We start from the raw sequence: 52,869 nt of genomic DNA, 5'->3' as shown, positions 1-52,869 counted from the left end.
GCAGTATGACACAGAATCGGAAATGAATGCCTACTGTGATTTGCTTACTGTCGCTGTCCAGCAAGTTCTTAACGATGAGATAGACAACATACAATAGTACCGATTGCACTTGCCAGTTGAATACGCGGTTGATAACAACCCTCAAAACATGTTAACTTTGGTTAATATTATGGTTGTAGCTTTATGGTATTTTCGTATGTCTTGTGATATTGTAGTATCTTTGTAGAATAACAAAATATAATAGATTCATGACCATAACTATAATTGTATTGATTATAACTATAGCCATGTTTATCTGGGGAAGGGTGCGTGGCGATATTGTTGCCTTATCTTCTCTCATGGTTCTTACTGCAACAGGTGTTCTAACAACAAGTGAAGCACTAAGTGGTTTTTCATCGCCAATTCTTATCATGATGGTGGGACTTTTTGTTGTTGGTGGAGCAATATTGCAAACCGGATTAGCTCAATCGGCAGGTAATAGCATTTCGAAAATGGCTAAAGGTAATGAGACCAGAGCTTTGATATATGTGGTATTGGCCACTTCTATTATTGGTGCTTTTGTGAGCAATACAGGAACGGTTGCTATTATGATGCCCATCATTATGAGTATGGCTGCAAGTTCCGGCATACGTTCGTCGCGTCTGTTAATGCCAGTTGCCTTTGCTGGTAGTCTTGGTGGTATGCTGACATTGATAGGTACTCCTCCTAACCTTGTTATTAGTGAAACACTTGAAGAGAATGGTTATGCTCCGTTGAAGTTCTTTTCTTTTTTCCCAGTTGGTGTTATTGTGATTGCTATCGGTCTGGCTGTATTGTTGCCAATGAGTTTGTTGCTCATTAAGAAGAAAGGCAAACATCAAAACGGTGGTCAAGGCAAGAGCGTTGATGATTTGGCAGTTCAGTATCAGCTTCATGAAAATATCTATAAGTATAGTGTAGGCAACAACAAAGGAGGATTGGCTGGCATGCGAGTGCAAGATTTGGACTTGCAGAATAAGTATGGATTGACGATACTTGAAATACGCAATGAAACGAAGAACGCGTTGGGCAAGGAAATCCGTCAGAATATGGCTTGGGCGGACACTATGATAGTGCAGGGTGACATCTTATATTTCTATGGCGACAAACAGGCAATGGAGACATTTGCCCGTGAGCGTCATATTGTCAGCATGTCAACCGACCGACTTGATTTCTATGATATAGGCATTTCTGAGATTGTAGTACTTCCCACCTCGCGCCTTATCGGAACCCGTATCAGGGATTCCCGTCTGCGTGAGGATTACTCGGTCAATATTCTCAGTATTCACAGAGATAAGAAGTATATTAAGGAAGAACTCAGTGAACATCGCTTGCAAAACGGTGACATCCTGTTGGTGCAGGGTCAGTGGGGAAAAATCATGCAGATGAACCACGAAAATGAAAACTGGGTAGTATTAGGTCGTCCTGACAAGTTGATGGAGAGGGTTTCCCTTGATTACAAGGCACCAGTAGCTGCAGCTATCATGCTTTTGATGATCGTGATGATGGTGTTCGATTTCATTCCCATAGCGCCTGTGGTTGCGGTTGTGTCAGCAGCCTTGCTGATGGTTTTTGCAGGTTGTTTCCGAAGTGTGGATGCTGCGTATAAGACCATCAATTGGGAGAGCGTTATGTTGATTGCAAGTATGATGCCTATGTCAATTGCTTTGGAAAAGACGGGTGTGTCACAGATAGTGTCTGAAAATCTAGTAAGGAGTCTGGGAGCGTTAGGTCCTTATGCCTTATTGGCAGGTATGTATTTCACCACTTCATTGATGACTATGTTTATTAGCAATACAGCAACGGCGGTATTGATGGCTCCTATTGCCCTTACTGCAGCTCAACAAATCGGAGTGAGTCCATACTCATTCATGTTTGCCGTAACATTGGGAGCCAGTATGTGTTTTGCATCGCCATTTTCAACCCCTCCCAATGCTTTGGTGATGAAAGCCGGTCGATATACTTTTATGGATTATATTATCGTGGGATTGCCTTTGCAGATTATCATAGGCATTGTCATGACGATAATTCTTCCATTGCTTTTCCCATTTTGAGTTGATAGGTAAAAACAGTCCGCAAAAACGTTCCATTTCATAGCACCTTTTCTCGCCATGGCATAGTTCAAGTGAACTTAACTCTGCTCATTTGGCTTAACTTTCATATCATACTATTGCTTCCCTGTGTGTTCGGGTCATCATCGGGATATGTTCGGGTTTTGTTGTTTCATGATGTGATATTTTCTCGCTCTCAACATTCCCACATCGTGGTATTCTCCTGTTCTGTTCCTTGTTTCTCCCATCTTTGTCCCATCATTGTCCGCTAAATATTGGGACTTAGTGCGGAGTCACTTGTGACTTACTTAGGAGTTGACTACGACTGTGTGCGGACGGAATGTTTTGTGCGATGAGTGATTCTCTCTTGAACCACGTTGCAAAGATACAACATCCCCAAAAACCAATCATACGTTTCTTGCGATTTGAGGACATTTTTATCAAAATGTTTACTACCCATAAATGAACTTGCTTCACAAGGCGGAAACCAGTTTATATGGCCTTGACGCCAAGGAGAGGGAAATCCTGCCACCTCATCACCCGATTGACAGGTCGTTTTTGATAGAGAAAGAATCTCAATCACAGTTATCTCAATTATAAAATAGTCACATGAAAAACGAAACCCCCTTCTTTATATACTTATAACTATTTAATAATCAATAATATATATATAAGAAAGTAAGGTTAGGGGGTATGTTTTTTTTAATTGAGAGAACTGAGATTGAGATTACGGCACAACAAGTAACAAGTAATTTAAATGATTAAAAAATTAATTATCAATGACTTACGATATTTTAGTACTACCGCTCCAACGATGCCAAACACTGGTAGGGGCACTCATTTTATCAAATTTATCCTCTCCCAGGCGTCTTGTGAGATGCGAGAACCGCTTGTTCCGATGGTAATACCGGCCTTGGCAACTCACTTACATGAAGTCTCATTGATGTATTCGGACAACAAATATTATGATATCTGCGGACAAATGGGGCATTTGATAGGTCCTTCAGGTTTTGTAAAGGCCCTACAGAGACATCTTCTGGAGTCTATAATGCGCGCAAAAAAGAAGACCCTTCCTGCATATATGATAGAAGGGTCTTCTTTGTATGGCGTAAATGCTTGTAGCCATGTGCTTGTCAATTCTGGGTTCATGATGGCAAATTTGCATCTGAACTCATCTACGCAATAGTCTTTTTTGAGCCAGCTCTCTACCTCATCATTGGTGATTACCGAGCCGTTGCTCATCTCGCTGCCAGCTGCGGGGATAGTCAGGATACAGCCGATAGGAAGATATTGTGTTGCGTGATCCTTGTGCTCGTATAGTGTCCATACATCACCTTGGTAGAATCGTCCAGATGATATGGCTTTGCAGGAGTCAATGACAGATCCTCCGCCTACGGCAAGGAGAAAATCTACATTTTCCTCCTTACAGAGTTCTATGCCCTTTCTTACGAGTGAAAGACGTGGGTTGGGTTTTACGCCTCCCAGTTTTACGTATGCTATTCCTGCTTCTGTGAGGATCTGTTCTACTTTCGCCAAGAGGCCAGAGCGTATGGCGCTTTGTCCGCCATAATGTATTAAAACCTTTGAACCTCCGTGTTTTTTTACGAGTTCTGCCACTTGGCTTTCTGTATTGCGACCAAACGCAACTTGTGTTGGAGCATAATAGTTGAAATTCTTCATATAGCTTGTTTTTTATAGTTTTTCGTATGCAAAATTACGCATTCCTGATGATTTTTCATCAGGAATGCGTAATTAATGGTATGTTCGTGTGAGGACTTCTTTAGTTGGATGCGCTGGTATTTACCACGGGTTGGGCAGCATCATCGCTACAGAGTACGACAAGCAGATTGCTCACCATCGCTGCTTTTTTGTCGTCGTCAAGTGTCATTACTCCCTCGTTGTTTAGTTTGTCGAGTGCCATTTTAACCATTGATACGGCCCCTTCTACAATCTTTTCGCGTGCAGCAATAATGGCTGTAGCTTGTTGGCGACGCAGCATCACGGCAGCAATTTCCGGTGCATAAGCCAGATAGTTGATTCGTGCTTCAATTACTTCTATGCCAGCCATCGCCAGTCGTTCGTCGATATGTGCTTCCAGTTGTTTGTTGATTTCATCGCTTCCGTCGCGTAGTGTCAGCTCTTGGGTGTTGTTGTTTTCGTTGTCATAAGCATATTGTCCAGCCACTTGTCGTAGGGCGGCATCTGCTTGAATGCTTACGAAGAGTTCGAAGGCGTTCATGATTCCTGCTGCGGTAGCGATTCCTTGTGTTTGTTGGCTTGCCATGGTCTGTGAGTCAATTTCAAACATGGCTTTATAGGTATCTTTCAGCTTCCATACCAGTACCATTCCAATCATTACAGGATTTCCCGTTTTATCGTTTACCTTAATGGGTTTCCCGTCAAGGTTACGTGCTCGGAGTGATAGTTTCTTTTGGTTTATGAAGGGGTGTATCCAATAGAAACCGGCCTTGGTGAAGGTTCCTTTGTATTTGCCGAAAAACATCAGGACACGAGCTTCTCCCGGTTCTACGAGGATGAATCCTCCTGCCATGATAAGCGAGAGTAGTATAAGAAGTCCTCCGGCAATACCGCTGGTGATGGAGCAGGCGAGTTCCCATTCTTCCATGCTGATGGCTGTAATGACTAATGCAATACCTCCGAAGAAGCATAACAGATTGAGCACGAGCATTATGATACCGTTGAGACACATGCCTGAGTAGTTGAATTCTTTAGTTTCCATATGATTAATTGTTTTTTAATAATAATATTTAATTGTGATCATTTCTATGGCGTTAACCTATGGGGATTCGTCGGTCGGTTTACCAAGATTGATGCAAAGGTATATGTTTTTTTTTAGATTCGTTTACATCAAACGGAATTTCTGATATTCAGATTCGATTATTCTTCGATATGCGATAGGGAATGGATGAAGTTTCCCAAAAGATTGAATGGTGACTCTTGTGGGAAAACATACATGTATCTGAAGGAGTGTCTCACGTGCCAGATAAGAGAACTGGAATTGTTGGTGCCGACAAAGACATGGTCTCCTTGTGTGAAGTACCATTCATCGAGTTCGTTGCCTGAAATCTTCATGAATTCGCGTATCAGTTGCTGTGCTTCTTTGGGTGAAGATGCCTCTGCAAATGGGATATTGCCGGCATCGAAGTCGAAGAGACTGACCAATACGGAAGCTGTCAGACTGGCAACATGTTCCATGTAGAGTTGTGTTATCCATGAACGGATGTGTTCATAGTCGATGTTGTCGCGTGTGGTTCGTAGATAGATGGCCAGTTCTACGAAGCGCCGTAGATGTATGCCTTGTGTGAGTAGGTTGCGCGAGATTCCTACCAACCGTAGCATGAAAGCCTTAGTAGCTTGCAGGCTTTCTATTGATATTTCCTTTTCAGCTTGTTGGAGCAGTCGGCGCAGTTTTCTGTTGAGTAGGGGATTGGACAACCGTTGTTCTTCGGTTTCTTGTTTGTCGATATCGGCTTCTGCTTGCTCTGAAACGGCATGAATAGTTGCTTGTTGCCAGTTGGCCAATAGACTTGCGTCAAGACGTAGGAAGAAGTCATCGGCAGACTGTCGTATTCCGTCAAATACCCATGGTGTAATATCATGGATTTGTGCAAAGACGAGTGCGCGTTCCCATTTCCATGCCGACATGGGTTCAAGCGTCAGATGCTCGTTGAAAGCCCCTTCGCGTAGCAGACGGATACAATTGCGCTGGATGATGTTCATAATCAGGATACGTGTTTAGGATAACGCAACAAGATGGCGAGTAGGGCAGTAAAGCCGATTGCCATTGGATAATAGAGATAAGGCAGAATGCTGATGGGGTTGAGTGCAGCCAGTCCTGCAGCCATTAGCATTTGTGCTCCATAGGGTATAAGTCCCTGCATCATGCATGAGAAGGTGTCGAGTATGGATGCGCATTTCCGATTATCTACTCCGAAACGGTCGCCTATTTGCTTGGCAATACCTCCTACGGTAATGATTGCCACGGTATTATTGGCTGTACAGAGGTCAACGAGCAATACCAGAGCGGCGATAGCGAGTTCTGCTCCCCGTTTGGTGTGGATATGACGCGTCATGCGCTGGATAAGGAAGTCTATTCCTCCCTGGTGTTTGATGATTTCCAGCAGGCCTCCTGCCATCATGGTGATAATGATGAGTTCACCCATTCCCATGATACCTTGCCCCATGGATCCCATCCATCCGTAGAAGTCAAACGATCCGTCGATAAGGCCTATGGCTCCTGTGAGTGCGATGCCCAGCGTGAGTACTGCCATGACGTTCATTCCGCAAACTGCTGTCAGCAGAACGACGAGGTATGGTATAACCTTTAGTAGCGATACTGGTCCTACCTTTTGTGGTGCCTGAGTATGGAGTCCCATGACCACATATATGGCGAGGATAGCGATGGCTGCAGGAATGACGATATAGGAGTTGACTCGGAATTTGTCTGAGAGTCTGCAACCTTGGGTTGAGGTAGCAACAATTGTCGTGTCGGATATGAATGAGAGGTTGTCGCCGAAGAACGAACCGCCAACTACGACTGCCACCATGAGTGGTAGTGCTGTACCGGTCTGACTGGCAACGCCTGCTGCAATAGGGGTCAGGGCGACGATTGTGCCTACGCTTGTTCCCACAGAGAGCGAAATGAAGCAAGCCGCCAGAAACAGTCCTGCCAGCAGCATGTTGGCGGGCAGTAGTGTAAGTGCTAAATTGACGGTAGCGTCGATAGATCCCATGGCCTTTGCGCTATTGGCAAAGGCTCCTGCCAAGATAAAAATCCATATCATCAGCATCATCTGTCCTGTTCCTGCTCCTCGGCTGTAGATGTCTATGCGTTTGCGTAGTGGGATTCCTCCTGCCATAATGACCGCATAGATAGAGGCCACCATGAAAGCCACGGTGATGGGCACTTTGTAAAAGTCACGAGCAATGATACTCGTGACTAGATATAGGACGATGAACACCAATAGTGGTGATAGTGCGATGATGCCTTTTTTCACGATTGTGTTACACCTTTTTTGTGATTATACTTTTATTATAACGTAACTCCATTTTTGAAGATGGATATTTCGCGATAGCCATGTTCTTCGTTTCGTGCCTGTTGTCCGCTTGCCACAGCCAGTACTTTGTCGATGAATTCAGGCAGCAGTTCTTGCATGGTGCGTCCTTCTATGAGTTGTCCGGCAGAGAAATCTACCCAATGTGGTTTGTTTTTTGCCAGAGTGGGGTTGGTGGCAATCTTCATGGTGGGTACGAAAGTGCCGAATGGTGTTCCGCGTCCGGTAGTGAAGAGTACGATATGGCAACCGCTGGCAGCCAGAGCGGTAGATGCAACGAGGTCGTTTCCTGGTGCAGAAAGCAGGTTGAGTCCGTCGTGTTGCAGTCGGTCTCCGTATTCCATGACGCCGCTCACAGGTGCTTTTCCGCATTTTTGTGTGCATCCTAATGCTTTGTCTTCGAGGGTGGAAATGCCTCCTGCTTTGTTTCCTGGGCTTGGGTTTTCTCCTACGGGTTCTCCGTGTGCGAGGAAATACTCTTTGAAGTTGTTGACCATAGAAACGGTTTGCTGGAAGAGTTCTGGAGTTTTGCAGCGGTTCATGAGAATGGTTTCTGCTCCAAACATTTCAGGAACTTCTGTCAGAACGCTTGTTCCGCCTTGTGCTACGAGCCAGTCGCTGAATTCTCCCACGAGTGGGTTGGCTGTGATTCCGCTGAATCCGTCGCTACCACCGCATTTCAGTCCGATGCGGAGCTTGCTGACGGGTACGTCAACGCGCTTGTCCTGACGTGCGTTTTGATAGAGTTGGCGTAGTTCCTGCATGGCGGCTTCTACTTCGTCTCCTTCAACACGTTGTGTGACAAGCAGTTTGATGCGGTCTTTGTCGTAGTCTCCCAACATAGCCATGAAGTCTTCGGGTTGATTGTTCTCACATCCGAGACTGAGTACGAGTACACCACCTGCATTGGGGTGTAGGCAGATGTCGCGTAGCACTTTTCGAGTATTCTCGTGATCGTCTGAGAGTTGTGAGCATCCGAAATTGTGGTGCCAAGTCCAAATGGCATCAATACCTTCGCAGTGGGTTTCTGCTTGCAGTCTGTGTGCCAGTTGTTCTGCAATTCCGTTGACGCATCCCACGGTCGGAACGATCCATATTTCGTTTCGTACGCCTACGTCGCCGTTTTTGCGTAGATAACCTTTGAAGGTGCGGTGTTCGTCGGCAATATTGAGTGTTGCATCAACGGGTTGATAGGTGTATTCAAGTGTTCCGCTGAGGTTTGTTTTCAGATTGTTTTCGTTTACCCAGTCGCCTGCTTTTAGGTCAGTCTTTGCATGTCCGATAGGGTAGCCGTATTTGATGATGTCTTCGCCTTGTTTCACATCCTTGATGAGCACTTTGTGTCCGGCAGGAGTGTCTTGATTGACGATAATCTGTTGGCCGTCGATTTCGATGATGTCGCCTTTCTGTTTGGCTTCGAGACATACTACAACCGAGTCGGCTGGATTGATTTTGAGATAAGTCTTGAGTGGTTTCATTTTGTATAGTAGTTTAGTTTGTTTTCTGAAGCTGTTTATCCGATGTTGTTACGTCGGTAGAAGTCGATATTCTCCTTGGTGAGGAGTTCGATGGGCATATAATTGATGGGTTCCACCTTTTTTTTCAGTACGATGGCTCGGAAAAGTGCATCGACACAGGTGTATCCTTGCATGAATCCATGCTGTGCGATAAGAAATGAGATGCTTCCCTGGCGTACGCATTCAGCATTCTTGGGCACCATGTCGTATCCCATAATCTGCACGTTTCTTCTGTTGGAGCGTAGTAGAAATTCTCCTACCAGATGTGCCTTCGAATTAAAGGTGATGCAATGGTGTATGAGTGGATGCGAGGTGAAGAATTCTTCGAGAATATCATCGTATTGTTCGCGTTCGGTGTCGAGTGACAGGTTAACTTCTGTAATCGTTACATCAGGGAAATGGTCGTGCATGTAGTGTCGGAATCCCGTTTCTCGGTTTTCTTGTTGTTTTGATGCCACGTTGCCGTTGCGCATTTGTTTCATCAGCATGATTTCTGTCTCGTGAGGAGCGAGCATCATGAGCATGCGTGCTGCAAAATATCCGCTGGAGAATGAGTCTTGTCCGAAGAATGTCAGCGGTTTGAGGTCCGGCATGTATGAGTCGAGTAGTACGAATGGAATCTGCCATTGGTGAATCAAGTCGCAGTATTTGCGCATGACGTCGATTTTTGTCGGCACCATGATGATGCCGTCTGGTTCTTCCTTGAGACATTCGTCCATAACCTTTTCAAAAGTGTCTGTCGCAAACCTATTGTAATAGAGCAGTTTGACCGAGACTCTGAAGTCACGGAAGCGTTCGCATGCTGCCATGGTGCCTTCTTCCACTTCGTCCCAATATGCTTCCGATTCGTGTTTGGGAAGGATGCAAAAGAATTGGTACGACTTGTTGTACGCCAGTGCAGAGGCATACATATTGGGCTTGTAGTCCATTTCTGCTAAAGCCTTTTCTACTTTCTCGAGTGCGCTTTTCGACACGTTGGGACGCTTATGGAGCACCCTATCGACCGTGCCGACGCTGACGCCAGCACGTTCGGCAATATCCTTGATTCTTATTTTGCCTGTATCCATAGTTGTTGCAAAGGTAATGTAATTCGCTCAAAATACAAAAAGAAAACTCGTTTTTCTTTGTCTGTTTCTTAAGATGTAGTCTGTCCTTGGTATCAGAAAATGGCATAATAGTATCATGTTTGGTTGTGGAGGAGGGATTGAGTGGTTATATGTTACCGATTTTTAGCCTTTGCTCTCGGCTTCTGGATGCCTTGACCTTTGGTCGAGCCATTTTCGCCTCGGCATAGTCTTAAAGTAAACTTAAGCCTTTGCTCTCGGCTTCTGGATGCCTTGACCTTTGGTCGAGCCATTTTCGCCTCGGCATAGTCTTAAAGTAAACTTAAGCCTTTGCTCTCGGCTTCGGGATGCCTTGGGAATGGCTTCGGGATGTTTACAAGCGATAAGTCCTAAGTGAGTCCTAAGTAAGTCCCAAGAAATAACAGACGATAATGGGAGTTTGATGGTAAGAAATGAAGAGTGGCAAGCTGTGGCGGAATCATGCGAAAGTTGTATAAAGGTATTGTGGATGTTCTGAAGAAATTCTATCAAGTGCTGAAGAAACTCTGAAACATATATATAAAATAGGTGTATGAGAACCAATACGGAATAGCATGGCTCTTATAGTCTGTTTCTGCCGTCTTTAGGGGCAAAAAAGGTCAGACTAAAACGTTTACGGCATATTTAAATCGAAAAAACAGTATAGAATTTGCACGTTTGAAATTTAATATGTACTTTTGCAAACAAAATATCAAACAGCAGATAATTACTAAAACAAATGGCAAAAATCGTAACATTGGGCGAAATTATGCTTCGCCTGTCACCCAACGGCAACGACCGTTTCATTCAGAGTGAATCATTCCGCATCATCCCCGGTGGAGGTGAGGCTAATGTGGCAATCTCAGTGGCCAACTATGGTCATGAAGCCTATTTTGTCAGCAAACTGCCCAAGCACGAGATTGGTCAGATTGCCGTTAACGCACTGCGCCGCTATGGCGTGAATACCGAATTTGTGGCTCGCGGTGGTGACCGTGTCGGTCTTTACTATGCAGAGACTGGTGCTTCTATGCGCCCATCAAAGGTTATCTACGACCGTGCCAACAGCGCTATTGCCGAGGCTGATGCATCCGATTTCGACTTTGATAAAATCATGGAAGGTGCTCAGTGGTTCCATTGGTCAGGCATTACTCCTGCCATTTCTGACAAAGCTGCCGAGCTGACCCGTCTGGCTTGTGAGGCTGCTAAGCGTCACGGAGTGACCGTTTCTGTTGACCTGAACTTCCGTAAGAAGCTCTGGACCTCAGAGAAAGCAATCTCTATCATGCGTCCACTTATGCAGTATGTTGATGTATGTATTGGTAACGAGGAAGACGCAGAACTCTGTCTCGGATTCAAACCCGATGCCGATGTAGAAGGTGGAAAGACCGATGCTTCAGGTTATGAGACTATCTTCAAGCAGATGAAGGAAACTTTCGGCTTCAAATATGTAGTATCTACTCTTCGTGAGTCTTACTCAGCAACCTTCAACGGTTGGAAAGCTTTGATCTACGATGGCAAGGAGTTCTATCAGTCGAAGCGTTATGAGATCAACCCCATCATCGACCGCGTAGGTGGTGGCGACTCATTCTCTGGTGGTCTGATCCATGGTCTGCTCACCAAGAAAACTCAGGGTGAAGCCCTTGAGTTTGCAGTAGCTGCTTCAGCTCTGAAGCATACTATCAACGGCGACTTCAACCTTGTAAGTGCTGACGAGGTAGAGGCTTTGGCTGGCGGAAATGCCAACGGACGTGTTCAGCGCTAATCATTCTAATCATAGCAATCATTATGAGTAAATTTGATAAGATAGCCGTACTGAAGAAAATCGGCGATACAGGAATGGTTCCTGTATTCTACAATAAAGACCTTGAGGTTTGTAAGAATGTGGTAAAAGCCTGCTACGAAGGTGGTGTCCGTGCATTCGAATTTACCAACCGTGGCGATTTCGCCCACGAGATTTTTGGTGAACTCGTGAAATGGGCTGATAAAGAGTGCCCCGAACTGGCTCTCGGTATCGGTTCTGTAGTTGACGCTCCCACAGCAGCTCTTTATCTGCAGTTGGGTGCCAACTTCGTGGTTGGTCCATTGTTCAATCCCGAAATTGCTCCCGTGTGCAACCGCCGCCTTGTGCCTTATTGCCCAGGCTGCATGACAGTCAGCGAAATCGGTAAAGCCCAGGAACTGGGATGCGACCTGACCAAGGTGTTCCCTGGCGATGTGGTAGGTCCCAACATGGTAAAAGGTCTGAAGGCTCCAATGCCTTGGTCAAAAATCATGGTTACAGGTGGTGTGGCTCCAGAAGCCGAAAACCTCAAAGCATGGTTCAAGGCTGGCGTCTATTGCGTAGGTATGGGCTCGAAGCTCTTCCCCGCTGACAAGGTAAAAGCCGGCGACTGGCAGTATGTTACCGACAAGTGCAAGGAAGCACTTGGCTATGTAGCCGCTGCTCGCGCATGATGACTCACTCCCTTTGCTAAAAGGAGAAAATCATCGGCTTATTATCATCATAAACAAAAGGAGATTAAGATATGAAACACGATGCGATAAAAGCAGAGAGTGCATTTCTTAATCTCCTTTACGCTTTTTTTATTGCACCATTAGCACTCCTTCTGCTGACGAGCTCATGTCAGGCTCCTCCACGGCAAGATGTACAACAATTCAACGACAAGGCCTATGAAGCCCATTACCGCTCGTTGGATTCTGTGGAGCATTATGCCCGAAAAGCCCTCCAACTGGCACAGTATGACGATGACGGAAAGGCAGAAGCACTCAACAATCTGGCCTTCGCCAATATTGTCCGGATGGATTATGCCAAGGCAGAACAGCAACTGACAGAGGCAGCTACGCTAACCGACAATCAGATAGAACAACTCGTCTCGCAAGTGCAACTGATGCGACTCTGTCAACGTCGTTCTCGCAATCGTGATTTTTATGAGCATCGCGAACGAGCACTAAACTGTTTGCGCCGTATCAACGAAGAGCGTGCAGCACTCTCGCCAAGAGATACCCGACGGATGATTTATGCCGAGAGCGAATTGGCCATCGTCAATTCCACCTACTATTATTATGTAGGTTTGGAGCGACAAGCCTCCAATGCCATTCGACAAATCAACGAGGATGATGTGCGTCGCGACACAGCACAGTATCTTAATTACCTCTACAATATCGGCGCAGGAGGTATTATCATAGAGGGAACAGCCGAAGATATTGCCAACGAAGAAATAGAAAATCTTTTCCATTGTGTTTCCATGGCAGAACGTTGTCATTATCCCTACTTTGAAGCCAACGCCAAAGAGGCTTTGGCAGAACGTCAGAATGACCTGCAACTGGCAGAAGAGGCACTCATGCTGTTCCGGCAGTTTGGCGATGTCTATCAGATTGCAGGTGCACACCGCACGCTGGCCACATGCTACCATGTCATGGGAGACGACCGCCAAGCCCTCAAACACCTTTACCAAGCATTGGCAGACAAACGCATCAATCAGGCTCCAGACCTTGTGGCAAGTATTCGCGAACAGATGAGTGTGGCCTATGCGGCTCTCAACGATAAACCCCAAAGCGATTATAACCGCAATGTTTATATCGATATACAGGAACGCACTCGTCAGGATCGTGAATTAGAAGCACGCGCCAATATGTATGAAGTGGCTTCCATGCAACTTAACGTCATGATAATAGCCGTTATCGTGGCCATCTTTCTGCTGATACTGTTACTTTGGATCTTCAACCGCATGAACCGCAGGCAGAAGCAGGACAACCAACTGACAGAGATCCTGGAACAAAAGCAAGAAGAAGTTGCAGAAGCATGGATGAGGGTGGAGCGCAACGAAAAACAGCATTTGGAACAGCGGGCCAAGGTCGCACTTGTCATCAGCATCATACCACTCATAGACCGTATTATTCATGAAGTGAAGCGACTCGGAGACACTCCTCATGCTAAACCTTCGACTGATGAACAGCAGAATATGCTCAAGATACGGCAGGAACGGCTTGGCTATATTCAGGAACTGACCGATCAAATCAATAAATATAATGATGTGCTGACACAATGGATTCAATTGCGTCAAGGCAGTCTGAATCTCCATATCGAGAGTTTCCCACTTCAAGGACTCTTTGATGTTGTTGCCCATAGTCGTACAGGATTCAATATGAAACAAGTGACACTCGAAGTGGAACCAACTACCGCAGTAGTCAAGGCCGACAGAGTGCTCACCCTCTTCATGCTTAATACGTTGGCAGATAATGCCCGGAAGTTTACAGAACGTAATGGACTCGTGACGGTCAGCGCCAGCGAAACTGAAACATACGTGGAGGTAATGGTTAGCGATACCGGCAAAGGAATGGACCAACAGACCCTCGACCATCTCTTCGATGCCAAGCCAGTAATAGATCATGTGGGCGAAACGCCAACAGGAGAACAACGCTCGCATGGGTTCGGATTGATGAACTGTAAAGGTATTATTGAGAAATACCGTAAGATAAGCAGCATCTTCAGCGTCTGTACGCTGACTGCAGAAAGCGCAGTAGGAAAGGGGAGTAGGTTTGCCTTCCGATTGCCCAAAGGAGTTCGTCGTACGCTCACAGTATTGTTGTTGCTAATGGTAGGGTGGAACACCATGGTCGCTCAATATAACCGCAATCAGGCTCATATCTATGCAGACTCAGCCTATTTCTCCAATATCAACGGAACGTATGAACGCACGTTGGAATTTGCAGATTCATGCATGAAATACCTTAACTTGCAGTATCTCAAACAACGTTCTGACAGCTGCCTGCTCATGAAACTGATTGACGAGAGTGCCACACTATCGCCAGAAATAGCGTGGCTGCACGATAGTGTTGATGTCAACTATCAAGTAGTGCTCGACATTCGTAATGAGAGTGCGGTGGCAGCCCTTGCCCTTCACGATTGGCAACTCTATGCTTATAATAACAAGGCCTACACCCAGCTGTATAAAGAACTCTCAGCAGACAATACCCTTGCTGACTATTGCCGAAAAATGCAGCAATCGCAATCTAATAAGCGTATCGCGGTCATTCTGCTCATCATCATCCTCATGCTTCTCATTCCAGCCTACTATATGCAATATTATCGGCATCGACTATATAAACAGTTCAATAGGGAGAAAAAACAACGCATAGATATCGAACTGGCGGATGACGAATTGCGGTGGGCAGAACTTGAATGTAGCAATCTTCATGTTACCAATGCCGTACTTGACAACTGTTTGTCAACGCTAAAACATGAGACCATGTATTATCCCAACCGCATCCGGCAGTTGGCTTCTGCAGATGATCAGAACAATCTCGCAGAAGTGGTCAGCTACTATCGCGAACTCTATGGTATTCTCAGCGAACAAGCACTTCGACAAGTGGAACGCTTCCATCTTCATCTCAAGGCTGTCGATTGCTATGGTCATCAAGTTTTGGGAGATAGCCATGCGCTGAATGTGATGTGGCAAATCTTGGTGCAAAAAGACAGCGAGGTTAGTGTAGAGAGCAAAGACAACCGTTATTGGCTCTTTACTATTACCCAACCACACATGAATATTTCAAAGGAGGAGGCAGAAACACTCTTCACCCCTTCCTCTTCAGAACATATACCTTATCTGTTATGCCGACAGGTGGTGCGCGATCATGGAGAAACAACAAACTTGCGTGGTTGTGGCATTTGGGCAACAGTAGAGGATGGTAAAACTTATGTGAAATTAACATTACCCAAATATGGAAAACTTTAAACTTATTATCGTAGAAGATGTGCCGTTGGAACTTAAAGGCACGGAAGGAATCATCAGAAACGATATTCCTGAAGCCGACATCATAGGTACGGCAAGCAATGAAGCTGACTATTGGAAGCTGATCCGTCAGCAAAGACCGGACTTGGTATTGCTTGACCTCGGACTTGGAGGTTCTACAACTGTTGGCGTGGAAATCTGTCGTCAGACCAAACAAAACTATAAAGAGGTAAAAGTGCTGATTTTTACCGGCGAGATTCTCAATGAGAAACTATGGGTTGATGCACTCGATGCGGGAGCAGACGGCATCATTCTTAAAAGTGGAGAATTGCTGACTCGTTCAGATGTCGGAGCTGTGATGGAAGGCAAACAACTGGTATTCAACGAACCTATACTCAAAAAGATTGTTGAGCGTTTCAAACGGGATGTTACCATGCAACTGGTACGTCAAGAGGCTTTGGTCAACTATGAGATTGATGAATATGATGAGCGTTTCCTGCGTCATCTGGCCCTCGGCTATACTAAAGAACAGATTACCAACCTGCGGGGAATGCCCTTTGGCGTGAAGAGTCTGGAGAAACGACAGAATGAACTGGTCCACAAACTCTTTCCTGAAGGAGAGAGTGTTAACGCCACCCGTTTGGTGGTAAGAGCCTTGGAGTTGCGTATCCTCGACCTTGACAATCTTGAACCTGACGCAGAGTGATGAAACTGACCGATTAGAGGTGAAGAGAGTAATCAGTATGAGTATGTCGATATGGTGAAAAAGCGATTAGCATATTTTGCAACAACCTTGGCAATGGCAGAGGTGGCGTTAATCTTGTTTTCGTGGATATGGAGTGCGGCATTTCCAAACGATCAAGTTCGTTCTCTCCTGTCTAGTGAAGGATTGCGCTGGTTTTTCGGACATTTCTCTGAGATATTGGCAACGCCATTGATGGTGAATATATTGTTGATGGGAATGGCTTATGGTTGCTTGCGCCGATGTGGAGTATTGGCCTACAGCAATACCTATCGCGAACGCCGTGCCTTGCTGATGAGTCTGGGACTCTTGGTGGTCTATGCTGTGGCATTACTTTTGCTGACCATACTGCCCCATGCCGTGTTGTTGAGCGCTACCGGACATCTGTTTCCGTCGCCATTCGCTTCAAGCCTCCTTCCTGTATTGGCATTCTCCATCGTCACCTCATCCATGTTATATGGAGCGGTAATGGAGCGAATCCGTCATATCGGGCATGTCTATGACTCGTTGTTGGATGGACTCCGTAGTATTACTCCTTTCATACTTTTCTATATACTATTCATGCAAATCTATGAGTCCATACGCTTTGTGTTTGGCTAATCCCTCATTTTTAGGTATTGTGGCATTGGGAGAATAGGCGTACCTTTGCAACGTGTTAAGAACATCACAGACACAAAAATGGTAATAGTATTTGTTTAGTTTAGTATGAAATCGGTCGGTATGCTGCCGGCCGTTTTTCTTTTCCATCTCTGATGGCGATTCTCGATTACAGATATTGCACATTCCGTTTTGTGGTGTGCAAATAGAAGGGGCGGTTGTATTTTTCCCAAGCATTACGTGCAGTAAAATTTGGTATTTCGGGTTCTAATTTGTATCTTTGCACCAAAGATATAAGTAATAAGATATGTTTGAAAACTTAAGTGAAAGACTTGAACGTTCGTTCAAGATACTGAAAGGTGAAGGAAAAATCACCGAGATTAACGTGGCAGAAACCTTAAAGGATGTGCGTCGTGCTTTATTGGATGCTGACGTCAACTATAAGGTAGCCAAGAGCTTTACTGATACGGTAAAGCAGAAAGCCATGGGTATGAATGTGCTGACTGCTGTGAAGCCCAGTCAGTTGATGGTGAAGATTGTACACGACGAACTGGCTGAACTGATGGGCGGTAAAGCTGTCGAACTTACATTAGAGAATCGTCCTGCCATCGTGCTGATGTCGGGTCTGCAAGGTTCGGGTAAGACAACGTTCAGCGGAAAACTTGCTAATATGCTGAAAAACAAACAGCATAAGAATCCATTGCTCGTGGCATGCGACGTCTATCGTCCTGCTGCTATCCAGCAGTTGCACGTAGTGGGCGAGAGTGTTGGTGTACCTGTATATTCCGAGCCAGATAATAAAAATGTTGTAGAGATTGCCAATAATGCCATTCGTGAAGCGAAGGCTAAAAACTATAATGTTGTCATCATCGATACTGCTGGTCGCTTGGCCGTTGATGAGGAGATGATGAACGAGATAGCTACGCTCAAAGAGGCTGTCAATCCAGATGAAACGCTCTTCGTGGTTGACGCCATGACGGGTCAGGATGCTGTTAATACTGCCAAGGAGTTTAACGATCGGCTTGACTTCGATGGTGTAGTACTCACCAAACTCGATGGTGACACCCGTGGTGGTGCTGCCCTTTCCATTCGTACTGTTGTAACCAAACCCATCAAGTTTGTGGGAACAGGTGAAAAGATGGAAGCTATTGATGTATTCCATCCTGATCGTATGGCAGACCGTATTCTTGGAATGGGTGATATCGTATCACTTGTTGAACGTGCTCAGGAACAGTTTGATGAAAAACAGGCCAAAGAACTTGAGAAGAAGATTCGCAAGAACAAGTTTGATTTCAACGACTTCATGAGTCAGATTCAGCAAATCAAGAAAATGGGTAATATCAAAGATCTTGCAGCCATGATACCTGGTGTAGGAAAAGCTATCAAGGATGTGGATATCGATGATAATGCCTTTAAAGGTGTTGAGGCCATCATTCAGTCGATGACACCCAAAGAACGTGCAAACCCAGATATCATCAATCAAAGTCGTCGTCAGCGTATAGCAAAGGGTAGTGGTTCAAAGATAGAAGATGTGAACCGCCTGCTCAAACAGTTTGAGCAGACCCGTAAGGTGATGAAGATGATGACAGGCGGCAATAGCTCGAAAATGATGCAGATGGCTAATGCCATGCGCCACATGAAGGGTGGAATGCCCAAGATGTAATGTTCTTATAGATAAAGGACACAGAAACATAACAATTCAAACGAAATAAACTTTATGCAACTGATAGACGGTAAAGCAACCGCAGCGGCTATTAAGGCTGAAATAGCGGAAGAAGTGAAAGGCATCATGGCCAATGGAGGTAAGCAACCTCATTTGGCAGCAGTGTTGGTAGGTCACGACGGTGGTTCGGAGACCTATGTGAAAAATAAAGTACTGGCTTGCGAAGCTTGTGGATTTAAATCAACCCTTATCCGCTATGAGGACAATATTACTGAAGAGGAACTGCTGAAGTGCGTCGATCGGTTGAACAAAGATGCCGATGTAGATGGATTCATTGTACAGTTGCCATTGCCCAAACATATTGATGAGCAGAAAGTGATTGAAGCCATCGACTATCGAAAGGATGTGGATGGATTCCATCCCGTCAACGTAGGACGTATGGCTATTGGATTGCCTTGCTTCATTTCTGCCACACCATTGGGCATTATTACTTTGCTCAAGCGCTATAATGTTCAAACAAGTGGCAAGAAGTGTGTCGTATTGGGCAGAAGCAATATCGTGGGCAAACCTATGGCACAACTCATGATGCAGAAACAATATGGCGATGCTACCGTTACTGTTTGTCACTCTCATTCGGAGAACCTCAAAGAGGAATGTAGAAATGCTGATATCATCATCGCTGCCATTGGACGTCCCGACTTCGTTACAGCAGACATGGTGAAGCCTGGTGCAGTTATTATTGACGTGGGCACCACTCGAGTACCTGATGCCACACGCAAAAGCGGATTCCGTCTTAATGGTGACGTCAAGTTTGATGAGGTAGCACCTAAGTGTTCGTTTATCACTCCCGTGCCCGGTGGAGTAGGGCCGATGACTATCTGCTCGCTGATGAAGAATACTTTGGCTGCTGGTAAGAAGGAATACTATAAATAGAGAATAATGACAATGACAGCTCAGGAATATTATGAACAAGGTAATGCTTGCCGCAGACAGGCCGACTGGCAAGGAGCTATCAACAATTACTTGAAAGCCATCGAGATTGACCCAGAGAGTCCTGCTGTCGAAGCAAAGCAAATGCTTGACGATATCCTGAACTATTATCACAAGGATTCGTATAACCCATAAAATATAAAAATTATGGCAAAGGTTAAAGGAGCTGTTGTGGTTGATACCGACCGCTGTAAAGGATGTGCGCTGTGTGTAAGTGCTTGTCCACAAGGCGTTATTGTATTGGCCAATCGTGTCAATGTGCATGGCTATCCCTATGTGGAACCTGCACAGATAGACAAGTGTACAGGTTGCACTTCGTGCGCCATTGTGTGTCCGGACGCTTGTATTACTGTCTATCGTAAAAAAATGGAGGGATAAGATTATGATAGAACAGGAAGTAACACTCATGAAAGGCAATGAGGCCTTGGCCCATGCTGCCATCCGCTGTGGTGCTGACGGATATTTCGGATATCCTATTACTCCGCAGAGTGAGGTCATCGAGACTCTGGCTGAACTGAAACCCTGGGAAACCACCGGTATGGTGGTGTTGCAGGCTGAAAGTGAAGTGGCGTCTATCAATATGATCTATGGTGGAGCCGCTGCAGGAAAGCGCGTGCTCACCTCGTCATCATCGCCAGGCATCGCATTGATGCAGGAAGGTATTACCTATATGGCTGGTGCAGAACTGCCCGGTGTGTTTATCAACGTGCAACGCGGAGGACCCGGACTGGGAACCATCCAACCCTCACAGGGCGACTATTTCCAAGCTACTCGTGGAGGAGGTAATGGTGACTATAATACCATCGTCTTAGCTCCTGATAGCGTTCAGGAAATGGCAGACTTTGTGGATCTCGCATTTACGCTGGCTTTCAAATATCGTAACCCTGCCATGATTTTGGCTGATGGTGTGATAGGACAGATGATGGAAAAGGTTGTTTTGCCACCCATCAAACCGCGTCGCACAGAAGAGGAAATCAGAAAAGAATGTCCTTGGGCTACTATCGGACGCACCAAAGACCGCAAGCCCAATATCATCACGTCGCTCGAACTCAAACCTGAGGCTATGGAGTTGCGAAATCTTCATCTCCAAGAGAAGTATAAGACCATCCGCGAGAAGGAAGTACGCTATGAAACCATCCAGTGTGATGATGCTGATTTTATCGTTGTGGCCTTCGGTAGTGCAGCACGTCTGACACAGAAAGCTATGGAAATGGCTCGCGAAGAAGGACTGAAGGTGGGACTGTTGCGCCCCATCACGCTGTGGCCATTCCCGTCAGAAGCTATCGCTCAAGTGGCAAAAGGCAAGAAAGGCGTACTTGTGGTAGAAATCAACGCCGGACAAATGGTACAGGATGTGCGCCTGGCTGTTAACGGCGATATCGCTGTAGAGCATTTCGGTCGCTTGGGAGGTATTGTTCCCGAGCCAGAGGAAATCGTTGAAGCTATAAAGAAGATGAGGTAACTATGGAGAACGAAATCATTAAACCGGAGAATCTGGTATATCAGAAACCGACCCTGATGAACGACAACCACATGCATTATTGCCCTGGTTGTTCACATGGCGTGGTACATAAGTTGGTGGCTGAGGTCATCGAGGAAATGGGTATGACCGATAAAACCATTGGCGTGTCACCAGTGGGATGCGCCGTCTTTGCTTACAACTATCTGGACATCGACTGGCAGGAAGCTGCCCATGGACGTGCTCCTGCTGTGGCTACTGCCGTTAAACGGCTTTGGCCTGACCGTCTTGTGTTTACCTATCAAGGTGATGGCGACTTGGCTTGTATTGGAACATGTGAGACCATCCATGCCTTGAATCGTGGTGAACATATCGCTATTATCTTCATCAATAATGCTATATATGGTATGACAGGCGGACAAATGGCGCCTACTACCTTGATGGGAATGAAGACTTCTACCTGTCCTTATGGTCGTCAGGCTGATCTTCATGGATATCCCCTTCACATCACCGAGATTGCTTCTACACTCGAAGGCACATGCTATGTGACTCGTCAGAGTGTGGAAACTGTGGCTGCCATACGTGGTGCCAAGAAAGCCATACGTAAGGCTTTCGAAGCTTCGATGGCAGGAAAGGGAAGTAGTCTTGTAGAGATTGTATCAACCTGCAATAGTGGATGGAAAATGTCACCTAAGGCCGCTAACGAATGGATGGAAGAACACATGTTCAAATACTATCCAAAGGGTGACCTCAAGGACACTACGGGACTTTAGTCAATCAACAGGAAATAAACAACGAAGCAATGAAAAAAGAAATCATCATATCCGGTTTCGGAGGACAAGGTGTACTCTCTATGGGTAAAATCCTGGCCTATTCGGGACTGATGGACAATAAGGAAGTGACATGGATGCCTGCTTACGGCCCAGAACAGCGTGGTGGTACTGCCAATGTCACAGTCATTGTGAGTGACGAGAAGATATCGTCACCAATCCTCAGTAAGTTTGACATTGCCATTGTGCTCAACCAACCTTCGCTGGAAAAGTTTGAACCAAAACTCAAACCTGGTGGCATTCTGATATACGACAGTTTCGGAATCATTAATCCTCCTACACGTAGCGACATCACAGTATATCGTATTGATGCGATGGACAAGGCTGCCGAGATGAAAAACGGTAAGGTGTTCAACATGATTGTGTTGGGTGGACTGCTCAAGGTTGCCCCTGTTGTAAGTACTGCTGGCGTAGAGAAAGCTCTTTTCAAAACGTTGCCTGAACGTCATCATGGTCTTATTCCGCTGAATATGCAAGCCATTGAAGAGGGTGGTAAGATTATCGCTAAACAGTAACAGAACAGTTGAAATCATAAAAGAAGAGTGAAGAATCAGGTTCTTCACTCTTTTTTTACGTTCTGAATGATGCGCTTTATGGGGCGATATTCAATTCTGTCACCCCACCATAAGGTGTCTGATGCTTCCATGCCTCTTCTGGGGAATAGAGCTTGGCATAGATGGAAGCTGCGGCAAGTACACCACCGTGGGCGAAGATGACCACCCGATGGTAGTTGTGATCTTTCAATTCGTCGAAGAAGGAGGCTACCCGTTGATACTGCATTGGAAAACTCTCGCCATTGGGTGTCGGCAAATGCAGATAATCATCATACCATTGTTGCAGATAGGGGTCTGTAATGTTGTCGTAGCGTTGCATTTCCCAATCGCCCATGTTCATTTCCATCAATCGCTTGTCGGCGTTGGCAGAGGCAAAGCCACAATAGTCTGCCAACAATCGCGCCCTGGTAAGTGGTGAAGTGAATGCAGCATCAGGAAAACCATCCTTCCAATATGTTTCAAGCTGTGTTTTTGTTTGTTCTGCTTCTTGCTGAAAAGTATCGGCTACGCTAACGTCTGTCTGACCATAACAGGTGCCTGGTGCAACATTGACATGGGTGTGTCTGACCATAATGATATTCATACGCTATGGGAATGATTTCTATTGTTTGTTATTGTTTTGCAAAGATAGGGAAAAAATGTTTTGATTGAAAATATTCTGGTTAATTATTCGCAGAAAGCAATAAAAAACAGTATCTTTGCATCATGAATAGGATTTATAAGAATATTTCCTTTTGGACACACATTTGTCTATTGTTGCTTATGTTAGGCATGCCTCACCGACTTTTAGCCGATGACCGCATTCTCTATGTGACTTCTTATGAACCCGACAACAAGATAGTTGCTGATAATTTGGGAGAGTTTTCCAATTATGTCAAGACAAATATTCCCAATTCGCGTCTTTTTGTGGAGAGCATGAACTGTAATGGAATGATTGACATAAAAGACTGGCGCAAATGGATGGAAGGCATCATCAGCAAATACAATAATGGTCACATGCGCCCCGATATCGTAGTGCTGACGGGCTGTGAGGCAGTATCTACTTTCCTTTCTATTCCAAACCCAGAGTATAAGAAAATCCCAGTGCTCGTAGGTGGTTGTAGCTTTTCCATGGTGGAATTGCCGGATGATACAACCGATGTGGCATCGTGGACCCCTGAATTAAAATACTTGCGCTCTGATTATCAGGACTATAATCTTATTGGTGGTATTCTGACGCGCTATTCTGTTGAGAAAAATATAGAGTTAGCCAAACGGATGTATCCTCATGCGAAAAACTATTATTTCGTTTCCGATAATTCGTTGGGCGGTGTGTCATTGCAAGCCTTGGCACGCAAGGATATGCGGCAAGCTAAGTTCAGCAATATTCAGATGCATTATTATGATGGGCGTACAGGCTTTTTTGATACGTTAGCCAAGAAAATAAAACGGCTTAATCCCGAAACTGATGTACTTCTGATAGGCTCTTGGCGACTTGATGCTAACAACAGTTTCAATGTGAGCCATTCTGCAGAACTGTTTCGTACGCTCAATCCGTCAGTACCGGTATTCTCTGTTGCGGGATCGGGTATGAATGGATGGGCTGTGGGTGGTTGGATTCCTGAATATGCTAACAAGAATGAGAAACTTGGTGAGATGTGTAAGGATTATCTTGAAACACGCTCTGACCAAGGATGGGTATATCTGAATGAAGGTTTTGTCTTCGACTATCGGCGCATGCAGGATTTAGACATCAGCGAGAGCGGGTTGCCTGAAGGTTTTACGATTATAAATGAGCCGAAACCATTCTTCGAGAAACATAGTGTGGTTATCGACTACATCCTTTTTGCCACGGTGTTTCTCAGTATAGGACTCAGTATTGCCATTGTGGCACTTATCAAGTCTCACCGCTTACGCAAAGAACTGATTCAGAAAGGAAAGGAATTGGAAGAGGCACGTGATAAAGCCGAGGAAGCTAATCATATGAAATCGGCTTTTCTTGCCAATATGAGTCATGAAATCCGCACGCCACTCAATGCTATTGTGGGATTCTCAGATTTGTTGGCTACACAGTCAGAAGATTTGGGCGTTCAAGAGAAAACCCATTTCAGCAATGTCATACAAGAGAATACCAATGCGTTGCTCAATCTCATCAACGATGTGCTCGATCTCTCGCGTATAGAGAGTGGACATGTAAGGATGGAGTTGACTCTGTGTGATGTGAAGCAATTGTGCCAGACAACAATAGAATCGGTAGAGATGACGTGTCGTAAACCCATACATTTCGTTTTTGAGTGTGACGAACCGTCTGTTCATTTCGTTACCGATAAGACACGTCTGCGGCAAGTACTTGTCAATCTGCTTACCAATGCCATTAAGTTTAGTGACAAAGGTAATATTACAGTGTCACTTGTTGTGGACCATGATGACGAGAGTGCTTCGTTTGCTGTTACCGATCAGGGATGTGGCATCAAACCGGAATATGCTGAAAAGATTTTCGATCGTTTTGTCAAACTTGACCAGTTTACCAAAGGCACTGGTCTTGGATTGCAGATATGTCGTCAGATCATAGAGATACTTGGAGGACGTATATGGCTCGACAATACCTATCATGGTGGCGCTCGCTTCCGTTTTGTTCATCCTACCAATCTGGAGGAGGCAATGCCAGAACCCTTACCGTATCATGTATTCTGAATGATTGCAGTTTAAGTTGTGCTATTTATTCCCGGTGTATTCGGGTCGTCAACGAGATTTGTTCGGGTTTTGCTGTTTCATCATGTGATATTTTGGGGACTTCAGGAATTTGGAGTGATGGCATATTAAATAATCTATGATTGTTTTAAAATTATCTTGTATAAGTTGTTTACAGCAAAGAGTTTACTTAATACTTGGGCTATTAAAAACAATCTCTTCTTACATTATATGCAAATTAAGACTTTTGAATTCTCTTAGTCTTGTATATTAAGGGTTTTGTGGGAAACAGAATTTCCCAAATTGCTGATATACACCATCATTGATCGTTTATCACTCGAAATGTCAGCTGAACCTTACTATATTGATGCGAAACAGAAAACCCCGATTTCATGAAAGATGAAATCGGGGTTTTTACTTATAGTGCTTCGTCGTCAGGCCGTTGTATCGATGGTTTCTTGATCTTGGGTAGATGTTTCTTTTTACGGAGATAAGCGGCTTTGCGAGCCTCATATTCTTCGAAATGCTTCTCCAGAAAATTATCGGCCATAATGATGACTATTGGTTTCTACTGTATATGACGGTAATGTGGAGTGGGGTATGGGCATTCTCGCTACCTCCCACAAGACGAACACTGGTCAGCGACATCTCGTTGTTGATACCGGTAATAGTGGTTGACGTCTGATAGTAAGATGTTGACGAGGTGGTCACAGTCTTGACAGGCACCAATACAACCTTGTTCCAATTAGGATGTGTTGCAGTATAATTGCTACCACCAGCCTGCTTCTTCTTATAGAGATGATTGATGAGGTTGGAGATATTGCTGTATGTATAGGTATTCTTTGTACTGCTGTATGTTGCCAAATACGATGTCTTGTTGTCTGTGACTTTCAGATTCTCAAAGAACGAATAGAGACTGTCTTTCTCTACCATCAACAATTGTGTGGGTTGCTGAAGGAGATTATCGCTGAGATCGTTTTGGGTATTCATCTTGTTGAATACAATCTTAGCAGACGTGATCGTATCATTCTCATGGTTGCGCTTGATGTCATCAATGGGCAGGGTCACTTCTGTGAAAATACCGGCAGGTGTCTTCAGATAGGTGCAACTATTGTCTGAAGCCAAGCGAGCCACAGTCTTCTTGTCGTTGGTGATACGGGTTGTCTGCAATACTTCCTCTGTGCCGTTAAAGGTTTTGCTACCCACGTAGGTCTTGCCACCCTCTTTGCCACGGAAATAAATCATCAGCTGTGTACGACTCACCTCGTTCATCAGTCCCAGTCCGTCTGTAATCTTGAAATAGAAACCGGGACATACTTTATGGATGAAGTTATATGAGTTCTTAAAGTATTCTGGATGAGCATAGTAGGTGCGCATCAGGTAGGTACCATAGTTGTTGTAGGTATTACCATCCTTGTCGGTATATTCCTTGTTGAGGGGAATGCTGACATACTCATAATAGGAACCTGATTGCTGCACTTTACGCAGACTGTCACTCAACTGAAGATTGACGATAGAGAAAATCTTGTTTTCGTGCAGTCCGTCTTCACGGATATGACCCTTTGCAGCAGGATCGAAATTAGTATAGTAGGTTTTTCCTTCTTCTACAGGATTGCCAATCTCAAAAACAGAGAGTTTCAAAGCTGCGAGAGAGTCACCTTGCCACTTGTTGACAACAACATTCAGTACGCATGAGTCTGCTACGATTTCATTGTCAATCAGACTTGCCACACTATCCTTTGGAGGGAAGATGGCATTGCTTTCGTTTTCAAGCAAGGTAAACTGCGACATGTAGTCACTCGTGATATATGATCCGGTCTCTGGATCTTTGATGCGACCGAGATAGCTGTATTCACTTCGTGAAATCACCGAATCGACCACAAGCGACCGAGAACTCACCTGAAAAGAGTCGGTTGCAATAGCAAACAAGTCAGCGCTGTCGCTAATAGAATTACCGACGTTTGCTGTTTCCTCGTCGCAAGAGCAGATTGCCATCAGTGGGAGGACAATAGCTGCTAATAGTGTTTCCTTTGTCATTGAAGTAATGATTATCTTAATGATATCCTAATTTATCTTTTACCTTATTAAGGTTTGCATTAAATCTTTTCGTAGAACTCCTCATAAGCCTTACCGAAATCAGCACCGGGATAGGCGAGAGTGGGGATGCCCTGCTCTGCGGCGTAGTTCATCCAGTCTGCTTCTGTGTCTTGATGGGCAGCAATGACACCGTCGCTATAGTCGATAGCCAACTTAGCCAGTTCTGTAGCATCAAATACTTCGTTGTATTTTGTGAGGGTGTCGGCTGTAATATCGCGGAACTCAAGACACTTTTTGAAGTTGGGCGCCAAATCACTTGTCATCTGGTTGGGGAACAACGAGGTGACTACCTTGGTATTGGCAAATGAAGGTTCATCATAATAGGCCTTTTTGATAAACAAGGGTACTACGGCTCCCATCCATCCCTGTACGTGGATGATATCGGGTACCCAACGGAGCTTCTTAACAGTTTCCAATACGCCACGAGCGAAGAAAATTGCACGCTCGCCATTGTCTGCATAGTCCATACCGTTTTCATCCTTGTCCATCTGACGACGAGTGAAATAATCATCGTTGTCAATGAAATATACCTGTATGCGAGTCTGGACGATAGAAGCTACCTTGATAATCAATGGATGGTCGGTATCGTCGATGATAAGATTCATACCTGAGAGACGGATCACTTCATGTAGTTGACCGCGACGTTCATTGATATTACCCCATTTGGGCATGAAGGTGCGAATCTCGTGACCACTCTCTTGCATGACTTGAGGCAATGCCTTACCCATGTGTGAAAGGTCTGTTTCCGGTACATAAGGAACAATCTCTTGGTTGATGAACAATATCTTCTTTGCCATATTATTGAATGATTTAATCTTTGCAAAGATACGAATTTTTTTTCAAAAAATGATTTGTAAATGCGATATTTTAAGGTTTTTGTACCTTCTTTTGGCATATTTTCACCAAATCCTTTCATTATTTGATAAAAAAGTAGTTATTTTGCACTCGCTTTAGAAAAACAAAGAAATTTGAAATGAAAGTTTTCAGTAAAATCGTAGATCTTCAAAACCAATTGTTTGAAGACCGAAAAAATGGAAAAGAAATAGGTTTGGTTCCTACCATGGGTGCCCTCCATGAAGGACATGCATCGTTGGTTAGACGTAGTGTCAAGGAGAATGGCATTACCGTAGTGTCGGTGTTTGTCAATCCTACACAGTTCAACGACAAGAATGATTTGAAAAATTACCCACGCACGCTTGATGCCGACTGTCAGTTGCTCGATGCGTGTGGAGCTGATTATGTGCTGGCTCCTTCTGTGGAGGAGATGTATCCTACTCCAGACACTCGTCAGTTTGAATTTCCGCCAGTTTCAACGGTAATGGAAGGTGCACACCGTCCCGGACACTTCAATGGTGTGTGTCAGGTGGTGAGCCGCTTGTTTTATATCGTTAAGCCCAATCGTGCCTACTTTGGTGAGAAAGACTGGCAACAGATTGCTGTGGTCAAGGCTATGGTGAAACAACTCGGTTTGAAAGTGCAGATTGTGGAATGCGACATCGTGCGCGATGCTGACGGATTGGCACGCAGTTCACGCAACACCCTGTTGGCTAAAGATGAGCGCGCCATAGCACCTGCCATCTACAAGACCCTGAAGGAAAGTATCTCTTACGCTAAGACGCATACTGTGGGCGAAACCCATGATTTTGTGGTCAATACCATCAATGCGGTGGATGGCCTTGAAGTGGAATATTTCTCTATCGTTGACGGTAACACCTTGCAGGATATTGCCGCTTGGGACGATACTCCCTACGTCGTAGGTTGCATCACAGTATATTGTGGAAAGACTCCAATCCGACTCATTGATCACATTAAATATAAGGCATAGTCATGATGATAGAGGTAATGAAGTCAAAACTTCACTGTGTGACAGTGACAGAGGCAAATCTTAACTATATGGGAAGTATCACCATCGATGAAGATTTGATGGATGCTGCCAATATGATAGCAGGGGAGAAAGTCCAGATAGTAGATAATAATAATGGCGAACGCTTTGAAACCTATATTATTAAGGGAGAACGAGGCAGTGGCTGTATTTGCCTGAATGGTGCTGCAGCACGTAAAGTGCAAGTTGGCGATGTGTGCATCATCATATCCTATGCCTTGATGGATTTTGAAGAGGCTAAATCGTTTACGCCGACCGTTGTCTTTCCTAAAGCAGACAACAGCCTGTAATCAAGTGCTAATGTCAGGGTAAACATCGGCAGAGAAGATGACTGCCTGCAATCGTACAGCAACAATATAGTCTCTGCATCAATCAGATAAACAAAAATAAAGGAGGGAACCTCAGTAGAGGCTCCCTCCTTTATTTAGTATGAATAGAGATTACTCGATTACTACAAGTGCATCATCTTCCATGACGCTCTGTCCAGGCTGAACGCATACTGCGGTAATCTTACCGCTCTTCTCTGCCTCGATATTATTAGCCATCTTCATAGCTTCCAATACCAAGACTACGTCGCCTGCCTGTACTTCGTCACCTACATTGACGCGAATCTCTGTGATGACACCTGGCAGTGGAGCCTTAAGCGCATTGTTGGAGTTGGCTCTTCCTGATGGAGCTTCTGATGGAACTGCTGTGGGCTTTGCCACAACAGGCTTCACAACAACCTTCTCCACTTCAGGTTCTGGTTCCATTTCCACTTTGTATTCTTCACCATTGACATTGACGGTAACCATGTTCTCGACAACGTCACCAATGGCTACTTCATACTTGTTGCCATTAATTGTATATTTGTATTCTTTTTTCATCGCGCTTTGTGTTTAGGGATGTTCTGTCATAGTCAGAGCATATCCATTCCACTGGGTCTGCTTGTCATCAATAGTGATGATGCATGACTCTTTGTCGTGGACATTATTGCCTTTGAACTCATGAAGAGCCATGGCAATAGCTGCATATACTTCATTCTTCATAGACGGGATATTTTACATCGGAATGTTACCGTGCTTCTTAGCGGGCAGTGCATCACGCTTGGTGGCAAGCTGAGCAAGCGCACGGCAGATGCGGAAACGAGTGTTACGTGGTTCAATCACGTCGTCAATATAGCCATATTTTGCTGCCTGATAAGGATTGGCAAAGAGTTCGTTGTACTCTTCTTCCTTCTCGGCAATGAATGACTTAACATCTTCACCTGCTTCTTTCTTGGCTTTAGCTTCCTTCGCATAGAGAACAGCAGCAGCACCACTTGCTCCCATAACAGCGATTTCAGCTGAAGGCCATGCGTAGTTGAGGTCGGTATGGAGCTGTTTTGAACCCATAACGATATGAGAACCGCCGTATGATTTGCGCAGGGTAACAGTAATCTTGGGTACTGTAGCTTCACCGTAAGCGTAGAGCAACTGAGCACCGTGCAGAATGACTGCGTTGTACTCCTGGCCTGTGCCGGGGAGGAAGCCTGGTACGTCAACGAGTGATACAATGGGGATGTTGAATGCATCGCAGAAACGTACAAAGCGTGCACCCTTACGTGAAGCATTTACGTCAAGCACACCTGCATAGCAAGAAGGCTGGTTGGCTACGATGCCGACACTCTGACCATTGAAACGAGCGAAACCTACGATGATGTTCTTAGCAAACTTAGGCTGTACTTCAAAGAACTCGCCATTATCGATGATAGCACCAATTACCTTGTACATATCGTATGCCTCATTGGGATTCTCAGGGATGATCTCGTTGAGGGAATCCTCCAAACGGTCAATGGGGTCGTTGCACTCCTTGCGAGGAGCTTGCTCCATGTTGTTAGATGGAATATAGCTCAACAGACTCTTCAGCATTTCAATAGCTTCTTCCTCTGTTTTAGCGGTGAAGTGGGTTACACCACTTTTTGAAGCGTGAACGCTTGCACCACCGAGGTGCTCCTGGTCGATATCTTCACCTGTTACGGTCTTTACTACTTTTGGACCTGTGAGGAACATGTATGAGGTGCCTTCCATCATCAGAGTGAAGTCGGTAAGAGCAGGAGAGTAAACTGCACCACCTGCGCAAGGACCGAAGATACCTGAAATCTGTGGGATAACACCCGAAGCGAGGATGTTACGCTCGAAGATTTCTGCGTAACCTGCCAAAGCGTTGATACCTTCCTGAATACGGGCACCACCTGAGTCGTTGATACCAATCAGGGGAGCACCCATCTTCATGGCCATGTCCATCACTTTGCAAATCTTCTGGCTCATGGTCTCAGAGAGAGAACCTGCATGAACTGTGAAGTCCTGGGCAAAGATGAATACCAGACGACCGTCGATAGTACCGCTACCGGCTACTACACCATCGCCAAGGAACTGCTTCTTCTCCATGCCGAAATTGTGGCAACGGTGTTCCTTGAACATATCGTATTCTTCAAAAGAGCCTTTGTCGAGCAACATCTCAATGCGCTCACGTGCTGTATATTTTCCTTTGTCGTGCTGCTTCTGGATGGCTTTCTCACCACCACCGAGACGAGCTTTCTCACGCTTCTCGATGAGCTGCTTGATTTTTTCTAACTGTTTAGACATAATTGTATTTTGATTCTTAACTTGAATGATCTATTAGTGTTCGCAAAGCTCGGTAAGGATACCTGCGGTTGATTTGGGGTGGAGGAATGCAATGTTGAGGTTCTCAGCACCTTTACGGGGAGCCTGATCAATCAGACGAACGCCCTTTTCGCTAACCTCTGCCAATGCATTGGCAACACCGTCTTCTACACAGAAAGCTACGTGGTGTACACCCTTGTTGCCTTTGTCAAGCCACTTCTGGATAGTGCTTTCGGGTGATGTCGGCTCCAGCAGTTCGAGTTTCACTTCACCACACTTCAAGAATGCGGTTTTAACTTTCTGATCCTCTACCGTTTCAACGGCATAACACTTGAGTCCCAATACGTTTTCGAAGTAAGGGAGGCTCTCTTCGATGCTCTGGACTGCGATGCCCAGATGCTCAATGTGCGAAATTTTCATGTTGTTTTAAATTAATGTATTTAAATCTGCTGCAAAGATACTAATAAAAAGTTACGGAAACGAAAAACACCAATGAATTAACACTAATTAAAAGTCGATTGTGATTCTTCCGTTTACTTGTCTGCCCGTAAGATAGTTGGGGACTGCATACTGTTGATTGGTCACATCGGTTACCCAATAGTAGTTGCTGACATTGGCTGTACCAAACACATTGAGCAGGTCTATACCGAGCCAGATATGGCGCAGACCCTTGCGCTTGGATGAGGTCTGTCCTGCTATCAGATAGTTCATTCCGATGTCGGCTCGCTTATAGCTTGGCGCACGGAATTGCTGCTGTTCTAATCCGCGGTGTGGCGCACCAAAGGGGAGTCCGTCTGTGAAAGCAAGGCGAAGCGTCATCTTCCATCGTTCGGTACCGGGGAAATAGTCTGTGAAATGAAGGTTGACACCCCACCTTTGGTCGGTGGGTAATGGTGTGCTGATACCATTGATGTCTTGTCGGGTACTCATCAGCGAGAGGGTCAGCCATGAGTCTGTGCCTGGAACAAACTCACCAAAGAGTTTGAAATCGATTCCTGTGGCATGGCCTTTGGCGATGTTATTACCCTCATAGACGATTTTCATGTTTTGCATGTTATATGGAATAAGGTGGTCTAATTTCTTATAGTAGGCTTCTGCTGTGAATCGGAATGGTCGTCCCAACATACGGAACTGATAATCGAATCCACCTACGATGTGGATGGAGCGTTGACTTTTGATATGACTGTTGAGCGCCACGATCGTTACACCATTGGCGGTGGTCGTATCGCGCATCTCTTTATAAAAAGGTGACTGGTAGTAGATGCCTGTTGCCAAACGAAATGTCATGTCGGTATTGAAGGCTGGTATAATGGCAAAACTCAGTCTCGGAGATAGTGTTGACTCGCTATTGAAATTCCATCTTGCCCATCTTAAGCCGATATTCAAGGTGCAATAGGATTGATGGCTGTCGGTGCCCAACTGCCATTTTATCTGGTCTTGTAGGTATGCTTCTGTTCGGGTGGATGTCACTTGTTGGCGACTGTTCATCGAGTAAATCATGTCAAGGCGGTCGCTCTTATGGGGGATGTTATAGCCGCTGGAGTCACGCATCTCATATTCTTTCGACTGCTCCTTGACGTGCTCCCATTTCATTGTGAAACCTGCTTCCCAATGATGGCGGCTGTTGCGATGGGATGCTGTCAGTTGGAGTTGTTCTGCATGAGCAGTCAGGTAATTACGGGCATGTTCCCGATAGGTGCCTACTCCGAGGTTTTCAGAAGTCTGTGTATCATCAAGCCAATATTGTCCCTGTATGTCATAGCGTTCCTGCTCGCGGGTATGGAAGGCTGACCCTTGCAGACGCACTATGGTTTTATTGGAGGGACTAAAACTGACGGAAGTCATTCCTGTGGCAGTACGAAACAGATCACGCTCCTGTCCGTCGAAATATACTTTGAAGGTCTTTGCGTTCTGTATCGTTCCGAATGAGGTCTCTCGGTCTGTGGGTGTGAAGTGGTATCTGTTTTCTGAATAGTCTCCTAATGCCTCAATTTCCCATTGTTGGTTTGGACGCCAACTGAGATAGGTTTGGTAGTCGAGGTATCGTGGTTTATATTCTCCTTTTGTTTCCAAACTGCCCAGTAGGTATCTGTTGGTTTTATAACGCAACCCATGAGACATAGAGAAATGCTTGTTGCCATAGCCCACATAAGCTGATCCACCTAACAGGCTTGCTTGTATATTGCCTTCCCATTGTTTCGGCCTGCGATAGGTGATGTCGAGCACGCTGGACATCTTACCGCCATATTTTGCTTCATAACCTCCCGACGAGAATCCTATCTTATCGACCAGGTCTGAATTGATAATGGAGAGTCCTTCGTGTTGCCCGGTTTTTGCCAGAATGGGACGGTAGATTTCCGTACCATTCAGATATACTGAGTTTTCGTCAAACGAACCGCCTCTGACATTATATCGACTCGACAGTTCGTTATGGGTGGAGACGCCTGCTTGCTGTTGAACGAGTTCCTCTATGCCGTTGCCTGCTGTTGATGGCGCATGGCGGACAGCATCGGATTTCAGTTGTTGCATGGTATTGGTTTGGCGCTTTTGTTGTGTCACTACAACTTCGTTGAGTGTAGTGGCAGGGTAAAGCGTCACTACCATGCGTTGACGTCCTTTGGGACGGCGTAGGGTGCGTGTCTTGGTTTGGTAGCCAATCATCGAAAAACGCACCTTGACAGAGTCTGCCGATTTAAGATGGAGTGAATATTCGCCTTTGATATTGGCAATGGTTGTGGCATGTTGCTCCTGACAACTGACTGTTGCCAAGGGTAGGCCGTGACCGTCTTCATCGAGAATTTTTCCCGATAGTGAGAACGACTGTGCCTCTGCCCATGAATAGGTGAGTAGTGCGAGTATAGTGATGATGACTCTTTGCAGTTTCATTATCAGTATAACGAGTGCGGGGCGGATTTATTGTGTGAAATGTGATGTTTTCATACGCCAAACGCTTGGCGTTATGCAGAAACCCCCGACAAGTCGCTCTGTTGTGTGGCGATTGTCGGGGGTGATATGGTCAAAAGGGTGGGGAATGGCTTATACCAGTTCCACCTTATTAATATCTTGTTCCTTTTCGCAATAGTGACAGGTGAGGATGCCGTTGGTGACATGGAAATAAGTAGGCATCGGTTCGTTGTTGGTAATACACTTTGGATTGTTGCATTTTACAATGCCTTTAATCTCATCGGGTGTACATACCGTTTTTTTCTCTACTACTTCGTAGTCACGGATGATATTGAGCACAATATTAGGTGCTACGACCGACAACCGTGAGATTTCTTCGTCGGTAAACCATTTGTCCTCTACTTTAATAATACCTTTCTTGCCGAGCTTCTTCGATCTGTAGTTATAGCCGATAGTGACGGTAGAACTAAGTTTGTCAAGATTGAGCAACTGTGCCACCTGATATGTTTTCTCAGAAGGTATGTGGTCTATTACGGTGCCGTTTTCGATGGCGGCAACCAACATTTCGTTTTTGTTCATGGGATAATGGTTTGATCGTTTCTTACTTGGTACAAATCGATGCCGAGCACATCGCAGAAGATGGCTTCGCGCGCAAAGAGTCCGTTACCTGCCTGTTGGATATAATAAGCATGTGGATTGTCGTCAACATCGTATGCAATTTCGTTGACACGTGGCAGGGGATGAAGAATCTTCATGTTGGGCTTTGCCAGTTTCAACATATCGTTGTTGAGGATATATACATTCTTCACACGTTCGTATTCCATAAGGTCTGAGAAGCGTTCTTTCTGTACACGTGTCATGTAGAGGATGTCGGCATCAGCAATGACTTTCTCGTTGAAAGCGGTATGCTCCTGATATTTGATGCCGTGCTCTTCACAATAGATTTTGTATTCCTTCGGCATGGCAAGTTCTTTCGGAGCCACAAAATGGAATGTGGGGTTGAAGTGACGCATGGCCATCAGAAGGGAGTGGACGGTACGTCCATATTTCAAGTCTCCCACCAGGTAGATGTTGAGGTTGTCAAGGGTACCTTGGGTCTTGTAGATACTGTAAAGGTCAAGCATACATTGTGAGGGGTGTTGGTGGGCACCGTCGCCCGCGTTGACAATGGGCACATCGGTAACTTCCGCAGCATACTGTGCAGCGCCTTCAATATAATGGCGCATCACGATAACGTCTGCGTAGTTGGCAACCATAGAAATGGTATCTTTCAGCGTTTCGCCTTTTGTACCACTGGTAATCTTCGGATCTGCGAAACCGATGACGCGTGCTCCGAGTCTGTTGGCTGCTGTTTCAAAACTAAGTCTGGTGCGGGTGGAAGGTTCAAAGAAGAGTGTAGCCACAACCTTTCCTTTGAGTAACTCGCGGTTGGGATGGCGCTCAAACTCCTGTGCCATCTCAATCATATAGAGAATTTTTTCTCGTGTGAGATTGGCAATAGTCACAAAATCATGCTTTTCCATATTAGGTGTTTGTTAATATGATGCAAAGTTAAAGCAAAAAATCGAATTATCGACAGTTTGCAGCTATTTTATTTTGTAATTTTCGTAATTTAGACTAACTTTGCAAAATCTTAGTCGGTTGGTATTGCTTTTCCTATGCAAGCATCCCCCTCGTTACTTACGTCAAGAATATACATTAATTAATATCTATATATGAAACAGACAAAGATTGTTGCCAGCATCAGCGACCGCAGATGCAGTCAGGATTTTATTCGACAACTTTTTGATGCCGGTATGAACGTGGTGCGCATGAATACCGCCCATGCTTCAGAAGACGGTCTGCGTGAGATTATCCGCAATACACGTGCTGTGAGCCACCATATTGGCTTGCTCATTGATACTAAAGGTCCTGAGGTACGCACTACCGGTTGTGACCAGCCGATTGATTATAAAACGGGCGATGTGGTGAAGATCTTCGGTCGTCCTGAAGTGGATACAGAGCATGATATCATCAATCTCTCTTATGTTGATTTTGCCAACGATGTGCAAGTGGGCGACCACATTCTCTTCGATGATGGTGCACTCGATATGTTGGTACTGGATATCAACGGACCTGCTGTTATTGCACAGGTACAGAATGATGGACAACTGGGTAGCCACAAGAGTGTCAATGTACCGGGACGTCATATCGACCTGCCTGCATTGACCGACAAAGACCGTCATAACATCATGTTGGCTATCGAAGAAGATATCGATTTCGTTGCTCATAGTTTTGTGCGTTCTGCTGCCGATGTTCGTGCCGTACAGGCGATTCTCGATGCTTATCATTCTGATATCAAGATCATTTCAAAGATTGAAAACCAAGAGGGTGTTGATAATATCGATGAGATTATCGATGCCAGCTATGGTATCATGATTGCGCGTGGTGACCTTGGTATAGAGATTCCCATTCAGCGTATTCCTGGTATTCAGCGTCAGATTATCCGTAAGTGCGTGCAGAAACGCAAACCTGTTATCGTGGCAACCCAGATGCTGCATACCATGATCAATAATCCGCGTCCTACACGTGCTGAGGTGACCGATATCGCCAATGCTATCTATTATCGTACCGACGCATTGATGCTTAGTGGTGAAACAGCCAGCGGAAAATATCCTGTTGAGGCTGTACAAACCATGGCGACCATTGCCGAACAGGCTGAATGTGACAAATTGCGCGAGAACGATATCGAGGTTCCTCTGTCTCCCAACTGCGACATTCGTGAATTTATGGCGCATAGTGCCATTGAGGCAACAGAACGCTTGGGTGTCAAAGGTATTATCATCGATTCGATAAGTGGCAGGACTGCCCGTGATTTGGCTGCATTCCGTGGTCCCAACCCCGTACTTGCTGTTTGCTATAACGAGAAACTTCAGCGTTTGCTCAACCTGTCGTATGGTGTTATTCCTGTTTTCCAGAAAGACCATATCTCTAAGCAGCGTCTTTTCCAAGCTGCGGTTCGTATGCTTCGTCAGAAAGGTTATCTTCAGGCTGACGACAAGATTGCCTACTTGTCGGGAAACATCAGCGATGGTGGTGGAACAAAACTTTTGGAAATCAATACCGTTAGCGAGGTATCTAAATTCCATCTTTCAGAATAAAGACATACACATTATTACATATCTTAATGCCCGACCATTGACGAATATGCTTCATCTATGGTCGGGCATTGTTTTGTAGTGTCATTTCAAAGATAGTGAAAGTTTAATAGAAAACAAACTATTTCTTAGTTTCACGTGTGCCACCTTTTACTATTGCACATACTGGTATGCCAGTCGCTCTGTACCGTTCCAGCAGTGGATAACGCCACAGTATCGAAATCCCTCTTTCTGCATCAGGTGTTGCATCACTTTGTTGTCGGCATGTGTGTCAACTCGGATGTTCCGATATTGCCGGCGTGCAAAGTCCAGTACAACTCGGATAACCCCTTTCACCTCTCCACTACTTGCCACCCTATGGATGACAGCATACGGTTCATCGTTTAACCATTGTCCGTCGTAGATGACATTGTAGGTGGGATCTGTTCCACCACGTAATACAAAGGTGGCAACAATGGTGTTGCCCTTTTGTATTACATAGCTGTCGCCATTATCCATATCCTCACGAAGGAGTTGATCACCAGGATAGTTCTCGTCCCATTGCCCTGGATTGCCTGTTTCACTCATGAATTTCCGGGCAATGGCAAAAATCTCCTTGAGGCGTGGCAGGTCTTCTGGTGCAGTCTGTCTGATGACGAGATGGTCTGCGAGTGTGATGCTATCTCCCTCGTTTCTGATACACCAAAACGGAACTTTTTTTTCTTGGCAGAATGGTTCCATGCGCCAGGCAGAGTCAAAACCGCTCATCACAAAGTGCATGGGAACCAATAATCCTACTTTAAAGCGCTCTATAAACTGGCGTGCTCCTAATGTATATCCATTGCCAATACGACCATCTATGGGGAACATAACCACATCGAAGCTATCGGCAATCTTCTTGATGTCTTTCAACTCGCCCAAAAACTGCTTCTCTTCTGCCACAGGGTCTATCCATTGGTCACATTCTTCGCTATACACTTTTCCTTCAGGAGTGCCCTCTGCCAAAAAACGGGCAAACCAGTTGCAGAGGTCACCTGCATGGAAGATGCGGTAACCGGCGGTCTCTACTATCCAACTGACCCCACTGTCGTTACTGCCAGTAGCAGTCACTTGGATATGGCTGTCGTTCCACACCATACCCTTGGTCATCCACATATCAGCATCCTCTTTGCACGCTCTATGATGTTTCAGAATATCCTTTGATAGAATATAGGTGATATCAGGCGTGGTGGCTTTCCATGTGAAGATCTCTTTCGTGAAGTGGTCTTCATGGAAATGACTGACAAAGACATATATTGGTTTCTGACTTTGTGGTCCAATAAAGCGCTCCATCTTTTGGGCAGGATCCATCCAGTAGTCAAATACTAGCACGCAATGGTCTGTTTCCAAAACAAAACCGCTGTGGAAGAGATAGGTGAGTCGTATCATCGTGTCTTTTGTTGTCCGAATGCTTATCAGGTTCTTATTCCATATATCTGATCATGTCATCGCGTCTTGGCTTTGCGTATGGAGTCTCTGCTGGATAACCTAAGGCAATACAGTAGAGTAGCTGATAACCCTTGGAGAATGCCATGCGGTCAAGGAATGGCTTGGCAGATGGAGAATCTTGTATCCAGCGTGCAGAACTTCCCAGACAGCATGAACCGATACCTTTATCCCATGCCGAGAGAATGATATTCTCACCCAGCAGTCCACAGTCTATCTGCGACATGTCGTATTCGGTATTGTTGGCGATGCAGATCACACAGGGAGCATTCACAAAGATGTTCTTAAAACCTTTACGCTCAGCAATCTTCGGATTGTCTTTTACTACGGCTTGCGTAATAGAGTCGATGAGGGCAGGAGAGTCAATCACTCTGATTTCATACGACTGTAGGTTTTGACCGTTTGGGGCATTGATACCACATTTCAGAATCTCATTCAGGGTCTCACGATTGATGACAGAGTCTTTGTATGCGCGGATACTTCTGCGACTCATCATCACATCTGTCACCGTTTTTGCAGTATCTGTTGCGGTCGTTACCTGTTGCTTGTTCTCGTTGCATGCCGTAAGCGTCAGCGCGACAGCCATTCCTAATAAAATCTTCTTCATTTTCATTTCTGCTAACTGTTATGCCTAATGAATGGTATCAATGTAACTTATATCATACAAAGATAACCAATAATTGTGAAATACTCATGAAAAAGGTGGCATTTTTATCATTTCTTAAAAAAAAGCACTACCTTTACACCTTGATAACCGAGGGTCGCGTTATCGTGGAGATTCCCCATCACATAAAAGACATAAAACAATGAATAACCGATTGGTCATACTGAGCGATAATCGTACCAATGATGCACGACTGGAAACAGAACATGGACTCTCTATCTATATGGAGGGCCCATCGGGTAAGTTTCTACTCGACACAGGGGCATCGGATCTCTTTGTCCGCAATGCAGCACTGTTGGACATCGATTTATCCGACATCGACTACTGCTTGATTTCCCATGGTCATAGCGACCATATAGGTGGACTGAATGCGTTTCTTACCATCAACAGCAAAGCTAAGGTCATACTTTCTGCACAGATTCCTGGTGCGGAGTATGTATCGGTGCGTCGCTATCAACATTCCATAACCAGTCATGTTGATTTCGATAGGTATCAAGACCGTTTTGTCTTTGTCGATAACAATACCACGGTGGGGCCCGTACAGGTCTATGCCCATATCATGCAACACCACGCACTACCCTTGGGCGATAAAAATCTTTTAATCCGTACTTCGGATGATAGTCTTACAGCCGATGCGTTCCATCACGAACTCGTATTCTTGGTGGATGGAGTGCTCTTCACTGGTTGTGCCCACAATGGACTGTTGAACATACTGGAGACGGTAAAACAACCTTTTGACGTGGCAATAGGTGGCTTCCATCTTTTAGATTCCCATCTGGATCAACACTACGAAACCGATACGCAGTTGCAAGCCATTTCTGCCAGTCTGCGCGAAACATATTCCAACGTTACGTTCTATACAGGCCATTGTACGGGTGATCATTGTTTCGACATGCTGTCAGATCAGAATGATAGGTTGCATCAGTTTCATGGTGGCGATACCATCACTTGGTAGTAGGCGACTTCTTACTATAAGTTTAGAAAAGAATGAGTAAATTTGTAACAGATATATTGCATGAACATAAAATCCGATAACGCATCATGAGAAGTGATAAGGAAATGGAATGGAAAACGCTTGAAACGAAATATCTGTTCAAGCGCAATTGGCTAACCGCCAAGGTGGAAAAGGTTGAGTTACCTGATGGTCGTATATACGATGAGTATTATACGTTAGAATATCCTACGTGGATTAATGTTATTGCCATAACAAAAGATGGTAAGATGATTCTGGAGCGGCAATGGCGGCATGGTTTGAAGATTGTTTCAACCGAAATTCCTGCAGGTGTGGTAGAAAAAGGGGAAAATCCTATGGATGCAGCAAAACGTGAACTTCAAGAAGAAACAGGTTTTGGTGGTGGAACGTGGACACAATTCCTTGTTACGGCTCCAAATCCCAGTGTGATGAATAATCTGTGCTATACCTATTTGGCAGAGGGTGTAGAACTCGTTTCCGATACGCACCTTGATGCCACGGAAGATTTGGAAGTGTTCTTTCGCGATAAAGATGAAGTCTATGAGATGCTACGTTCTGGTCAGTTCTGCCAGGCATTGATGTTGGCACCACTATGGAAGTTTTTTGCCACACGCACGTAAACTGTCAAACCCTCACACGGATCACACGCTAAGTTTTATTTCTTGCTTTCAGACAACTAAATAAAAATTTCTGTGATTTCCGTGATTTGCCTTTGGCTTATTCTCTTGCGACTCAATATCGTGAAACCGAGCTTTCACTCTGTCTTCGCTGCTCCAGAATTTACCATAGGTTAATTCTGTCACGACTCAGCATAGTGAAACCGAGCTTTCACTCTGTCTTCGCTGCTCCAGAATTTACCATAGGTTAATTCTGTCACGACTCAGCATAGTGAAACCGAGCTTTCACTCTGTCTTCGCTGCTCCAGAATTTCCGTGTGACATTAAAAGGGAGCACCAATGCAAAAAAATCCGCTTTCTATGTTAAAATCCAAATATTTTGACCATTATTTTTAATTTATGCTGATATCTTATATTCTGGTGTGATTTGTGTGAGCAATTTTATGGATGCACGAACTGACCATGTTTTATGGTTTGATGACCATAGTGTATGGCAAACTGTGGACAGTGGTGCAGACATTTCAGACAGAGCGTGCATTTCTCTTTTGTCCAAACAGGATAACCGTCCTTACACGTTATGGCTTGTTCTGGACATTGATGCGCACATTGATTGCAACCAATACACTTGTCTTTCATCACGTGGAAATGCTTGGTCTTGCGCTGGCTGTCGTAGGTGAGGTAATACCAGCGTGCCAACCAATGGGGAAGGCGCAGGTAATCGAAGTTGCCTGCCTTGCGAGCCACAGCCCATTCCGTTATTTGGGTAATGGTCTTTTCTGCTTCTTCCGTTTTTCGCATGCACTTCTCGTGATTCGACACGTCAAATAGGGGAGTCCATACATCCACCATCCTCACATTATACTTTGCATCAAGCCACAAGCCTTTATGTTTCAGTAGTTGTTGCATCATATAATGTGCTTGCCCCGTGGAAGTTCCGAATGTAACCACATGGTAGATGAAGTGATGTCGCAAGTCTGTAATATTCAACAGATTGAGAAACCTTACAACGATGTCGGGGAGCCCCCAGAAATAGACAGGGGTGACAAATCCGACGCGTTCGTCCTTGCATAAGGAAAATGAAAATTCGCCATTCCTCATGCAGTCTGTTATTGACACACACTTTTCTTTTGTGGCATGCGCCAGGCATTGTGCCACATGTTTGCTGTTTCCTGTTCCTGAAAAATAAAAAACCATTCGCGTCTTGCTATTATTGATACAAAAGTACCATAGATTTTTTTAATTTTGGTACTTTTGTATGGAAATCTTTTGAACTCCATCGTTTTTTAGGTCATGATATAACTGGTGACACTATGAAAACGAAGGATGAGGTAATAACATTGCTGATGACACAAAGATCTAAAAAATGAGCAGCTGTGCCAACTTCTACAATATTGTCTAAAAAATAACTAAAGATGGATGTTGAAGATAAATATTAATTACAGATAATCTGGAAGCCTATGTGGGTTCGTTAGGCACAAAAGATATATCACTATATTGGCTGACTATTGTCTCTTGACCGAAATGTTTAGCTTGAATTGATATGTGATTTATATAAAAAATCTATAAATAAGTTAAATAAAATTAAATATCAGCTCAAAATTGGGCGAATATTTGCATTTAGGGGGTGTGATGTTGTACATTTGTAAATACCAAAATGATGGCGTCGTAAACAAAAAGGCGCTTTAGCAAAAAACCATATATCATACAACTAAAAATCATTCATTTATGTTTACATGTACTATTCCAAATACCTCCAACTGGTTGCAACATAAGGAGCATGATTGCTCGATTGCCACCCGACCGGTTATCGTTCGGTTCTCGTTCACTTCTCGTTCACTTCTCGTTAGGTCCTCGTTCGTCTCTCGTTCGTCTCTCGTTCGTTATTCGTTAGTCTATCGAAGACCGAACGAGGACCGAACGAGGAACAAGCGAAAAACGAACGAAAGAGCAACGAACGTCGAACGAGATAATAGCGAGAAACTATCGAAGACTTGACGGGAAACTGTCTAACCTGATGGGAAGGGCAGTTTGTAATTCCGATGATTCGTGAGCTCTGTGTGCTCTGTGTGCTCCGTGGATCCATGATTTTGATTTCTGGCTTCCCTCCGATTGGGAATGGTACTTGTTGTTACTTTTGTCCTTAACATGACGCAGACAGAGACAGAAGACTATAAGGTAGAGGTAATATCTATTAGGATATGACCACTGGAAATACACTTTTAAGGACGACTTTTTGTGGTTTTCTACACTTTTAAGGACGACTTTTTGTGGTTTTCTACACTTTTAAGGACGACTTTTGGCGTGGTTTGAAATAAAAAATGTATCTTTGCATTCAGAAATCATCAAGCAATCAGATAGTTATGAAGAGAAAAGCCATCGACTACCTATATCAATGGAAAGCAAGTAACGACCGAAAGCCATTGGTCATGCTTGGAGCCCGCCAGGTTGGCAAAACCTGGCTGATGCAAGAATTTGCCAAAGAGGCCTATAACCATAGTGCGTATGTGAACTTCGAAGACAATGAAATGCTCCGGGAAGTTTTTGCGCATGACTTTGATATTTCCCGCATTATTAATAGCATACAATGGAGTACAGGAGTTTCTATTGATGAGAATACGCTTATTATCCTTGATGAGATACAAGAAGCGCCCAGGGGCATCACCGCGTTAAAGTATTTTGCAGAAAAAGCACCTCAATATCATGTCGTAGCTGTAGGTTCATTGCTCGGAATTGCGATGCATCAGAATGACTCTTTTCCTGTAGGTAAGGTAGATTTTATGCATTTATACCCCCTTACATTCTTTGAATTTTTGGATGCAATCGGTGAAAGTAGGATGGTGGAACTGCTCATGAAAAAGGATTGGAATATGATAACCATGTTCCGGAATAAATTCGAGGAATGTCTGCGACAGTATTATCTGGTAGGGGGAATGCCGGCTGTAGTCCAGTCTTTTGTCTGTGAGGGGAATCTGTCTAAAGTCAGAAACATTCAAAAAGGAATCTTTGAAGCGTATGAGCGTGATTTTTCCAAACATGCACCGGCTATAGAAGTTCCACGTATCCGAATGGTATGGAAATCCATTCCATCCCAGCTCGCCAAGGAAAACAAGAAATTTATCTATGGTGCTGTGAAGAAAGGGGCCAGAGCAAAGGATTTTGAGCTCGCCATCGAATGGCTGAAAGATGCAGGGTTAATCTATAAGGTGAACCGCTGCAAGAAGGCCCTGTTGCCTTTGGCTGCATATGAAGATTTCTCTGCTTTTAAGTTATTTCTGTCTGATGTGGGACTGATGGGAGCCATGAGCAATATTCCTATCCAAAGCTTGTTGGAAGGAAATGTGTTGTTTTCTGATTTTAAAGGGGCGCTGACAGAACAGTATGTCCTGCAGCAGCTTAAGGAGAAAGCTTCTTTGTCAATCTATTATTGGTCGGCAGATAATTCACGTGGTGAAATTGATTTCCTGGTGCAGGATGAGGAAAGAATCATTCCGATAGAAGTAAAGGCTGAGGAAAATTTACAAGCTAAGAGTCTGAGGGTGTTTGTGGAACGTAATCAGGGATTAAAAGGTGTGCGCCTATCTATGTCACCTTATAGAGAGCAGGATTGGCTTGCCAATTATCCTTTATATTCTGTATCTGCAATAATCGAATAATTAGTGGACCCTATTTATAAGATAGAGGGGCATTGAGGGACAACTTGGGACATCTTGAATAACCGGAAATCCTTAATGACCTTAATGATCGGAAGTTAGCATCATGTGGAACTCAGTGGTGTGCATGTCGCTGATTACATCACGGCTGATGATTACGTCGCTCTGCAACAGCCAGCGCAAGGCTACCTGTGCAGCAGTCTTGCCATATTTCTCGCCAATCTGGGTGAGGGTAGGGTTGGATCAGGTTCCACCTGATAAACACCATAACCCAATTGTGGCATTTCCACGCCATTGCTTAACTTTATCTTCTTCATAATTGTAAAATCATATAGTTGCTATTTTATCTTGTTATATTCCTCATCGCTTACAGCCTCCTGCCATTCGTTGGATGTGTTTTCGCCAGGTATTTCAAAGGCGAGGTGGGCAAACCAGCTGTCTTTTGCGGCACCATGCCAATGCTTCACGTTGGCAGGAATATGGATGACTGTGCCGGGGAGGATTTCCTGCGCAGGCTTGCCTTCTTCCTGATACCAGCCACGTCCGGCTACGCCTACCAGCATCTGTCCGCCACCCTTTGTGGCGTGGTGCGTGTGCCAGTTGTTACGGCAACCAGGCTCAAAGGTAACATTGAAGAAAGGTATCTGACTGTCGGATATTTGTGCCAGATAACTATTACCTTTGAAGTATTTGGCGTAAGCGGTGTTGGGTTCGCCAACAGGGAATATCATCTCACGCTGGAATGCAGCCTTGGCATCTTCTCCTTTCACGTCCTCGTTCCATACCTCCTTTGCCAGATTGAAGGCAACCCAGGCCTTTGGCCAGCCGGCGTAGAAGGCGATGTGAGTAATAATCTCTGCCGCTTCCGTGCGGGTAATTCCGTTATTCTTTGCCGACTGCAAGTGATATTTCAGTGAGTTGTCGGTGATTCCTTGGCTGATGAGCGAAGTGATTGTTACCAAACTGCGGTCGCGCAATGAAAGCAGGTCATTGCGGCTCCATACTTCTCCGAAGAGGATGTCGTCGTTGAGGTGGGCGAACTCCGGGGCAAACTCACCCAGCTGGGTGCGCCCTGCTGTCTGTACTATTTTCTGTTGTGCCATTATATTAAATGAAATAGTCGTTAATATGATGAATGTTGCAAAAGCTTTCATAAAAGCCCTCCTTAATAGTTATTCCTTAAACAGATTTTCCTAACTCGTATGCTTCCTGCAATTTCTGGTTGCCTTCGATGGTGCGTGGCGCGTCAACACCTCCGCAGAACAGCGTGCCAGCAAGATGGCTCTTAGGGTAACAGTCAATCCATCCAGTCAATCCAGCTTCAGCACGTTTCGGTACTTCTGGTTCATCTTCGGCAGCAGTAGTGAGCATGTAAACATCTCGGAATTTGTAGTCGAGCGAGTACAAAGCATTCATGCGGTCGATGAGGGTCTTCATTTGTCCGCTCATCTCATAATAATATATAGGTGTTGCCCAGCAAACCACATCGGCATTCAGCACCTTCTGCATGATGTCGTTCACATCATCTTTGATGACACACTTGCCCAACTTCTGACATGCCAGACAGCCTTTGCAAAACTTGATGTCTTTTCCTGCAAGCGAAATCTTTTCCACTTCATGCCCTGCAGCCTTGGCACCTTCAATAAACTGATTAGCGAACATGTCGCTATTTGAACCAGTACGCAGACTGGTAGAGATTACGATTATTTTCTTCATTGTATCATTTTTTTTTAATTCTTCTTCAGGAACTCTTCAATGTATTAAGAATAACAGTTATTCTATACATACTTCATTATATCTACGCAGTTTTGCGATACTCGCTTGGTGTCTTGCCCGTCTGTGCCTTGAAAAAGCGGACGAAGTGCTGAGAATATTCAAAGCCGAGGTGCTGGCTGATTTGTGTAATGCTGAGGGTTTCATCATCAAGTAGTTGGCGGGCTGCAGAAAGCAGTCGGTCGTTAATCAGACTCTTTGCAGTTCTGCCTGTCTCGGTCTTGACTAATTCTCCGAAATATTTAGGCGAATAGCAGCATTTGTCGGCAAAGTAAGCTACGGTAGGCAGACCTTCATGCTCCGCCTTCTGGGCAATGTATTCATCGAGCAGAGAGATGAATTTCTTGACCACCGAATGATTTATTTCCTCGCGTGTGATAAACTGTCGGTCGTAGAAGCGCAGACAATAGTTCAGCAACAACTCGATGTTAGAAACGATGAGTTCGCGCGAATGCTTATCTATAGGATGCTGCAGTTCCTGCTTAATCATTGAGAGCACATCACGGAAGATGTTTACCTCGGCAGTGGATAAGTGTAATGCTTCGTTGCTTGTATAGTCGAAAAACTCGTATCGGGAGATGTTTTTGCCAAGCTGGGTGCGGTTGAGCAGGTCGGGATGGAAAGCCAATACCGTATATTTGGCAAACGGAACACCTGGAATGGGTTCTACCTTAATCGACTGTCCTGGAGCAAACGAGGTGACGGTCATCTCGTCAAAATCATATTCTGTTCTTCCGTATGACAATTTGCAGCCCTTGTTTTCCTTCAGAAAGAGGGCATAAAGTCCGTAGTGATGCACAGCCTCCTGTATAGGAGAGGCATTCTCTACACGCACAACGCTTACCATGGGATGAAGCGTTTTCACCCCTATGAAGTCGTTAAACTCCTGTATGGTATTAAAGAATAATTCCTTCATAATCCTATGCTTTTAAATTTCTGCAAAGATACGCACATTCTCCTAAAGAGCTTATACCTGGTTTTCGGAAGATATTACCATTATCGGAGATTTATTCCATTCTTCCATATTTCATTTCCACGCCTTCCTTATCATATTGCTTGCGCTTGCCGGTTGGTGGCTCAGTAAGCGTGATGCGAACAACAGCCGTGCGCGATAGGGAACGGGCGATGCTCTGGTCGAAAGCATCCATGTGTTGAGGAAGGAAACGTTCACAGATCAGTCGGAGGCCATGAATCTTCTCTGCATCCTCTGTCACGATTTCTGCCTTGCCGAATGCAATGGCTGATTTGAATTGCAGGGTGAAACTGCCGTCCTTCGGACCAACCGTAGGCGCACAACGGGTTACGGCCGAAAGGCAAACCTCAGGATGAGCCTTGATTGCCTCCAGTTTCTTGCCTTCCAAGGCACCATGAAAATACCAATTCACATCATCATCTGATGCGAGTGACAGGGGTAAACCATAAGGCTTGCCGTCTTCGTCAATAAAACTGACCGTTATATACGGAGCCTTGTGCATTACTTCCAAAGCCCACTCACTATCCATTGCTCTTGATTCCTTTCTCATTGTTATTCTTTGTACTTAAATACTTTAACCATATCCTTGTCGCCACCCACGAGCTGGCTGCATTTATTCAACATACCAGTATCGACGAAACCGCATTTCTCCATGACCTTTCCTGATGCAGGATTTCCGGTGAAATGATCAGCCCAGATGTTATCGAAATGCTTCTTTCATTCAAATCTGATCATTTTTGCAAGTTCCATAAAATAGTCATTCGACCAAATATCCAACTCTTTGGGATTCCTGACAAAAGGCAACACGTCTGCCTTTATTTGATTCATGTCTGCCGTGGTAAGTCTTTCATTCAGTTTTTGAAGGAACGTCTCCTTGTCAAGCTCTTCGTGATTGAACTGTAAGGCTCTTTCGCACAAGTGAGTAAAGTCAAGAGGAACATTGTGGCGAACATACCATTCGAAGTCATACCAATCACGTCCCTTGACTCTGTTCTTCCAGGCACGATACACCAGTGCATGCATCTTTCCTGCAAAGAGAGCTGGCAAAGTGAAACATCGTGTCATGAAAGATTGGGGGAGCAGAAGCAACTTCTGTTCTGTTTGGAATTTCAAAGGAGGTTGAGTATCAACTTCAATCTTGATCTTAACAGATTTCTCAGTTTGGAATGTAATATCATATACATCTGTGTTGTCTTTCAGAAAGGCAGACTCCACTTTGCCAAAGTTCTTTTTGTCCTTCTTTCTGATCTCAACCTCTCTACCCACCATAGCGAATTGGTCAATGATGGGCTGAAAATAATGTGTAAAATCAAAGTTTTCATTCGGAGCAAGCAGGGAAAAATCCATATCCTCAGAGAAACGCTGCAATCCATGGAATATACGCAGACATGTTCCACCATAGAAAGCTGCCTCGTTGAAAAAGCCACCATTGTAAAGACCAGAAAGAATAATCTGCTGGTTGACCTCAAAGATAGCATTGCGCTTTTGCAGTTCGGTCGTTATGTCATAGCTCGAAAGCATTTGATTGAATATCTCGTTTGTATTCATTTCCTTAAATATTTAATTAGAGTTTCTATGGATTTAGACTTTTTTCCAACCTGAGCATATCGCTCAAATATACTTATGTCCATATTTCTGAAATCATCTATTTCCATTCGGATGTCCTCCTCCAAATAGTTCTCTACATCCTTCAGGTAACGTAAATTAACCTTCGGAGAATTTGCGATTAAGTCACAGAGAGCTTTTTCTGGTGTTGCCATCAGAAAGGCGTAACTCTGCATATTGATGCTTGTAATCCCTATTGAAAAGGCTTCTCTTGACATGTTCTTATACTCAAAACGCCCGACAGGAGTATCAAAACTACGGGAGTGCTTTAGTGTCATAGACTGAGTAGTATAAACAGCTTCTGGTATTAATCCATAATAACGTAAGGCTGTCTGCATAGACACATACGAAGGAGCATAAAGATGATTGGCTATCAGTTCTGTGGATAGAGCAACACGAGACACATTTGGGGCTACCACATAAAGCCCCTTCTTGAGTCGGATAATTTTATGAGCCGCCTCAAGACTGCGTACTTTCTGATTTCCTGCTTCAATGTTTGTAAACAATGAAGCTATAGCTGAAGTACTGACTGGTATGTTACCTATATGTTCTAAATCCATTATCATGGTGCAAAAATAGTAAAATTTGGAATAGAAAACGAACTTTTACTTGCTTTTCTGTTCTATTTTTGGCTATTTTAACAAGTTGCTTAGTTAGACCGCTAAACATTGATGCAGAAATCAGGCTACATACTCCGAGTCTGAATAGTGCTCCTGTTCCATAGCATTCTCATTGCCCACATCAGAATTGCATCTTCGGCTGAGCCTTGCCAGCGAGAATGAGAATCTTCTTAGCGTTACGATAAATATGAAGCTGTCGTGAGCGAACCACGGCTGTCAACCCCTCATCATTCTGCATGGCTTGCCAGATAGGATAATATATTCCCTCAGGTTCAAACAACTTTTTTTGAAGATGCGAACAGAGGTTTGTTGTATCAATAGTTATTGCCATATTTCCTTCAACTTCTTCTTATCACTTTAAAATCCCAATTCTACATCCTTGCCGAATGGTGCGAGCGAAAGCCCAGCCATCTTGAAATGCTGTTTTCCCCAAGGAATGCCGATAATGGTTATACATAAGAGAATGCCGAAGAACAGATGCATGATGCAAGCCCACAATCCTCCGAAAAACAGCCAGAGTAAATTCAGCGGAATGCGAATGCAACCAGTTGGACTATTCGATTCTCTTACTGTAGAACCAAAAGGCCATAGGCAGAGCAGACCAATCTTGAATGTCTGTATCGCAAAGGGAATGCCGATGATGGTACATGCAAGAGCCAGACTTCCGGTAAAATAACCGATGGCAGCTTCGAGACCTCCGAAGAGCCACCAAAGTAAGTTTCCTATTATGCGCATAAGATTATTCTTTTATATTCTTGTTAATTTCTTGCCATTCCTGATGCTCTTCCAGATGATTGGTCTTTACCAGTACGCTCTGAAAGCCGAAATTTCTGCCAGCCTCGGCATTCTCGGCACGGTCATCGAAATAGAGGGTGGTGGCAGGATTCAATCCTGTCTGCTGTCTCATCTCTTCATAGATTTCGATGGATGGCTTCTCTTTCCGCATGGCGTATGAGAGGAAGATTTCATCAAACAGCTCGTCTGTGGAATATCCCTGTTGCTTCATCAGACTGACCGATTTCTGCCAAAGCGTGTCGTTGATGTTGCTGAGCAGATAGACCTTGTATCGTTTCCGAAGCTTGACCAATGCCTCCAGTCTTTCCATAGGCAGATTGCCACACAGCTCTTCAAGTACTTTTTCAATATCCTCTGTTGTGGTTCCTTTGCGGCAAAGGCTCAGCATCTCTTTCAAAGTTTCTGCTTCCGCTACCAGACCATTAATATATTGGTGCATCAGTCTCTTGATCTTGCGGACATGGATTAGTCGCATGAACGCCGTAACGCCCAGGCTCTCCATGGCTTTTACAACAGAGGCATCATCAATATTCACGATGACACCTCCATAATCAAAGACGAGTGTTTCTATCTGTTTCATGCTCATTTTCTTATTGTTACAATTCTCTTATGACATGCTTGATGGCAGCTATCGGGTGATACCAAATCATTCTCGGTCCCGCCCAGCGCATCACTTTGCACATTCGTTCTTTCATCTGAGGGCGATAGCAGTGGATGGGACACTTCTTGCAAGTTGGTTTGTTATCGCCAAACTTACAGCGTTCCAGCCTTGCAGTAGCGTACTGTAGCAACTCTTGGCACCCAGGACATAATTCATTATTGCCCTCCTTCTTCCTGCAGTACAAACGTATCATCTGCTCCACAACTCGCTGCTCTTCCTTTATTCTTTTCATCTTTTTATATTAAGAATGGATCAAGCGTAGCCAGCAGTTCGGCTTTATCTACCACACCGCTTGTGCGCCACAATACTTCTCCGTTGCGGAAGAGCATCAGTGTAGGCACGGATTGGATGCGGTATTGGCTTGCTGTTACGCCATACTTATCTACATCCACCTTGATGATTCGGATGCGGTCGCCCAACACACTCTTCACCTGCTCCAGAATGGGGTGCATCGCCTTGCAAGGTTGGCACCATGTAGCAAAGAAATCGACCAGAACAAGCTGGCCACTGTTTATTACATTATTGAATGTCTCCATAATTATTTATCTATCTCCGTGAAACGATTAAAAGTTTACTGAAAACTTCATCAACATTTTCTTGGCAAGGGGAGCGTACCAGGTCTTTACCTCCTGCTCTGTAGGCGTATGACCGCCAGGGAAATGGAAGGTTTGATTGTAATGCTCTAGGAAGAGAGGGGCGAAATGAGCCAGGGTGTCCTGTTCACCAAATAGTCCCCACACACGATTCTTATAATATGGGGTGCAATGGTCAAACTGTACGGCTTCCAACTCCGCAAACTCCTTAATCAACGCCTCGTCAATCACCAGCCGCTGATTGCCGTCTCTTCTCGGCGCCTTGTATTCATGCTCTCCGATTCGCTCCTTCAGAAACTCCGTCATCATGAAATACGGATTGCCCAGCAGGGCAGGGATGCCCACCACCGGAGCCAGCATCTGGGCAAGGAAAGAGCCGCAGCTGTTGCCCAGAAGTAAGTCGGGCTGTTCCCGGTCGATGATGGAGCGAATCTCCTTCAGTGCCTCCTTGGGGTGCAATGGGAGGTCGGGAGTCAGCACCACCGCTGTCCCCTCAAACGCCTCTTTCAATGCCTTCGCCATCGGACAACTGCCCGTGGCGAAGAATCCGTGTAGAAAAAGTATCTTCTTCATGTGTGCAAAGATAGTGCAAAACGAAGACAATACAAAATGAATGCAAGTTCATTTATCTGAGAGAAAATAAAATAATACCCCAGTTCGGGATAATAAATAGCTTGTAAAAAGTTGGTAGTCTTACAAATATTTTGTATCTTTATAGGTGAAAATCAATTAGTTACAAAAATATTTAATATGACTACCGATTGCAAAGTTACAGAATTATTTTGTATTATAGACGAGTTTTGCAAACATTTTGATGCAGAAAATGCAGGAAATTTGCTGGAAGACAATAGCGGAGT

Annotated in this window: 52 protein-coding genes and 3 pseudogenes; 21 read left to right on the top strand and 34 right to left on the bottom strand. The window is 44.7% G+C overall.

Features of this window, described 5'->3' with window-relative positions; all coding sequences use genetic code 11:
* Positions 1-248 precede the first annotated feature (248 nt).
* Positions 249-2,072, top strand: a complete 1,824-nt coding sequence (locus CIK93_RS00265) for an SLC13 family permease (protein ID WP_094446227.1) — start codon at positions 249-251, stop codon at positions 2,070-2,072.
* Positions 2,073-3,194: 1,122 nt separating this feature from the next.
* On the opposite strand, the pseudogene CIK93_RS00260 reads toward CIK93_RS00265, so the two are convergent.
* The 6 genes and pseudogenes from CIK93_RS00260 to CIK93_RS00235 form a co-directional block, all read right to left on the bottom strand.
* Positions 3,195-3,749, bottom strand: a pseudogene (locus CIK93_RS00260) (iron-containing alcohol dehydrogenase); the annotation flags it as partial.
* A 100-nt stretch (positions 3,750-3,849) separates the two neighbouring features.
* A complete protein-coding gene (locus CIK93_RS00255; RefSeq protein WP_094389677.1) occupies positions 3,850-4,809 on the bottom strand; it encodes an SPFH domain-containing protein in 960 nt (319 codons plus the stop codon).
* 158 nt (positions 4,810-4,967) lie between these two features.
* Complete coding sequence (locus CIK93_RS00250) at positions 4,968-5,810, bottom strand: hypothetical protein (RefSeq protein WP_094389676.1); 843 nt, start codon at positions 5,808-5,810, stop codon at positions 4,968-4,970.
* Between the two features lie 2 nt (positions 5,811-5,812).
* Positions 5,813-7,087 (bottom strand): Na+/H+ antiporter NhaC family protein, encoded by a 1,275-nt coding sequence (locus CIK93_RS00245; RefSeq protein WP_094446225.1) that lies wholly within the window; start codon positions 7,085-7,087, stop codon positions 5,813-5,815.
* 35 nt (positions 7,088-7,122) lie between these two features.
* On the bottom strand, positions 7,123-8,622 hold the full coding sequence (locus tag CIK93_RS00240) for a UxaA family hydrolase (protein WP_094446224.1): 1,500 nt from the start codon (positions 8,620-8,622) through the stop codon (positions 7,123-7,125).
* 35 nt (positions 8,623-8,657) lie between these two features.
* Positions 8,658-9,728: a LacI family DNA-binding transcriptional regulator gene (locus tag CIK93_RS00235; protein WP_094446223.1), complete on the bottom strand. Its 1,071-nt coding sequence runs from the start codon at positions 9,726-9,728 to the stop codon at positions 8,658-8,660.
* 754 nt (positions 9,729-10,482) lie between these two features.
* Here CIK93_RS00235 and CIK93_RS00230 point away from each other — a divergent pair.
* The 12 genes from CIK93_RS00230 (at position 10,483) to CIK93_RS00175 (ending at position 22,271) form a co-directional block, all read left to right on the top strand.
* On the top strand, positions 10,483-11,505 hold the full coding sequence (locus CIK93_RS00230; RefSeq protein WP_094389672.1) for a sugar kinase: 1,023 nt from the start codon (positions 10,483-10,485) through the stop codon (positions 11,503-11,505).
* A gap of 23 nt (positions 11,506-11,528) precedes the next feature.
* Entirely contained in the window at positions 11,529-12,197 is a 669-nt protein-coding gene (locus CIK93_RS00225) for a bifunctional 4-hydroxy-2-oxoglutarate aldolase/2-dehydro-3-deoxy-phosphogluconate aldolase (RefSeq protein WP_094389671.1), read from the top strand.
* Positions 12,198-12,268: 71 nt separating this feature from the next.
* The gene (locus CIK93_RS00220) at positions 12,269-15,478 is read left to right on the top strand and encodes a DUF5112 domain-containing protein (protein WP_094446222.1); all 3,210 of its coding nucleotides are present in this window, start codon (positions 12,269-12,271) and stop codon (positions 15,476-15,478) included.
* Positions 15,465-16,181, top strand: a complete 717-nt coding sequence (locus tag CIK93_RS00215) for a DUF5932 domain-containing protein (protein ID WP_094389669.1) — start codon at positions 15,465-15,467, stop codon at positions 16,179-16,181. The genes CIK93_RS00220 and CIK93_RS00215 overlap by 14 nt, the downstream gene beginning before the upstream one ends.
* A 51-nt stretch (positions 16,182-16,232) precedes the next feature.
* A complete protein-coding gene (locus CIK93_RS00210) occupies positions 16,233-16,817 on the top strand; it encodes an AbgT family transporter (protein WP_144007286.1) in 585 nt (194 codons plus the stop codon).
* Between the two features lie 304 nt (positions 16,818-17,121).
* Positions 17,122-18,477, top strand: a complete 1,356-nt coding sequence (ffh, locus tag CIK93_RS00205) for a signal recognition particle protein (RefSeq protein ID WP_094433919.1) — start codon at positions 17,122-17,124, stop codon at positions 18,475-18,477.
* 54 nt (positions 18,478-18,531) lie between these two features.
* Entirely contained in the window at positions 18,532-19,410 is an 879-nt protein-coding gene (gene folD / locus CIK93_RS00200; RefSeq protein WP_094389666.1) for a bifunctional methylenetetrahydrofolate dehydrogenase/methenyltetrahydrofolate cyclohydrolase FolD, read from the top strand.
* A 12-nt stretch (positions 19,411-19,422) separates the two neighbouring features.
* Positions 19,423-19,602: a tetratricopeptide repeat protein gene (locus CIK93_RS00195; RefSeq protein ID WP_094389665.1), complete on the top strand. Its 180-nt coding sequence runs from the start codon at positions 19,423-19,425 to the stop codon at positions 19,600-19,602.
* 12 nt (positions 19,603-19,614) lie between these two features.
* Positions 19,615-19,845 (top strand): 4Fe-4S binding protein, encoded by a 231-nt coding sequence (locus tag CIK93_RS00190; protein WP_094446221.1) that lies wholly within the window; start codon positions 19,615-19,617, stop codon positions 19,843-19,845.
* 4 nt (positions 19,846-19,849) lie between these two features.
* Entirely contained in the window at positions 19,850-20,929 is a 1,080-nt protein-coding gene (locus CIK93_RS00185; protein ID WP_094446220.1) for a 3-methyl-2-oxobutanoate dehydrogenase subunit VorB, read from the top strand.
* Positions 20,930-20,931: 2 nt separating this feature from the next.
* Entirely contained in the window at positions 20,932-21,699 is a 768-nt protein-coding gene (locus tag CIK93_RS00180) for a thiamine pyrophosphate-dependent enzyme (protein ID WP_094440143.1), read from the top strand.
* A gap of 29 nt (positions 21,700-21,728) precedes the next feature.
* Positions 21,729-22,271 carry a 2-oxoacid:acceptor oxidoreductase family protein gene (locus CIK93_RS00175; protein ID WP_094433917.1) on the top strand — a complete coding sequence of 181 codons (543 nt, stop codon included), beginning with the start codon at positions 21,729-21,731 and terminating at the stop codon, positions 22,269-22,271.
* 76 nt (positions 22,272-22,347) lie between these two features.
* Here CIK93_RS00175 and cobC read toward each other — a convergent pair whose 3' ends face one another.
* Entirely contained in the window at positions 22,348-22,893 is a 546-nt protein-coding gene (gene cobC, locus CIK93_RS00170; RefSeq protein WP_094446219.1) for an alpha-ribazole phosphatase, read from the bottom strand.
* A gap of 188 nt (positions 22,894-23,081) precedes the next feature.
* On the opposite strand from cobC, the gene CIK93_RS00165 reads away from it, so the two are divergent.
* Complete coding sequence (locus CIK93_RS00165) at positions 23,082-24,983, top strand: HAMP domain-containing sensor histidine kinase (RefSeq protein ID WP_158215444.1); 1,902 nt, start codon at positions 23,082-23,084, stop codon at positions 24,981-24,983.
* A gap of 415 nt (positions 24,984-25,398) precedes the next feature.
* On the opposite strand, the gene CIK93_RS00160 is transcribed toward CIK93_RS00165, so the two are convergent.
* From CIK93_RS00160 to CIK93_RS00150, 3 genes are read right to left on the bottom strand one after another with little or no spacing between them, the layout of a single operon-like run.
* Positions 25,399-25,530 carry a dehydrogenase gene (locus CIK93_RS00160; protein WP_094389973.1) on the bottom strand — a complete coding sequence of 44 codons (132 nt, stop codon included), beginning with the start codon at positions 25,528-25,530 and terminating at the stop codon, positions 25,399-25,401.
* A gap of 8 nt (positions 25,531-25,538) precedes the next feature.
* The gene (locus CIK93_RS00155) at positions 25,539-27,017 is read right to left on the bottom strand and encodes a DUF4270 domain-containing protein (protein WP_254046691.1); all 1,479 of its coding nucleotides are present in this window, start codon (positions 27,015-27,017) and stop codon (positions 25,539-25,541) included.
* Between the two features lie 59 nt (positions 27,018-27,076).
* Positions 27,077-27,874, bottom strand: coding sequence for a glycogen/starch synthase (locus CIK93_RS00150; protein ID WP_094433913.1), 798 nt, complete (start codon positions 27,872-27,874; stop codon positions 27,077-27,079).
* Between the two features lie 176 nt (positions 27,875-28,050).
* On the opposite strand from CIK93_RS00150, the gene panC reads away from it, so the two are divergent.
* Both panC and panD read left to right on the top strand, forming a co-directional pair.
* Positions 28,051-28,902 carry a pantoate--beta-alanine ligase gene (panC, locus tag CIK93_RS00145; RefSeq protein ID WP_094389970.1) on the top strand — a complete coding sequence of 284 codons (852 nt, stop codon included), beginning with the start codon at positions 28,051-28,053 and terminating at the stop codon, positions 28,900-28,902.
* Positions 28,903-28,904: 2 nt separating this feature from the next.
* Entirely contained in the window at positions 28,905-29,249 is a 345-nt protein-coding gene (gene panD / locus CIK93_RS00140; protein WP_094389969.1) for an aspartate 1-decarboxylase, read from the top strand.
* A 150-nt stretch (positions 29,250-29,399) separates the two neighbouring features.
* Here panD and CIK93_RS00135 read toward each other — a convergent pair whose 3' ends face one another.
* The 7 genes from CIK93_RS00135 to pyrB form a co-directional block, all read right to left on the bottom strand.
* A complete protein-coding gene (locus CIK93_RS00135) occupies positions 29,400-29,825 on the bottom strand; it encodes a biotin/lipoyl-containing protein (RefSeq protein ID WP_094391599.1) in 426 nt (141 codons plus the stop codon).
* Between the two features lie 12 nt (positions 29,826-29,837).
* Positions 29,838-29,987: a hypothetical protein gene (locus tag CIK93_RS13755; protein ID WP_173815098.1), complete on the bottom strand. Its 150-nt coding sequence runs from the start codon at positions 29,985-29,987 to the stop codon at positions 29,838-29,840.
* Between the two features lie 12 nt (positions 29,988-29,999).
* Positions 30,000-31,565 carry an acyl-CoA carboxylase subunit beta gene (locus tag CIK93_RS00130; protein ID WP_094391598.1) on the bottom strand — a complete coding sequence of 522 codons (1,566 nt, stop codon included), beginning with the start codon at positions 31,563-31,565 and terminating at the stop codon, positions 30,000-30,002.
* A gap of 33 nt (positions 31,566-31,598) precedes the next feature.
* Complete coding sequence (gene mce, locus CIK93_RS00125) at positions 31,599-32,003, bottom strand: methylmalonyl-CoA epimerase (RefSeq protein WP_094391597.1); 405 nt, start codon at positions 32,001-32,003, stop codon at positions 31,599-31,601.
* Positions 32,004-32,090: 87 nt separating this feature from the next.
* On the bottom strand, positions 32,091-34,469 hold the full coding sequence (locus CIK93_RS00120) for a TonB-dependent receptor (protein ID WP_094446217.1): 2,379 nt from the start codon (positions 34,467-34,469) through the stop codon (positions 32,091-32,093).
* A 150-nt stretch (positions 34,470-34,619) separates the two neighbouring features.
* Positions 34,620-35,066: an aspartate carbamoyltransferase regulatory subunit gene (locus CIK93_RS00115; RefSeq protein WP_094391595.1), complete on the bottom strand. Its 447-nt coding sequence runs from the start codon at positions 35,064-35,066 to the stop codon at positions 34,620-34,622.
* Positions 35,063-36,010: an aspartate carbamoyltransferase gene (pyrB, locus tag CIK93_RS00110; protein ID WP_094391594.1), complete on the bottom strand. Its 948-nt coding sequence runs from the start codon at positions 36,008-36,010 to the stop codon at positions 35,063-35,065. The genes CIK93_RS00115 and pyrB overlap by 4 nt, the downstream gene beginning before the upstream one ends.
* A 192-nt stretch (positions 36,011-36,202) precedes the next feature.
* Here pyrB and pyk point away from each other — a divergent pair, with 192 nt between their 5' ends.
* Positions 36,203-37,627, top strand: a complete 1,425-nt coding sequence (gene pyk, locus CIK93_RS00105; protein ID WP_094391593.1) for a pyruvate kinase — start codon at positions 36,203-36,205, stop codon at positions 37,625-37,627.
* A 150-nt stretch (positions 37,628-37,777) separates the two neighbouring features.
* Here pyk and CIK93_RS14055 read toward each other — a convergent pair whose 3' ends face one another.
* The 3 genes and pseudogenes from CIK93_RS14055 to CIK93_RS00095 all read right to left on the bottom strand — a co-directional run bounded on the left by CIK93_RS14055 (position 37,778) and on the right by CIK93_RS00095 (position 39,701).
* On the bottom strand, positions 37,778-38,257 hold the full coding sequence (locus CIK93_RS14055; RefSeq protein ID WP_371591459.1) for an N-acetyltransferase: 480 nt from the start codon (positions 38,255-38,257) through the stop codon (positions 37,778-37,780).
* A gap of 15 nt (positions 38,258-38,272) precedes the next feature.
* A pseudogene (locus CIK93_RS00100) lies at positions 38,273-39,028 on the bottom strand (MBL fold metallo-hydrolase); the annotation flags it as partial.
* A gap of 37 nt (positions 39,029-39,065) precedes the next feature.
* On the bottom strand, positions 39,066-39,701 hold the full coding sequence (locus tag CIK93_RS00095) for a nitroreductase family protein (RefSeq protein ID WP_094446216.1): 636 nt from the start codon (positions 39,699-39,701) through the stop codon (positions 39,066-39,068).
* Positions 39,702-39,894: 193 nt separating this feature from the next.
* On the opposite strand from CIK93_RS00095, the gene CIK93_RS00085 reads away from it, so the two are divergent.
* Together CIK93_RS00085 and CIK93_RS00080 are read left to right on the top strand one after the other, a co-directional pair.
* Positions 39,895-40,707: an MBL fold metallo-hydrolase gene (locus CIK93_RS00085; protein ID WP_094391590.1), complete on the top strand. Its 813-nt coding sequence runs from the start codon at positions 39,895-39,897 to the stop codon at positions 40,705-40,707.
* Positions 40,708-40,793: 86 nt separating this feature from the next.
* On the top strand, positions 40,794-41,345 hold the full coding sequence (locus CIK93_RS00080) for an NUDIX hydrolase (protein WP_094391589.1): 552 nt from the start codon (positions 40,794-40,796) through the stop codon (positions 41,343-41,345).
* Positions 41,346-41,783: 438 nt separating this feature from the next.
* Here the strand turns inward: CIK93_RS00080 and CIK93_RS00075 are convergent, their stop codons facing one another.
* Positions 41,784-42,536, bottom strand: coding sequence for an EFR1 family ferrodoxin (locus CIK93_RS00075; protein ID WP_094391588.1), 753 nt, complete (start codon positions 42,534-42,536; stop codon positions 41,784-41,786).
* A 1,166-nt stretch (positions 42,537-43,702) separates the two neighbouring features.
* Here CIK93_RS00075 and CIK93_RS00070 point away from each other — a divergent pair.
* On the top strand, positions 43,703-44,995 hold the full coding sequence (locus tag CIK93_RS00070; RefSeq protein WP_094446214.1) for an ATP-binding protein: 1,293 nt from the start codon (positions 43,703-43,705) through the stop codon (positions 44,993-44,995).
* Between the two features lie 182 nt (positions 44,996-45,177).
* On the opposite strand, the gene CIK93_RS13975 is transcribed toward CIK93_RS00070, so the two are convergent.
* From CIK93_RS13975 to CIK93_RS00005, 13 genes are all read right to left on the bottom strand, one after another.
* A complete protein-coding gene (locus tag CIK93_RS13975) occupies positions 45,178-45,309 on the bottom strand; it encodes a hypothetical protein (protein WP_256387567.1) in 132 nt (43 codons plus the stop codon).
* 21 nt (positions 45,310-45,330) lie between these two features.
* Positions 45,331-46,146, bottom strand: a complete 816-nt coding sequence (locus CIK93_RS00065; protein WP_094446213.1) for a carboxymuconolactone decarboxylase family protein — start codon at positions 46,144-46,146, stop codon at positions 45,331-45,333.
* A gap of 25 nt (positions 46,147-46,171) precedes the next feature.
* Entirely contained in the window at positions 46,172-46,708 is a 537-nt protein-coding gene (locus CIK93_RS00060; protein ID WP_094446212.1) for a flavodoxin family protein, read from the bottom strand.
* A gap of 82 nt (positions 46,709-46,790) precedes the next feature.
* Complete coding sequence (locus CIK93_RS00055) at positions 46,791-47,681, bottom strand: AraC family transcriptional regulator (RefSeq protein ID WP_094446211.1); 891 nt, start codon at positions 47,679-47,681, stop codon at positions 46,791-46,793.
* A 91-nt stretch (positions 47,682-47,772) separates the two neighbouring features.
* Positions 47,773-48,288 (bottom strand): pyridoxamine 5'-phosphate oxidase family protein, encoded by a 516-nt coding sequence (locus tag CIK93_RS00050; protein ID WP_094446210.1) that lies wholly within the window; start codon positions 48,286-48,288, stop codon positions 47,773-47,775.
* A 167-nt stretch (positions 48,289-48,455) separates the two neighbouring features.
* The gene (locus CIK93_RS00040) at positions 48,456-49,286 is read right to left on the bottom strand and encodes a nucleotidyl transferase AbiEii/AbiGii toxin family protein (RefSeq protein ID WP_094446209.1); all 831 of its coding nucleotides are present in this window, start codon (positions 49,284-49,286) and stop codon (positions 48,456-48,458) included.
* The gene (locus CIK93_RS00035) at positions 49,283-49,909 is read right to left on the bottom strand and encodes a hypothetical protein (RefSeq protein WP_094440158.1); all 627 of its coding nucleotides are present in this window, start codon (positions 49,907-49,909) and stop codon (positions 49,283-49,285) included. The genes CIK93_RS00040 and CIK93_RS00035 overlap by 4 nt, the downstream gene beginning before the upstream one ends.
* A 175-nt stretch (positions 49,910-50,084) precedes the next feature.
* The gene (locus tag CIK93_RS00030; RefSeq protein WP_094446228.1) at positions 50,085-50,288 is read right to left on the bottom strand and encodes a hypothetical protein; all 204 of its coding nucleotides are present in this window, start codon (positions 50,286-50,288) and stop codon (positions 50,085-50,087) included.
* Between the two features lie 32 nt (positions 50,289-50,320).
* Positions 50,321-50,698 (bottom strand): YccF domain-containing protein, encoded by a 378-nt coding sequence (locus CIK93_RS00025; RefSeq protein WP_094391580.1) that lies wholly within the window; start codon positions 50,696-50,698, stop codon positions 50,321-50,323.
* Positions 50,699-50,702: 4 nt separating this feature from the next.
* Positions 50,703-51,338, bottom strand: coding sequence for an HAD-IA family hydrolase (locus CIK93_RS00020; protein WP_158215443.1), 636 nt, complete (start codon positions 51,336-51,338; stop codon positions 50,703-50,705).
* 16 nt (positions 51,339-51,354) lie between these two features.
* Positions 51,355-51,651 carry a nitrous oxide-stimulated promoter family protein gene (locus tag CIK93_RS00015; RefSeq protein WP_094391578.1) on the bottom strand — a complete coding sequence of 99 codons (297 nt, stop codon included), beginning with the start codon at positions 51,649-51,651 and terminating at the stop codon, positions 51,355-51,357.
* A gap of 4 nt (positions 51,652-51,655) precedes the next feature.
* On the bottom strand, positions 51,656-51,955 hold the full coding sequence (gene trxA / locus CIK93_RS00010; RefSeq protein ID WP_022121765.1) for a thioredoxin: 300 nt from the start codon (positions 51,953-51,955) through the stop codon (positions 51,656-51,658).
* A 27-nt stretch (positions 51,956-51,982) separates the two neighbouring features.
* A complete protein-coding gene (locus CIK93_RS00005) occupies positions 51,983-52,585 on the bottom strand; it encodes a YqiA/YcfP family alpha/beta fold hydrolase (protein WP_094391577.1) in 603 nt (200 codons plus the stop codon).
* A gap of 177 nt (positions 52,586-52,762) precedes the next feature.
* On the opposite strand from CIK93_RS00005, the pseudogene CIK93_RS13820 reads away from it, so the two are divergent.
* A pseudogene (locus CIK93_RS13820) lies at positions 52,763-52,869 on the top strand (IS982 family transposase); the annotation flags it as partial.

The organism is Prevotella sp. P3-92, from assembly GCF_002251205.1.
GTDB lineage: Bacteria > Bacteroidota > Bacteroidia > Bacteroidales > Bacteroidaceae > Prevotella.
The sequence above is the reverse complement of the archived record's forward strand: the minus strand, read 5'-3'. Positions and strand labels throughout refer to the sequence as shown.

Coding starts and splice junctions, on each gene's coding strand:
- CIK93_RS00055 (WP_094446211.1), bottom strand. CDS start 47,681: ATGAAGGAATTATTCTTTAATACCATACAGGAGTTTAACGACTTCATA.
- panC (WP_094389970.1), top strand. CDS start 28,051: ATGAAAGTTTTCAGTAAAATCGTAGATCTTCAAAACCAATTGTTTGAA.
- CIK93_RS00015 (WP_094391578.1), bottom strand. CDS start 51,651: ATGAAAAGAATAAAGGAAGAGCAGCGAGTTGTGGAGCAGATGATACGT.
- CIK93_RS00115 (WP_094391595.1), bottom strand. CDS start 35,066: ATGAACAAAAACGAAATGTTGGTTGCCGCCATCGAAAACGGCACCGTA.
- folD (WP_094389666.1), top strand. CDS start 18,532: ATGCAACTGATAGACGGTAAAGCAACCGCAGCGGCTATTAAGGCTGAA.
- CIK93_RS00250 (WP_094389676.1), bottom strand. CDS start 5,810: ATGAACATCATCCAGCGCAATTGTATCCGTCTGCTACGCGAAGGGGCT.
- CIK93_RS00220 (WP_094446222.1), top strand. CDS start 12,269: ATGAAACACGATGCGATAAAAGCAGAGAGTGCATTTCTTAATCTCCTT.
- panD (WP_094389969.1), top strand. CDS start 28,905: ATGATGATAGAGGTAATGAAGTCAAAACTTCACTGTGTGACAGTGACA.
- CIK93_RS00230 (WP_094389672.1), top strand. CDS start 10,483: ATGGCAAAAATCGTAACATTGGGCGAAATTATGCTTCGCCTGTCACCC.
- CIK93_RS00005 (WP_094391577.1), bottom strand. CDS start 52,585: ATGAAGAAGATACTTTTTCTACACGGATTCTTCGCCACGGGCAGTTGT.
- CIK93_RS00065 (WP_094446213.1), bottom strand. CDS start 46,146: ATGAAAGCTTTTGCAACATTCATCATATTAACGACTATTTCATTTAAT.
- CIK93_RS13975 (WP_256387567.1), bottom strand. CDS start 45,309: ATGAAGAAGATAAAGTTAAGCAATGGCGTGGAAATGCCACAATTGGGT.
- CIK93_RS00165 (WP_158215444.1), top strand. CDS start 23,082: ATGCCTCACCGACTTTTAGCCGATGACCGCATTCTCTATGTGACTTCT.
- pyrB (WP_094391594.1), bottom strand. CDS start 36,010: ATGGAAAAGCATGATTTTGTGACTATTGCCAATCTCACACGAGAAAAA.
- CIK93_RS00060 (WP_094446212.1), bottom strand. CDS start 46,708: ATGAAGAAAATAATCGTAATCTCTACCAGTCTGCGTACTGGTTCAAAT.
- CIK93_RS00160 (WP_094389973.1), bottom strand. CDS start 25,530: ATGGCCGATAATTTTCTGGAGAAGCATTTCGAAGAATATGAGGCTCGC.
- CIK93_RS00120 (WP_094446217.1), bottom strand. CDS start 34,469: ATGAAACTGCAAAGAGTCATCATCACTATACTCGCACTACTCACCTAT.
- CIK93_RS00240 (WP_094446224.1), bottom strand. CDS start 8,622: ATGAAACCACTCAAGACTTATCTCAAAATCAATCCAGCCGACTCGGTT.
- ffh (WP_094433919.1), top strand. CDS start 17,122: ATGTTTGAAAACTTAAGTGAAAGACTTGAACGTTCGTTCAAGATACTG.
- CIK93_RS00155 (WP_254046691.1), bottom strand. CDS start 27,017: ATGACAAAGGAAACACTATTAGCAGCTATTGTCCTCCCACTGATGGCA.
- cobC (WP_094446219.1), bottom strand. CDS start 22,893: ATGAATATCATTATGGTCAGACACACCCATGTCAATGTTGCACCAGGC.
- CIK93_RS00035 (WP_094440158.1), bottom strand. CDS start 49,909: ATGATAATGGATTTAGAACATATAGGTAACATACCAGTCAGTACTTCA.
- CIK93_RS00185 (WP_094446220.1), top strand. CDS start 19,850: ATGATAGAACAGGAAGTAACACTCATGAAAGGCAATGAGGCCTTGGCC.
- CIK93_RS00225 (WP_094389671.1), top strand. CDS start 11,529: ATGAGTAAATTTGATAAGATAGCCGTACTGAAGAAAATCGGCGATACA.
- CIK93_RS00175 (WP_094433917.1), top strand. CDS start 21,729: ATGAAAAAAGAAATCATCATATCCGGTTTCGGAGGACAAGGTGTACTC.
- CIK93_RS00195 (WP_094389665.1), top strand. CDS start 19,423: ATGACAGCTCAGGAATATTATGAACAAGGTAATGCTTGCCGCAGACAG.
- CIK93_RS00070 (WP_094446214.1), top strand. CDS start 43,703: ATGAAGAGAAAAGCCATCGACTACCTATATCAATGGAAAGCAAGTAAC.
- CIK93_RS00080 (WP_094391589.1), top strand. CDS start 40,794: ATGAGAAGTGATAAGGAAATGGAATGGAAAACGCTTGAAACGAAATAT.
- CIK93_RS00190 (WP_094446221.1), top strand. CDS start 19,615: ATGGCAAAGGTTAAAGGAGCTGTTGTGGTTGATACCGACCGCTGTAAA.
- trxA (WP_022121765.1), bottom strand. CDS start 51,955: ATGGAGACATTCAATAATGTAATAAACAGTGGCCAGCTTGTTCTGGTC.
- CIK93_RS00150 (WP_094433913.1), bottom strand. CDS start 27,874: ATGGCAAAGAAGATATTGTTCATCAACCAAGAGATTGTTCCTTATGTA.
- CIK93_RS00020 (WP_158215443.1), bottom strand. CDS start 51,338: ATGAAACAGATAGAAACACTCGTCTTTGATTATGGAGGTGTCATCGTG.
- CIK93_RS00050 (WP_094446210.1), bottom strand. CDS start 48,288: ATGAGAAAGGAATCAAGAGCAATGGATAGTGAGTGGGCTTTGGAAGTA.
- CIK93_RS00095 (WP_094446216.1), bottom strand. CDS start 39,701: ATGAAAATGAAGAAGATTTTATTAGGAATGGCTGTCGCGCTGACGCTT.
- CIK93_RS00215 (WP_094389669.1), top strand. CDS start 15,465: ATGGAAAACTTTAAACTTATTATCGTAGAAGATGTGCCGTTGGAACTT.
- CIK93_RS00075 (WP_094391588.1), bottom strand. CDS start 42,536: ATGGTTTTTTATTTTTCAGGAACAGGAAACAGCAAACATGTGGCACAA.
- CIK93_RS00180 (WP_094440143.1), top strand. CDS start 20,932: ATGGAGAACGAAATCATTAAACCGGAGAATCTGGTATATCAGAAACCG.
- CIK93_RS00135 (WP_094391599.1), bottom strand. CDS start 29,825: ATGAAAAAAGAATACAAATATACAATTAATGGCAACAAGTATGAAGTA.
- CIK93_RS00040 (WP_094446209.1), bottom strand. CDS start 49,286: ATGAATACAAACGAGATATTCAATCAAATGCTTTCGAGCTATGACATA.
- pyk (WP_094391593.1), top strand. CDS start 36,203: ATGAAACAGACAAAGATTGTTGCCAGCATCAGCGACCGCAGATGCAGT.
- CIK93_RS00130 (WP_094391598.1), bottom strand. CDS start 31,565: ATGTCTAAACAGTTAGAAAAAATCAAGCAGCTCATCGAGAAGCGTGAG.
- CIK93_RS00210 (WP_144007286.1), top strand. CDS start 16,233: ATGGTGAAAAAGCGATTAGCATATTTTGCAACAACCTTGGCAATGGCA.
- mce (WP_094391597.1), bottom strand. CDS start 32,003: ATGAAAATTTCGCACATTGAGCATCTGGGCATCGCAGTCCAGAGCATC.
- CIK93_RS00025 (WP_094391580.1), bottom strand. CDS start 50,698: ATGCGCATAATAGGAAACTTACTTTGGTGGCTCTTCGGAGGTCTCGAA.
- CIK93_RS00235 (WP_094446223.1), bottom strand. CDS start 9,728: ATGGATACAGGCAAAATAAGAATCAAGGATATTGCCGAACGTGCTGGC.
- CIK93_RS00255 (WP_094389677.1), bottom strand. CDS start 4,809: ATGGAAACTAAAGAATTCAACTACTCAGGCATGTGTCTCAACGGTATC.
- CIK93_RS13755 (WP_173815098.1), bottom strand. CDS start 29,987: ATGAAGAATGAAGTATATGCAGCTATTGCCATGGCTCTTCATGAGTTC.
- CIK93_RS00085 (WP_094391590.1), top strand. CDS start 39,895: ATGAATAACCGATTGGTCATACTGAGCGATAATCGTACCAATGATGCA.
- CIK93_RS00265 (WP_094446227.1), top strand. CDS start 249: ATGACCATAACTATAATTGTATTGATTATAACTATAGCCATGTTTATC.